Source organism: Faunimonas sp. B44, assembly GCF_052655945.1.
Genome location: NZ_JBQYEX010000013.1, coordinates 1 through 55,770 on the forward strand (window position 1 = coordinate 1; position 55,770 = coordinate 55,770).

The following is a 55,770-nucleotide window of genomic DNA, read 5'->3' on the forward strand; positions in this document are numbered from 1 at the left end:
CGGTCGCCCTCGAGCGGGCGCTTGAGGAACGCGCCGACGCGCTCGTCGATGTCCTTGCACAGCTTCGAGACCTGGCTCTTGCTGATGCCGCTCAAGCCCATGGCCTGGACGAGGTCGTCCACCTTGCGGGTCGAGACGCCCGCGATCCACGCCTCCTGGATCACCGAGACCAGCGCCTTCTCCGTCGTCTTGCGGGCTTCGAGGAAGGGCGGGAAATAGCTGCCCGTCCGCAGCTTCGGGATGCGCAGGTTCAACTGCCCCAGCCGCGTATCCAGCGTCCGGTCGCGGTAGCCGTTGCGCCAGGTCGCCCGATCGCCGCTGCGCTCGTAGCGCCCGGCGCCGATCACGCCCTCCACGTCGGCCTCCATGAGGATCTGGAGGACGGTCTCCGCGACGCTGCGCAGGAAATTTCCGTCATCGGCCTTCTGCAGCGCCTCCATCAGCGCCATCCTGTCGTCGGTCATCGGGTCCTCGTGGCTCAGGTTGAAGTCGGCAAACTCCACCTTAGCCGCACACCCCGATGGCCACCCCGGCCTAAACCCAAAACTCCACCACCTCCGTGGACGCTAACCAGCGGGGCGTGGGCCGTTGAGTCTTACCTGAAATGTGACGCAACCCCCAGGCGAAGCCGTCGCTCCGGTAATGCCGCGGCTCAATGCGCGGCCGTCTGCCCTGATCCGATCGGGGCGACGAGCAGTTTGTCGATGCGCCGCTCGTCCATGTCTACGACCTCGATCTCCCAGCCGCAGATCCGAATGCGTTCGCCCACAGGGGGGTGCGGCCGACGCGCTGACTCCACTGTGGCCGCACGCTGCACTCCACGTCAGGCGTGGTTCGCCGCCTTGTGCTTGCGAACTCCATCAGTCGGCCTAACCGGAATGCGGTGCATGAATCCGGTACCGAGTATCATCGACAGGGCAATCGTCGCTCTCCTCGACGAGGCGCTGAAGCTGAACGACGTCAATCCGGCCAGACGCGGATCAAAGCCGTTTCGGTGAGCGCTCGTCCATCTTGCGTCAGCGTGATCGAGAGGTCGACTGGCGCAGGATCGGTCGAGAAGATGTCGAAGCTCAGTCGCCATTGGGCGGGGCCCATCGGCGATCGGGAAAGGCCCGGCTTGAACGTCGATGCGCCGGTCACCTCGATGCTGATGTCCGCCTTGGCGGGATCAAGTCCGGCGAGCGCACCGCCCGCGAAATCGGTGATCACCTTTCGCTCCAGCCGCACTCCGTCTTTCCGCTCGTTCAGGCGAGGCAGACCCAACCGCAGGTCCGTGAGCTTGGCCAGACTGGAAGGAGGTTCTACGCCGCTCCAGTGAAGGCGGTATCGGAACGCGAAGTCTGAGCCCGCCTCCGCTGGACGTTCGGGAACGTAGAAAGCAACGATGTTGTCGCCATACTCCGCCTCGGTCGGGAACTCGATGAGCTGAACCTCTCCGGCTTCGAACCCGGAGATCGGCTCCACCCACAGGTTGGGCCGCCGTTCGAACGCGACTTTGTCCTGGTAGTTGGCGTAGTTCCTGTCCCGCTGCATGAGACCGAAACCACCGCCAGAGGGAAGCGGGAAGGAAGAGACCGAGACCTCGCCCGGATTCGTCAACGGCCTCCAGATCGCCTCGTCTCCGCCCATCAGGAGGAGACCGTCGGAATCGTGGACCTCCGGCCGCCAGTCGCCCCCGGTCCAGCGCTTCTCTTGCGAGTACCAGTACATGCTGGTGAGCGGTGCGACACCGAACCGGCTGACATCGCGGCGAAGGAAGATGCGGCAGGACGTGTCCATGACCACGTTGGGCAGGTGCTGGACCTCGAAGCGGAATGCGGCCGTGACGCTGGGGCCGTCGAGGAGCGCGTAGATCATCATGACCCCGCCCTTCATCTCTTCGATCCAGAATTCGGTGAAGGCCGGGAATTCCTCAGCCCTCCCGTCGGCCGCGGCGGTATCAAGGGCAAGTGCCCTCGCGGAAATGCCGTACTGCCTCAGATCTCCGGAGGACCTGAAGTAGGAGGCGCCAAGGAATGCCAACCAGTCTCCCGGTTGTCCCGTGCCGTTCCATCGCTCGTGAACCCTGAAACCAGCGAAGCCCGCATCGTCAGGCATGTCGGAAGCCGGGCTGCCGGCGGGATGGGAGAAGTAGTCGTTCCGGTAGAGAAGCGGATAGGCGAGACCGTCCTGCAGCTTGTTGAGGCGCACGGGCTCGCGGAAGAGATCGCTCAGATGGAATGCGGTGACGATTCCATCCCGGCCGGGCGCCGCGAATATGCCGCCGGAGGCAGGCTGATGGATCGCGTGATGTTGCTCGTATCCGATCTGCGCGAGGATCTCGGGCGCGGGATCCCGTCTCGGCTCGTATGGCGTATCCCTCATCTCGCGTGCTCTTGCGATCAGCCATTCCCACGAGAAGCGAGTAGCCTTGCCGAACCGGAGCGAGCCGCCGCCGGGCACGCGAGCGTTCTCTTCAGCCCAAACCTTCGAGGCCGGCAATGCTGCCAGAGCCGCGAGCATGGCTAGCAGGTGCCGTCGTGACAGGTGCGACCCTGCGCCAGCGTCAGCCGCCGAACCATTGTGCATCGCCTATCCCGTTGGTGTACAAGGGAAACGCCTCAACGTGACTTGGCTCGAGAATGTTCCCGCAGGGGTCGGTGCACAGTCGTTCGACCTCCAGTCGACAACGGGCAACAAGCCTGACGCTGGAAGGCCGGAACTTGCACAGTCGCGGCATCGTTCAGGCTGGGGGCTATCGACAGGAGTCTGACATGCACAAGCTGCTGATTGCCGCCGCCGCCACGGCACTGTTCGCCTCCCCGGCGGCGTTCGCTCAGGAGGGCACTGCCGCCGGAGCGGCTGGCGGAGCTGCTGCCGGCGCCGTAATTGGCGGACCGGTGGGCGCCGTCGTGGGTGGAGTAGCCGGTGCGGCCATGGGCACGGCAATCGATCCACCGCCGGCAGAAGTTCGTCAGTACGTGATCGAACAGCCGGCGGACACCGTCAAGATCGAGGGCACGGTTGCGGTCGGCGAGGAACTGCCGGAGACGGTCGTGCTCAAGCCGGTACCGAACTATCAGTACCAGTTCGCTGTCGTGAACGAGAAGCGCGTGCTGGTCGACCCCGGCACCCGGAAGGTCGTGCAGATCGTCGAGTGACCTCGTACCCGACGCCGAGCGGGCGAGGCACTGCTTCGCTCGCTCGGAGCCTCGGTCTATGCAGCGGGTAAGGCAAGACTGCTGTTCGGGACCGGTTCGCCTTCATTGACCGACGAAATGCGACCTCGACTCAACAGCCAACGCATTCAGTGGCCCGCGCCTTAGATCCCGGATCCTCATTCGTTCGCCCGCCGCGCCACGACTGCAGTGCGGCAGGCGCTCCGATCAGTTCAGGACTTCGACCACTTCGCGGGTGTTCGGGTCGACCAGGATGACCTCCTCGCCGGCGACGAAGTAGCTGTAGGACCGAAGCTCCTGCACCTCGATCGTCTCCGGCATGGGCTGCAGCTGGACGCAAGCAGGGACCGTGGAACCGGCACGGAAACCCTCGCCGCTTTCACGCAGGGTGCTCACGATCGTCGTCCGCTGCTCCGCAGAGAGGTTGATCGAGCCCCGCGTCGTCGAAGCGGTCGCGCGCGTCGAACCCGTGACAGGCACCACGTCCACCACTTCCAGGGTCTGCGGCTCGACGATGACGACCTGATTCTCCACGATCGTGTACCGATAGCCGCGATACTGCGGCACGACGGCGATCACCTCGCTCGGCACGTCGTAGAGGCGCACCCGGTCAGGAAGCCTGACGCCGACCGAGATCCTGACGTCGAGGTCCCGAACCGGCTCGACATCGGTCCTGGTGAAGGCCGACGTGACGCGGGTGCGTTCCTCTGCGGATATCTGCGCGTTCTCGGAGATCGCGCGGACCGGCCTGTCGCCCCCGGCGGCGCGACCGGCGTCCTGCTGCGGAGCCTGGTCCCGGCCCTGCTGCTGTGCGGCACCCTGGGTGGTTCCGGTCTGGTCGCCGGCACCCGGCCTGGCCTGTTCCCGCGCCTGCCCTTCTGGCTGGCGCCGAGGCTCGCCTGCGGTTTCCTGCTGCGGTCCCTGGCCGGCACCAGGCGCCTGCTGGCGCTCCTGCGCCTGTTCTGCACCCGGGCGGTCCGCTCCTGGCTCCTCGGCCCGTTGCGCCGGAGCCGGCCGCTGGTCCTGCTGGCCTCCGCCTGCTCGCGGTTCGCTGCGCTCCGGCGCACCTTCCGCCTGCTGCGGCCGCTGACGCGGCTGGCCTTCGGCCGAACCTGTCGCCGGGGCGGCTTGGCCCGGCTCACCCTGGTTCGCTTGCCCGGATCCTTGCTGGCCGGCAGGTGTCTGGTCCTCGCCGGCGGCAGGCCGCTGACGCGGCTGCCCGGCGTCCGCCGCGGCGGGGGCCTGCTGGCGCTGCTGCCCGGCCGCTTCTCCGGCGGGCCGCTGACCTTGCTCCTGCCCGGCTTCTCCCGCGGGCTGCTGGCGCTGTTGCTGACCCGGGCCAGGCGCCTGCTGGTCCGCGCCGCCTCCGCCCGGGGCAGGAGTGCCTTGCTGCTGCGGTGGAAGCTGAGGTTGCGTCTGGGCCGCAACACCCGTGGCAGCGAGAATGCCGATTGTGGCGATGCCACTCAGAAGCACTCGTCTCATGGTGACCTCCTGGTCTTGGTGGAGGAATCCAACCTGCGACAGACGCGGGAGTTCCAGCACCCGGCCTTGTGGATGAAGAGGGCTCGGCCCATTCCCTCGAGGCGGACAGACAGCCGGGGGCAAATCGCCGGCAACCAAGATTTCACCAGTGTGTTCTCAGGTCGGTTGTGGGCGGCCGCAGGTGTATATGAGCCTCCTGGTCCGGAGGCCGTTCGCCAGCCGCTCTTCCAGGGTTGCTCGCGTCGCTTCGGCTGAATCGCCCTGTGAATTGGTGATTCGGAGCCGAGCACCATGGTCGTCGTGACGAAGCTGTGCGCGCTCCATTGACACCACGGCCGCACGCTTGATCCACTCTCTCATCCGGCGGAGGAGGCGAGCATGCCCGCGAGCGTGAAAGAGATGATTGAGGCGGCGAACGCGGCGGTGCCGCGGATCACGCCGGCCGAAGCCCGAGAGATGATCGCGCGGGGCGACACGCTGGTCGTCGACGTCCGCGATGCGCCAGAGGTTGAGAAGACAGGCAAGGTTGCCGGCGCCGTTCACGTGTCGCGCGGCATGCTCGAGTTCAGGGCCGATCCGGAGACGCCGTATCACGACAAGGCGTTCGACAAGGACAAGACAGTGATCGTCTATTGCGCGTCCGGCGGCCGCTCGGCTCTGAGCGGAAAGGCACTGAAGGAGCTGGGATACGGGAAGGTCTACAATCTCGGCGCCTTCAAGGACTGGGCGGAGAGCGGCGGCGAGGTCGAGAAGCCGATCGACACCGGCATGTAGCGCATAGGCCCATGGCACGGGGCCGTTAGTGGAGGAGGCAGAGCGATGCGTCAGGAGGTCGGGCGCAGGACCTGGGCCATTCCGGAGGGTTTCATTCCTTCACAGGGCACCAGCCAGGACCCCGCGCTGGCTTCTCACGAGACTGCATGCATCCTCAACGCGTCCGACCGGGACGCGGATGTCTCGATTACCCTGTTCTTTGAGGACCGCGACCCCGTCGGACCTTATCATGTTGCCGTTCCCGCGATGCGGACCCGGCACGTCCGCTTCAACGATCTTCAGGACCCTGAGCCTGTTCCACGCGACACGCCGTATTCGTCGGCGATCGAGTCCGACGTACCGATCGTCGTCCAGCACACTCGCCTTGATTCCCGAAAGGCTGAGCTCGCGCTCCTGTCGACCCTCGCCTACCCAGCCGAATAATGGTTGCCTTGGACAGGCAGGACTCCGCACGCGCTTCGCACCCACACCCGAAAATGGGGACGGGAAGCGGGGTTCGCTCTCAATGGCAGGCTTTCGAGAACCCTGTAGAGGAGGCGTGGCAGAACTGGTCGGGCAGTCTGCGGTTTCGCCCGTCCCGCTTCGAGGCACCCGGTACCGAGGCAGAGGTCGCCGAAGTCGTTCGCTCTGCGGCCAGGCACGGCCGCACCGTCTGCGCCATCGGCTCGGGCCATTCGTCGACCCCCATTATTGCCACGGACGACATTCTCCTCTCCCTGAACAGAATTTCCGGGCTGGAGGGCCCATGATCCGCACCCTTGCCAGGGTGTGCTGGGCGCGGGGACCGTTCTCACCGATGTGGGTGACGCCCTTTGCCAGGTCGGGCTCGCCCTCTCCAATTTCGGTGACGTCGCCACCCAGACCTTGGTGGGCGTCATCGGAACGGGTACCCACGGCTCCGGGCGGGACCTCTACAATTTGTCGATGATGCTCGTCGGCGGGCGTATGGTCACTGCTGCCGGCGAAATCGAGGAGTTCTCTTTCGAGCGCGATCCGGACTGTGTCAGGGCGCTGCGGGTCTCCTTCGGCACGCTCGGCACTCTCACCTCCGTCCGGATCCAGGCCATTCCCTTCGGCGAGCTGCGGCGCCAGGAGTGTGGTGCACCGATTTCGAGACCTGCATGAGCCGCCTCGACGTGCTGGCGGACGGGAACCGCAATTTCGACTTCTACTGGTATCCGCGCAGCGACGAGGTGAAGCTCAGGTGCCTGAACGAGCCGGCTTCGATGCGAGATTACCGCAGCTTTGCCCGCCTGATAGAGGACCGGACAGGTTCGCCGCACGTAGTCATTCCGAAGCACAGTTCCATGAAGCATCTCTTCGACGAGATGGAGTATGCGCTGCCGTCCGAAGCGGGGCCGGATTGCCTGCGCGCGTTGCGGCGCCGCATCCTGGAGAAGTGGCGGCGTTCCGTCGGCTGGCGGCTGCTCTATCGCTTCGTGAAGGCCGACGACAGCTGGCTGAGCGAGGCGCATGGCAGGCCGACGACGACCATCTCGCTTCATCAGAATGCATCGCTCCCATCGGCCGACTATTTCGCGGACCTGGAGCCGATCTTTCGCGATCACGGCGGTCGTCCGCATTGGGCCAAGAAGCACAGTCTGACAGCTCCTGACCTGCGAACGCTCTACCCGCGTTGGGGCGATTTCCTTGACCTGTGCAGGCGCATGGATCCCCATGGCGTATTCCTGACACCCTACCTGCGAAAGATCCTCGGGGTGGAGAGCGGCCGGTGAGGGAACTGGGATGCCGCATCTGGGCGCAGTCCGGCGGCCGTGTTCCGCTCCGCAGCAGCGGACCGAAGCCTGAATTCACCAGCCGCGACGAGATCGTGGTCCTGAATACCTGCGAGGTGGAGGCCCGGATCGAGATCGATATCCTTTACGCAGACCGCAATCCGGTCGGGCCGTATGCGCTCACAGTGAAGGCGCGGCGGATCAGGCGCATCCGCTTCAACGATCTGATCTTTCCGGAAGCAATGCCGCTCGACACGGAATATGGAGCCGTGATCCGGTCCGACAGGCGCATTGTGGTTCAATTTTCCAGGACTGACACAGGGGCGCGGGCAGGATGACCATCCTCGCCACGGCTTTGGCAGCGGATTGAGCGATCCGCGGCAGGGATGTGGAACCGTGCCGATTACCCACCGTAGCCGGCATTAGGACCGGACGTCAGCTTCGGCCGTTTCGCCGCGCCTTACGCACGAGGTTTGATCAGCGCCAGTCCGGTTTCCGGATCCATGACCTTCCGAAGATGCGCCGGGCTTTCCGTTATGACGACTTCGAGCGTCGGCCGAACAAGGGCCCAATCGAGGTGACCGGCGACAGCCGCGCCGCTCCGCTTCCCTAGAACGACATGGACATGCACCGCGGGTTCACCCTTGGGATCGAGGGCGATGTCGCCGATCAGCGACGCGACCTCCACCTGCTCTGTCACCGGAATCTCCAGATACTCCTTCTTGTCCCAGTCGAAGAAGAAGAGGTGGCGTCACTGAATGCGCCAATGGCGGTTATCTGAGCGGCCGAGAGCTGCTCCCGGGCAGCGAAGCACCTCAGGTAGCCCATCACCTCCTCGCCCGTCTCAAGAACGACGATGAATGTCCGCTGGTCGTTGTCGCTGTGCAGGAGCTTCGTTTGCATACCGCGTTGCATCCGTTCCTTCGCCATGAACGAATTGGAGTCCGAGTTGTTTCCATTCTTGGGACCCGGCACCAGATACGACAGTTCCGAGTGCATCCAAGGCAATCCCGGCAAGCGGCCGCTCGACATGGCCGAGCCGAGGCCGGCGCATTCCGTGCCGACCTGTCCTGCCCATCTCTCCTCCACGGCGAAGGCCGAGTGGAAGCGGCTCGGCCGCGAGATGCACCGGCTCGGCATCATCAGCCAGCTCGACCGGGCCGCGCTCGCCGTCTATTGCCAGGCCTATGGCCGCTGGACCGAGGCGGAACGGAAGCTCAAGGAGACGCCCACCCTCATCAAGCTCCCCTCCGGCGACATCCAGCCCTCGCCCTGGCTCGCCATCTCCAACAAGCAGCTGGAGCTGATGCACAGGTACCTCTCCGACCTCGGCCTCTCCCCCGCTTCCCGCAGCCGTGTCAGCACGATTCCGGTGATCGGGCCGAGGCCGTGGGAGGGGTGAACACGCGACCTTTGGAGGAGCAGCGCGATTCCCACGCCACTGCGGGGCCCACGAACGCACGAGCCCAGGGCTGGTCTCAGGCACCCACTGCGTCAACCGCCTTCATCAGCATCGCCCTGACCTTGTTGGCCGTCTCCGACAAGCCGGGATTCTGCACCGCCTGCATGGAAGCAACGGGATCCACCGCCGCAATTTCCGATTGTCCGGAATCGACCTCCTGGATGATCACATTGCAAGGGAGCATCGTGCCAATCTTGTCCTCGGCCTGAAGGGCGCGGTGCGCCATCTGCGGATTGCAGGCGCCCAGGATGCGGTACGGCCGGAAATCGACGCCGATCTTCTTCTTGAGGGTAGCTGCCACGTCGATGTCACTCAGGACGCCGAAGCCCTCGGCCTGAAGGGAGGCGATCGTCCGCTCGACCGCCTGCTCAAACGGGAGATCCACCGTACGCGCGTGGTAATAGGTCATCATTGTCCTCCGTCTCACTCTGCGGCGTGCTCGTTCCGGCAATCCACGGGTGCTCTTCAGGTTCCTCAGCCGTCGGACGCGCCATGCGCTCGCGTCGAATACGTTCCGAGCCTTGGCCTCTCCAGGCTCCGGCAGGTGGATCACCGCATGCCCGGCACGAAGCTGGAGGCCGTCTTGGCGATGAACTCCGACATCACCAGCACGCCGACGGTGATCAGGGCGGTTCCGACCAAACCTGCGGCGATCGCCATCCCGTCCCTCTGGATCATGCCCCAGGCGATGATGGCAAGCAGCGTGGCCGGGATGGCGTTGAAGAACGGGATCGGGAGCAGAAGGATGACCGCAAGATACACGCAGACCAGTCCGATCACCCGCTCACGGCCGGCGACCTGGCCGAGGCGCGGACGCGAGACGCGCTCCATTATCCGGAGGATGGGCGAGAGGTAGCGCGCGATCAGCCGCAACGTACGAGCCGGGACCGGCAGGGTCTGCATCCGGCGCGGCAGTCCGGCCCGCTCTCCGAAGATCACCAGATGGCCTGCAATCATGATGATGGGCATCCCAAGGATCATGGAGGCGCTGGGGATCGGGAGCGGCACCGCCTCGGGTACGGACAGGATGAACAGGGCGGTCCCGTGGACGCGCGTCCCCACGGCCGCCAACACGGATTGCAGGGGAACATGCTCTCGTTCGGTTTTACCGAGCTTCTGTAGAATCCCGGAAAGGAGCTGTTCTTGCATGGCACCCCTCGGCGAGCCAGATGTGCGGCACGGCTTGCGCGTACAGGGCGGCAACGCGCGCGGGGCCCGAAAGCGGCCCTGTCCACGAAAACCCCTTCCTTCCGGCACGGCCATCCCGTCCCGCACCACAACGAATGCCTGCGCCTGTGTGACCGAAGGGCTACTCGAGCGCCTTCCTGGCTTCACTCACCACTTCGGGTGTCACATCTGCCGGCTTTGCCGGCAGTTCCGTCGTCCCGCGCAAGCCGCTCTCTTCGATGTCGGCGATGAGCATCTTCATCTCGGTTATCTCGAGCACCTGTGACTCGATGATCTTGTCAGCGAGCTCGCGCACGCGCGGGTCACTGATGCTCGCCTTTCGCGCATTGTTGATAGCGATCGAGTGATGCGGAATCATTGAGCGCATGAACCTCACGTCGTCCACCAGAAGCTGATTTCTGTTCACGTAGAGCAAGCCGACGCCGGCCAAGGCGGCGAATGCCAGCACGGCAACCTTGGCGATCGTGCCTTTGTACATGGACCACATGAACCCGAGCATGACGAGCGTCATGACGCTGCCCATGACCAGGGAGGCCACGAACCGGTTGATGCTGAAGAATGCGTGGTCGAACGAGTAGACGAGTTGGTACATCAGGAAGAACATGATGAACGTCGAGGTCGCGATCATTGCCGCTAACCGGACCCAGCTCATGCCCATCATCCCTTTGTGCTGCTCCATACTGGCATCCTTGTGCTGAGGAATACTATTCACGCGGCTCCCAACCGTACCGCCGCCGACACATCAGTCGAGTTCGTCGTTGAACCGGCAGAAAACGCCCGATGTCGGTTGGTCTCCATCTTCATCGGCGGCCGCCGGTCAGGTATTTGAGAAGTGCAGCAATCCCGAGGACAAGCAGGACGGCGACGAGGATCCAGACGATCCCCATTCCGCCCATGCCCCAGCCCGTTCCGTCCATCATGTCCATTACTCCTTGCTCTCATGAAATTCGGCGTCCGCCAGCCTTCCCCAGGTGCGACCCTGATCGATGCTGTGAAGGATCTCGCCGTCGGATGATGCTGCGAAAAGGCGGTTCGGATCGCCGGGATCGACCGCCAGGTGCAGCAGGTACGATTCCCCGAAGCCATCGGAGATGGTTGCGAACGATGCTGCGGGCTCGCTTGCCCTCAACAGACCCTGTCCGAACAGGAAGGCGTAGATCGTGCCATCGGATGTAACTTCGACGAGACTCACCGGCATGCCCTGAAGGATCGGGGTCCACGTCCTGGCGCCATCCCGGCTGACGAGCAGGCCGAGTTCGGTCGCGGCATAGAGGACATCCGGATCGTCAGCCGACGCGGCAAGATCGATCAGGCGGGCCGGATCCGGGCCGGCGATCCTCCAGGTCTTGCCACCGTCCCGGCTCACCTGAATGCCGCCATGGCTGCCGTAGATGACGTCAGGATCCAGCGCGCTCACCGCCATCTGGTGGAAGTCGACCGGCCCGTTCACACCGGGTGACACCTGCCGCCAGCTCCGCCCGGCGTCGTTCGAAACCACGAAACCGAGATTGCCACCGACCGCGGGATGGCCGCTCGCGAAGAGTATGCCTGGTTCGTTCGGATGGGCGTTGAAGCCCATGAAATCCTGCATGTCCGAGATCGGCTCGACCTGACCTTCGGGAGCCGTGCGGAAGAGACCATGGTGTGTGGCGATCAGCAGACGGGAGCTGTCGGCGCGGTCGACCGCCAAACCATGGACGTGGCTCCCGCGCAGGAGCTCGGCGATCGAGATGGTCGCTGCGGCGTCCGAATGCACCGAATAGCCAATCATCCCAGCCGCGAGAACGGCTGCGACGCCGACCCCTAGGTATGTGGGCGAGAGGAATGTCATCGGATTGTCCTCAAGGAGTGCGATCCGCGTGGGGCGCAGAAACTCGGCCCGGCCTGTGGCGGGAAGCCACGGGCGCCGTCACTGGTCCCACTTAGTGGTGGAGCATGGGCGATAAAAAGAGGATGGGGATCGTTAACGCCGCGGAACACCAGTACCGGCACGCGAAAAGCGTCGATCAGTGCATGGTCATCCGCCTCGTGGGCCTGGTCCCTTGGCATGGCTTGGCCGTGCGTGGCGACGGCTGCGAGATCCGGTGGCGCAAGACTCTGGCGGATCCCGGTATCGACCGGCCAGCGGGCGCGTGTTGCGTGCTCGTGCTTGTGATAGGCAGTCATTTGCCTATCTCCCACTGGGCTGCAGACGTGCGGTCACGGCTCCGATGCCGAGTGCATCGTCCGTTCGAGCGATCGAGGCAGCCGCAACCGCCTCTGTTCCGCAGAGTGCGCGGATGGCGTCGATCGTCTCAGGGATCACGATCGCCTGGTTGTCGACCATGTAGGCGTAGAAGAGCTCGGAACCCTCGACCTTCAGCATGTCCGTCCAGAGTGCGACTTCGTAGAGATTGTCGTGCGGCCGGCCGATGTCGGCCATCATCTCCTTGATCGCATTCAGAGCCGACAGCCCGGCGTCGGTGCGCACCGGCAGGATTCGGGAGGAGGCAGCAAATGCCTCGATGACCTCGTCCTTGCTCGCGGTCCGGGTCATCTCCACTACCCAGTAATGCAGATGGGCCAGCGTCTCCGGCACCTTTACCGCCATCGTGACTACGTCGAGCTCGGGATCCACCGACTGCGCATCCGGCCCCTGGTGGCTCGGGATCTCCGGCTCGGGGACGAGCGTGTTCATGATGCCACCGAGATGGCTCTCCCAGGGATCGGTGGCGCGACGGAGCAGGGTGCCGCGCGCGCGGCGGAGCAGGCCGGAGCGCTTGAGAGCGGTAAGGGTACGCACGATCGAGGTCGTGTTGCACGAGACGACGCGCGTGGCATCCCGTCCCACAGCGCTCGCATAGTTCGCCTCGGCGACGAACGAGTGGCCGGCAACTGCATGGCTCTCGCCGCCCTGAAGGATGAACTTCAGGCCGCGTCGGCGGTACTCGTCGACATTCCTCGCTGCGACCCGTTTGGGCGTGCAGTCCACGACGATATCGACCTCATCCAGGAGGGCGTCCAGCGTGCCCGAGATCTTGAGCCCTGCCGATGCCATCGCATCCGCGTGCCCGGCGGTGGCGCCGAAAACCCGGAAACCTCTGGTCGTCGCTACGCGCAGCCGCCAGTCCGTCCCGACGTCGGCGACCCCGGCGAGCACCATGTCCAATTGCCGGAAAACCGCGTCGGCGACGCGCTTGCCGATCACCCCGTAGCCGTTCACCGCCACGCGGACCATTCCGCTTCCTGTCATCTCGCGTTCCCCAGTTCTCGGGTGGGGCGAACCCACCACAAGGCGATCCCCGGAATGACGAGCCATTGGGCGAGCGGGGACAATCCAGTGCCGATGCCGGGCAGGATCGGCATCAGGTTCGAGTAAGCCCACGCGCCACCGACTTCGGTGTTCAGCCACTCGCTGTACACCGTGTAACCGAGGCCGATTCCGATCGTGGTTAGTGCCACCGCCCCGAAGCGCTCGCCCGGCCATCGATCGCCGCCTGCTGCCAGAAGGCCGCCCAAGAGTGCGGTTAGCCCGATCAATACGTCGCCTGCCGTGCAGTGGGCGACCGCGAAGGCAATCTCGGCGGTCGTGCCGTCCCGCCAGAGCGTGTAGAGAGGGAGCTGCGCGGCCTCCCAGCCAAGATTGCCGATCGCCAGCAACGCAAGATAGCGCCGCAACGATCGCAGCCAGAGCGGAGAAGCCGCGCAGGTCGGGATTTCCATCGCTTCGCCAAGCCTCGTTACGGCGCCCCGATCAAGCCGCCGGCCAGCTCGGATGCGAGCCGCTGCTGGGTTTCATCCAGCTCCTGATAGAGCGCCTCGGCCGCAGGCCTGATGTTCCTCACCATTTCGAGACGTGCGGCGAGAGCGGTCTCGTGCCTCTCGAGAAGCGTCGGCCAGCCCGGCTGCACCTGTGCAGGCGCCTCGTTCCGTCGGGCCGAGGCGGGGTCGCCCCGGCCATCCTCCTGCAGAGCCTTCGCCCCGGTGCGGACAGCGTCCGCGAAAGCGGTCCAGGCGTCCGTCTGTGCGTCGGTTATCTGCAGTTCCGTCCGCAGAAAAGCCAGGCTGCCCTCCAGGTGCCGCAGCGGAAATCCCTGCATCGTGACGCCGCCAGCCGCCGGTCGGCTCCCCATCGCCATCATGCCGCCACCAGCTCCCGGGCACATCGCCTGCATCATGGACATCATGTCCTGCATGTCGGCGCCCATCATCTGCCCCATGCCGCCAGTCATCATCGAGCCGCCCATGCCCATCCCCAACCCCATGCCCATTCCGCCGCTCGAAGCGGCAGGCGCGCCCGACCCGCTCGCCGCCGGCTCACCTTGTTCAGGAACGGTGGATGCCGAGCTCTCCGGTGCAGTTCCTGCCCCATCGGCAGGAGCTGGCCGGATGGGCGTTTCCTGCGTCGCTCCCGGATGGTGTGCCTCGTGGTCCTGGCTATCCTGAGCCATTGCTCCGGAGCCCCAGAGCATGGTGGCCGCTGTCACGGCCGCTGCGATGGTCGATCTGTTCCTGTTCATTGCTATCTCCCTCAGCTCCGTCCGGACGCAGTCTCGTAGGCAACCTCGGTCATCATGCCGGCGGCCATGTGGAGGAGGTTGTGGCAGTGGAAGGGCCAACGGCCCGGATTGTCGGTATCGAAGGCGATGGTCACGGCGCCGTTCACCGGCACCAGGACCGTGTCGCGCACGGCCCCCTTCAGCGGGCGCCCGTTTATCCCGACGACCTGGAAGTGATGCCCGTGTAGATGCATCGGGTGGGCCATCGCACTCGCGTTGCGCATCTCGATCGCCACGCGCTGACCCGGATGCACTTCGATCGGTGTGTGGTTCCCCCAGGTCCGGTCGTCGATGGACCAGACGTAGCCCATCATCCTGCCGGTCAATGCGGTGCGGAAGGTGACATCGGCATGCCGGTGCGGAAGCGGATCAACCGCGAATAGGCTCTCCTCAAGGGAAAGATCGACCGGCGGTGGTGCGCTTCCGGCCTCTCCGGAGACCCGGGCGATGAGACTTCCTTTCGTTGCGAGGATAATTCCCGTTCTTTCCCTGTCGCCCTCCCGCTGTGCGAGGATCGGCCAGGCGCCGCCTTCGCGTGGCAGGGTGAGAACGACGTCGAGCCGCTGGCCCATGGTCATGCCAAACCGCCTGCCCTTGACCGGCCGTACGGGGTTGCCGTCGGCGGCAATCACCGTGCCCTGGAGGGTGCCGAGATCGATCTGAAATGCGCTGGTCGTCGCGCCGTTGATGATCCTCAGCCGGACCCGGCCGCCGCGCTCCACGGTGACGATCTCCGGGTCGTCGAGGGTGCGGTCATTGGCGAGATACGCGTCATACTCGACGTCGTTCAGGTCGGGCTGACCGGGACCACCGGCGTGGGCGTCGGGTGCCGCCGTGAGACCGGAAAGCGGGACATCGGGCTCGCCTCCGGTCATGTGGTCCATGCCGGCCATGCCTCCGTGGCCCATCGACAGCAAGTTCTCCGTCGCATGTGCCATGGCGCTGCCCCGGAGGTCGGCGAGCAGCTCGGCGGGATCGCGGTATGTGAAATCGTGCAGGAGGACGATAACCTCCTGCGCATCGGCCCGGAGGTCCTCAGCAGTGCGGACGATCAGCGGCGCCGCCAGCAGCAGCTGCTCCTGCAGGCCGAGATGCGAATGCATCCAGTGGGTGCCTGGCCGCGGCTCATAATCATAGCGCCGGACTTCGTTCGGCCGGAGTGCCGCGTGAGGCCCGATGACAACGCCGTCCTTGCTCCACTCGGGCGTCTGACCATGCCAATGGACAATGGTGTCCTCGGCCGTGGCGTTGTGAAGGTCGACGGCAAAGGCCTCGCCCGGATCGAGCGCGATCCCGTGCGAGCCGCCAGGTCTGGTAATCCCGAAGACAGATGCCGCGCGACCGCGGACATCGAGCGTTCGACGTTCGATCCTGAGCGGGGTTGCTGCCCCGGCGAATGCGGACCGGACCGCACCCGGCAAGAAGGCATTCGTTCCGGCCAAGGCTGCCGATGTTCCGGCGAGCGCCAGAAGATGACGACGGGTAATCGATCTCATTGTGCACCATTGATCTGATGGGTCCGGACGGCCGGTGGTCGCGTACGAGCACCGGGCGAGCGTCTGACGCGGCCGCGCAATCGGCGCCGCGCTCACCTCACCGGCAGCAGCTGCCGGCTCAGATCAGATGGCGGGGAGGAGGGATGGGGGGCGTGCTCTCGCGACCGCCCAGCAGGCTCGTTTGCGTGAGCCAGGCACCGGAGCACATGCTCGTGAGCTCGGTCGCCGGAACGTCTGCGGGAAGAGCGGATCCGCAAGCAATCGGCGAGTGCGGACTGCCGCAATGGCGCAGTCCTCCGCCGCCATGGGCAGCAGTGCAATCGCTCTGGGTGAGCTCGCCCGTCACGGCAATAAGCAGGATCCGGTCAGCACCTTCAGCAGACGCGCCGTCCAGTGTCACAGCTACCCAGTGATCCGCGTGGCCGGCACCAGTGGCAAGGCCCGCGTGCGCCTGTCCGGAGAATCCTGAAAACAGGACGGCCGCGATCAGGAGCATCCTGGCCGCTAAACCTGCCGCACCGAATATCCTGCCGGTTAGCCGCACTGGGTCCTCTGGACTGCCTCGATCAGAGGCGGGTCGATGGACAATCTAGACCGATCCGAGCAGCGATCACTGACATAAGTCAAAACGCAATGCTGCACCACTGGGTGCGAGTGCCACCGGCAGGGCCGGAGGCACTCGCCAGCAAATTTCTGCCCGTTATCTCATTCCTGACGACGGAGGCCCATTCCGCCGAACATCCCCTGAAGCTCGTCGGGCGAAAGCTCGCCGTTCTTGTCCTCGTCGAGATGATCGAACATGCGCCGATGGAAGGTCTCAACCTCCTCGTAGGAGATCGAACCGTTCCCGTCCTCGTCGATGATGGCCATCATCATCGACATCCCGAAATGCGGGCCGCGGCCCCAGCCGCCGCCCCAGTTCTGGCCGCCCCACGGCATCATGCCCGGACCGCCGCCTTGTCCGCCCCATGGCATCATGCCTGGACCGCCCTGGCCACCCCAGGGCATCATGCCCGGTCCACCGGGGCCACCGCCCCACGGCATCATTCCCGGTCCGCCCTGGCCACCCCATGGCATCATGCCCGGTCCGCCGGGGCCGCTGCCCCAGCCGCCCATCATGCCGGGTCCGCCCCAGCCTCGCGGAGCATCGTCATCGCCCCAGCCGCGCATGGTTCGGTACCACTCGCGCATGCGGTCCTGCCAGCTCCGGTCGGCACTGTCGTCGCCCTTGGTCGCACTCTGGCCCTGCTGGCTGCCGGGACTCGCTGACGGAGGTGCCGGCATGCTCGGCGAGCCCTGGCCCGGAGGCGTCTGCGCCAGTGCAGGCGCGCCCGCCAGCCCAAGGAGGAGCGCGAGCGCGGTTGCTGTCATCGAGACTGATCGAGTCATCGTTTCCTCCGTCATCCGCGGCAGGGTTGGGCGCCCACGTGCATGAAGAAATCAGAATTCCGCGTCGGACGCGCACCGCAGGGTCAACGTTAGGGCAGAAAGCGGGACGCAAATATGATCCAAATCATCTTGTAGCGTCGCGAGCTCGTGCTCTCGCCCGTCTTCGAGACGTGCGGTGCTGGCGCCATCCAACACCGTGGCCGTCGATTGTGTGCAGCCATTATCGACCTTGCGTAGGTGACGGTTTGGTCGGAGCTGGTAGCCTGACTTGCCACCATCACCGCGGGCGTATGGGCGAGGGGCGCGGACTCCACAGCCGGATCAAAGCGGAGCGGCTATTGATACGCTGGACACCAGCCCGAGGCCAGGACCTTGGACAGCAGCTGCACCCGGAAAGCCGCCGGGCGGATCTGCACCCGGCGGCGTCCGGCTACCGTGCTCGTGGACCTGACTTGCCACACGGCAGATAGACCGCAGCTAAGCCGAGGAAGAACAGCGAGGCGATGAAGCAGACGGCGAAGAGGCCGGAGTGCGCTCCCGATGCGGTCCATGTCCCGGTGCCACATCGCCTAAGCGGGCCAGGCAGGGTGCAGATCGTCGATGACAAGACGGTGGGTGTGCTTACGCGTATGGTGCGCGTCTTGTCCTGCAAGGTGCGGGTGGCCGACGGGCAGATCGGTGTGCGCGTGCGTGATCTCCTCGGGGTCACCCGCGGGCCAGACGCGCGCTGCCAAGCCAGCCCCGACGATCGCAATGAGGCCAAGAAGCGCCATCGCGACCGGCAGGCCGAGCACCTCGCCGGCCCATCCGGCAACGGGATAGGTCAGGAGCCAGCAGGCGTGCGAAAGCGCGAACTGGGCGGCGAAGACCGCGGGCCTGTCCTCAGAATGCGCTGAGCGGCGGAGCAATCTGCCCGATGGTGTGAGGATCGCGGAGTACAGAAGACCACTTGCGGCCCAGAGGATCAGAAAGGCTGGCCAGGGCGGCAGGCCTTGCAGGATCAGCCAGAGCGCATGCGCGACCGTCAGCGCGGCGAGAGCGGCGGCCGAGGTAATCATGAGGCGGCGATCGGCAAACCGCTCGAGCAGACGAGGCAGGCCGAGCGCCGCAATCATTGAACCGCCCCCGAACGCGGCGAGGGCATAGGCCACATCCGTCTCGGAGCCGGCATACCCTGCCCGGACGATTACGACCGTGTTGACGATCACGAAAGCGCCCGCGGCCGCCGCGGCAAGATTGAGAGAGAGGAGCCCGCGCAGCCGAGGCGTGGCGAGATAGATGCGCGCGCCACGCGTCAGTCGCTCCATGAAGGGGCGGGGCGCCTTCTGCCGTATAGCGGGCAGGTTGGCCGCAAGGACGAGCGCGGCCGACCCGATGAATCCGACCACGGTCCCGCCAAAGAGCCAATGGTAGCTCATCACCAGCAGGAGGAGGCCCGCGAGCGTCGGGCTGATCAGGTTTTCGAGATCGTAGGCCAGGCGAGAGAGCGAGAGCGCCTTGGTGTACTCGGCCTCGTCCTCGAGAATGTCGGGAATGGTCGCCTGAAAGGCGGGCGTGAAGGTTGCGGACGCCGCCTGCAGCACGAAGATCAGCAGGTAGATCTGCCACACTGCATCGATGAACGGCAGGAACAGGGCTATGGAAGCGCGGACGAGGTCGGCCCCGACGAGGACAGCCTTGCGCGGCAGACGCTCGGCCACCGCACTCGCCACAGGCGCCAATCCGACATAGGCGATCATCTTGATCGCAAGCGCCGTCCCGAGCACCGCGCCGGCGCTTTCGCCGGCCAGATCATAGGCGAGGAGACCGAGCGCAACCGTCAGAAGCCCGGTGCCGAGAAGCGCTACCACTTGCGCCGTGAAGAGCCTGGCATAGGTCGGATGGGAGAGGACGGAGAACATTGCGAGCCTCAGAGCAGCTTCGCGAGAGCGCGCAGATCAGCGATGTCCTGATCGTCGCCGCGCCCAAGGCAGTGGTCGATATGATCATGGATCAGCGTCCGCTTGGCCGCGGTGATTGCCCGTTCGACGGCCTGCAGCTGAACCGCGGTTTCAGCGCAAGGCCTGCCGGATTCGATCATCTCGACGACATGGCGGAGGTGCCCGCTGGCTCGCTTGAGGCGCTTGACGAGGTCCGGATGGCTTGCGTGACGATGGATTTCCAGCATAGACAACTGCTATCCCCCGGAGGGGGATGAAGCAAGAGAGCGCACGAAACGGCACGGGGCTGTACGGCATCAGAATGATCAGAGGCGGACACTGGTGCCGTGTTCCAGGAGGCGTGCGGCTGACGATCATCCTGATCGCCAGCATCGTGCTTTCTCCTGCGCAGGTCATCGTCAGTATGACCCATTTGCCGGGGTCCCGGCCCAGGTGATCGATGTCGCCTCAGATGGGCACGAACATGGCGGTGAGGATCACGATCTCCTCCCGGGTCACGATGCAGCAGACCTCGATCAGGACCTCCGCGGCGTTGCCATCTCCCGGACAGTCGCCCGCGCCTCGCCGCCGTAGCGTTGTGCGTTCTCCATAAGGTTTGGCAGGGCGCGGCGGATCGCAGTGGGGCGGACTTTGGCACGGACCACCCACTACCCAGCTGCACCACGCCCCGGGAAAGTCCCGCAACCATGGCTGAGGCGGCCGCCCCGCTGAGGAGAAGGCCGCCAGGGATCGTGTACGAGCAGAGCGCAGACGATCAAGTTGATCGTGTAGATTGCAGGCCTTGGTAGTCCACTTATGGGCTTTCTTTTACCGAATGCCTGCCGCCTCGCGATCCCACTATTGCTTCAGGAACTCGGATTTTGGCGGACTGATCTGAAAAACGATTACCTCCACCGGCTCGTCGCCTTCGTTGATCACCCGCATCGGAGAGTTCAAAGGTTCGGCGATGGCTTGCCCCGCAGGGACCTTGCGCCGCTCCTGCCCTTCGACCTCCATCGTCAGTGTTCCTGTCGCGATATAGAGGTAGACCGGCGTCGGATGGGTATGCCAAGCGGCGATCGTGCGCGGTTCGATCGTGGCACGGACCACCCGCGCTTCCAGCTGTCCATCCGGGATCTCCAGCGGATGAGCCAGTATCTGGTTCAGTTCTGAGGCCGGACGATCGATCTCGGCCATCTCGGTTTCGGCGCAGGCAACTCCGGAAGTGAAGATCGCCGCACAGGTTAGAACTCGTAACATGTTGTTCTCCATTGCGTTTCGGGGTGGAGCAAGCCGATGTGAGCAACCTGCTATCGAGGGGGGTCGGGCGGCGCAAACAGGATCAGTTCGACCCGATCGTTGCCATCGACATAGCCGTCGTGCCCCGGTGGGATCTCGAAGAAGTCACCCGTGCTGATGCGCGTTTCGATGCCCGTGTCGGTCATGCGGACCACGAGCCTGCCCGAGATGCAGTAGCCGATGTGCCGCATCGGACATGCGTCCGGCGAGCCGAGTAGCGGCTTCTCGTCAATTTCCCACGTCCAGCCTGGCTCGAAGACCGCATGCATCCCCGAGCTGCCGTCAGCCATCTTGATTATCGCGATGCCTCCTCGCTCCTTCATGTCGAGGAGATGATCGGGAACTTCGAACCGCCTTGTCTCTATCGAAGGCAGACACATGGGGCTGCTCCGCTTCATGTTCAGGATCTGTGACGATCAGGTCGCCGACCCGCTCAATTTACCGCTTCGTGGGAGGCGCGCTTGACGGAAACCTGAAGAAATCCTGTAGAAGTACCCTATTGTGCTGTAGTCTTGCGCATGGCTTGGACATTCGGGGATTTCCGACTCGACCCGGAGAAGTTTCAGCTCAGCCGCTGCGACAAGCCGGTGCGGCTAGAGCCGCAGGTGCTCTCCCTTCTGATCCATCTTGTCCGAAACCGGGACTGCATGGTCACGAAGGACGACATCGTTGCGGCCGTCTGGCAGGGCCGACCCGTCTCGGATGCAAGCATTTCCAGCCGTATCCGCTCGGCCCGTCAGGCGGTTGAGGACGACGGCGCGGGACAGAACGTGATCCAAACAGTGCATGGACGGGGATTTCGGTTCATAGCCGAGGTTTCGACCGTGCCGCCCGCGCACGCGGTGCCTGACGCTGTGGCACCTGACTCCGATCATCCCGCCGGACGCCCCTCCATCGCCGTACTGCCGTTCCAACCGCTGGGCATCGTGCCGCAAGTTGCCATCCTGGGCAAAGCGCTCCCGCACGAGATCATACAGGCTCTATCGAGACTGCGCTGGCTGGCGGTGATCGCGCGCGGCTCTTCGTTCCGATTCCGGCAAGCCGTCCCCGATCTGGACCTGGTGTCCACCGCGTTGGCGGCGCGTTACGTTCTGTCGGGGATCATCGAGAGCCCGGATCACGACATCGCGGTGACGCTGGAACTGACCGATACGAGCTCCAGCGAAATCCTCTGGGCTGATCGTCTCAAGGCACCTATCCCCGAAATCGGCGACCTGAGGGCGCGGATCGTCGTGCATCTGGTTTCGGCGCTAGAGACTCACATCCCCTTCAACGAGGCGCGCGTCGCGCGCTTGACTGAGCCTGCCGGTCTGAATGCCTGGGCCAACTATCATGTCGGTCTCGCGCATCTCTACCGTTTTACGGCTAAGGACACGGCCCTTGCGCAGGTCTGTTTCGAACGGGCGGTGACGGCGGATCCGCAATTCGCGCGCGCTCATGCGGGACTATCCTTCACGAGCTTTCTGGACGCCTTCCTGCGCCTGAGTCCCGATCCCACGGTGGCGGCGCGCAACGCGCGACGGCACGCCGAGCGAGGTCTGGAACTGGACGTGCTCGACCCCTTTGCAAACTTTACGATGGGGCGTTCGTTCTGGCTGACAGGCGAGCCCGAAGTCGCCATCGAATGGCTGGCGCGGGCCACGGCGCTGAACCCCAACTATGCGCAAGGCTTCTACGCCTCGGCATTTACGTCGATGCTGACAGGAAATGCGGCTGCGACCTTCGGCGCTCTGGAGACCGCCCTGCATCTGAGTCCACTGGACCCGCTCTTATACGGTTTTCACGGCGTCCGTGCGCAGATGTTGATCCAGCAGGAGGACTATGAGGGCGCCGCCCGCTGGGCGGATCGCGCGGCCACCACACCCGGTGCCCATTACCTGATCGCCATGATTGCGCTTGCTGCCAATGGGCTGGCCGGCAGACACGACGAAGCGGTCCGATGGGGTCGAGAGGTTCGCCGGCGCAAGCCGGATGCTACGGCCTTGGACTATTTCGCTGCCTTCCCGACGCGCGATATGGCGTCCCGTGCACGCATCGCGAGAGAACTGCGTCGACAAGGCTTCTAATCCTGTCCGGGTTACCGCTCTGGCCGACGGCCTCACCATGCACAAGGCCAGTGATGCTTCCCACTGCAGCGGCGGCGGCGACTCCGACATTGGTGACACCTGAGGCCCTGCACCGCTGGCGACGGTGCAAAATCTCAGAAGCGAGGCATTAGGGAACTCTCATGACAGGAAGCCATGGCGACAAACTGGATCGTCAGTTCAACCGGATTGCCAGTGCGCTGCCCGAGAAAGCGGGTCGCTTCGTCCATCGGCTGAATGAGCCGTCATCGCTCTGGATGCTACCGCTGGGACTCTTGTTGTTGACACAAGACATCCCTGTCCTGAGAGAGCCGATGGCCCATGCGATGGAATGGGGGGAGCGCAGGTGGCGAGTTTGGCGCACGGCGACGCGCTCGAAACTGACGGTCAACTTTATTCGGTCCGCACCCGAACTTGAGCTGAGAGTGGACGAGATCCGGATTTTCGTCCAGCATCTCCCGACCTGCGGGCGTACCGTGGCTCTGACTGCCTGGGGGAGGTCAGCACGCCTTGTTGCGTAACCGCGATCATGGCGAGGATTGCCAGGTCAAGCGCCTCGACCGGACACGCCCAGGTGTCCGGCCCTGGTGCCGCGGCGTGACTGAGCCGGTCTCCAATTGGCGACGCCGCCACTTCACCACCGCCGAAGGTCCGATCCCGAACAGCTCCGCCGCGCCGGCACCTCATGCCTTTCTTGATCGCGGCGACCACCCGCTGCCTCAAGATGAATCCAGTGCGCCGTCAGCTCTCAACGCTCTGGTCACTGGAACGATGGAAGTCGCGTCGGCCAAGACGGTGCCGAGAGCGCGGGACCAGTATGCCAGCTCGATCCCTGCACACCTCCCGAGGTGGTTAGGCGGCCTATTCCGGTTGGGAAACCTCTCGTAAGTGTCTGAATTCCTTACTGTGGGATGTTAAACGGTTGGAAAAATCGTCGAGCCGATTCAATGACTTGACGCGGAATCATAATCCGCGTGTCGGGGGTTCGAGTCCCTCCTCCGCTACCAGTTCAGCCCACACATGCGACGGTACCGGCGAGTACGGCATTCCGGCGTCGGTTCGACGAGGACGCCGGGATCGAAGTCGTGCCCGGGGGCGGCCCAACAGGTGGATGACTGGATCGATGTGGCGCCTGGCCGTCGAGCCGGTACGCCGCGGTCGGTGAGGTATACGACCCCGGATAACGTTAGGAACGCGGGCCGGATCGACCGACTTCCGCCCCTCGGTTCAGGCGAATGCGGCCGGCCGCTCACCAACGCCAGAATTCCGGGTCGAGCAGGACCAGCACGGTGAAGAGCTCGAGGCGCCCGAGGATCATGGCGATCCCCAGGACGATCTTGGCCGTGTCGGGCAGGGTCGAGAAATTGCCCGCCGGGCCGACGATGTCACCGAGGCCGGGGCCGACATTCGAAATGGCGGTGGCGGCGGATGACACGGCGGTGACGAAATCGAGGCCGAGGGCGGCGAGGATGAGCGTCACGACCGCTGTCGACGCGATGTAGAGGGTCAGGAAGGCGAGTACCGAGGGCGGCACATCGTCGGGGATGCGGGTGCCGCCATATTTCAGCGTCTCCAGGCGGGATGGGTTCGCGAGCGTCCGGAACTGCCGCTTGATCACCTGGAACAGGATGATGAAGCGGTAGATCTTGATGCCCCCGGACGTCGAGCCGGTGCAGCCGCCGACGAAGGTCAGGACGAAGAAGAAGCTGACCGCGAGCGGTCCCCAAAGCGTGTAGTCGACGGTGGCGTAGCCGGTCGTCGTCACGACCGAGACGATGTTGAACGCCACCTCGCGCAATGCCTCTTCGAGGGCGATGCCGCGGCCAATCGACAGCCAAACGGCCGCGACGAAGGACGTGGCAGCCAGGAAGACCAGGAACGCCAGGACCTGCGGCTCGCGCAGGAAACGCCGCACCTCGCCGCGCGCGGCGGCGATGAAGATCACGAGCGGCAGGCCGCCGCAGATCATGAAGAAGACAGCGATCCATTCGAGCGCCGGGCTCTGGAAGTACCCGAACGACGCGTCGTGCGTGGAATAGCCGCCGGTCGACAGCGTGGTCATGGCGTGGGCGAGCGCGTCGAAGAAGGTCATCCCGGCCGCGGCATAGGCGAGCGTGCAGAGAAGCGTCAGACCGCAATAGATGAAGGCGATCCAGGCGACGATGTCGGAGGAGCGGGCGAGGACCTTCTCCGAGCGGTCCGAGCTTTCCGCGCGGAAGAGCTGCATGCCGCCCACGCCGAGGAAGGGCAGGATGACCATCGCGAGCACGATGATGCCGACGCCGCCGACCCATTGCAGCGCGGCGCGCCAGATCAGGATACCGCGCGGCAACGAATCGAGCCCCGCGATCACCGTCGAGCCCGTCGTGGTGAAGCCCGAGGCCGATTCGAAGAAGGCGTCGGCATAGCCGATCCCCAGCCCGAGGAAGGGAATCGCGCCGAAGGCTGGGATCACGGTCCAGACCGCTGCGGTCAGCAGGAACGCCTGCTTCAGGCGCAGGGTGGCGCGCTCGACGGTCCGCGTGCTCAGGAAGAGGAGGAGGCCCGTCCCCGCCGTCACCGCCGCCGAGAGGGCGAAGACGCGCCATTCCGGATTGGCGTCCTGAAAATCGACGAGCGCGGGCAGGAGCATCGTCGCCCCGAGGACGGCGAGCAGCGCTCCGATGACCTGGATGATCGTCTGGTACTGCTTCACGCCGCCCCGCTCGGGGCCGGAACCTACCCGAACGGTGCACCGGCCGGAAGAGGGCAGAGGGTGATCGGGCCCCGGCCGGATTCTGCCGGCTCGTGCGGCGTTCTTTCGTCTGGCCCACGAGGCTCGTCCCTCCTTCGGCCGCTCCCGGACCTCGCTTGACGGGGGCGAGGCGGGCAGACTATCGATCCGAAACGGCGGTGCCAGGTCATCCATGCTCGATGTAAGCCCGATTGGAATTCTCCCCGAGGTAAAGCTGATCAAGCCGTCGCGGTTCGGGGACGACCGCGGGTTCTTCTCCGAAACCTGGAGCCGGCGCGCCATGCGCGAGGCGGGCCTCGACCTCGACTTCGTCCAGGACAACCAATCGCTCTCCCGCGCCAATGGAACGCTCCGCGGCCTCCATTTCCAGAGCCCCCCCTTCGCGCAGGCGAAGCTCGTCCGCGTCGTGCGCGGCGCGATCCTCGACGTGGCGGTCGACATCCGCCATGGATCGCCGACGTTCGGGAAGCATGTCTCCGCCGTCATCAGCGCCGAGTTGTGGAACCAGATCCTCGTACCCGTCGGCTTCGCCCACGGCTTCGTGACGATCGAGCCGGACACCGAGGTCATCTACAAGGTCACGGAAGTGTATTCGCCCGAGCACGACAAGGGCCTCCGGTGGAACGATCCCCAGCTCGGCATCGACTGGGGGGTGGGCGAGGACGAAGTCATCCTGTCGGAGAAGGACAGGAAGTTGCCGGCCCTTCACGCGCTCGACCTCGATTTCGTCTATTCCGGATGACGTGCTGCGGATCGCGGGAGGTTTTTGCATGAAGGTCTTGGTGACCGGCGGCGCCGGCTTCATTGGCTCGGCGGTGTGCCGCTACCTGGTCGGCACGCTCGGCGTTTCAGTCGTCAACGTCGACAAGCTGACCTATGCGGCGAACCTTGCCTCGCTCGATCCGATCGCGGACGACCAGCGCTACCGGTTCGTGCGGCTCGACATTTGCGACGGCCCTGGCCTGGACGCGGTCCTTGCCGAGACGCGGCCGGACGCCATCATGCATCTCGCCGCGGAATCGCACGTCGACCGGTCGATCACCGGCGCGGCGGAGTTCATCCAGAGCAACATCGTCGGCACCTACACGCTGCTGGAGGCGGCGCGGCGTTATTACGACGCGCTGGTCGGCAGCAAGCGGGACGCCTTCCGCTTCCTGCACGTCTCCACCGACGAGGTGTACGGCAGCCTCGGAACCGAGGGGCTCTTCTGCGAGACAACGCCGTACAGCCCGAACTCGCCCTATTCGGCGAGCAAGGCGGCGTCGGATCACCTCGCCAATGCCTGGCACCACACCTACGGCCTGCCGGTGGTGATCTCCAACTGCTCCAACAATTACGGCCCGTACCACTTTCCCGAGAAGCTGATCCCCCTCGTCATCCTCAATGCACTGGAGGGCAAGGCGCTTCCGGTCTACGGCCGCGGCGACAACATCCGCGACTGGCTCTATGTCGAGGACCATGCCCGCGCGCTTTTCACGATCCTGACCGAGGGCCGGCTCGGCGAGAAATACAATGTCGGCGGCCGCAACGAGCGGACCAACCTGCAGGTCGTTGAGGCAATCTGCGACTGCCTCGACGACCTGACCCCGAACGGTGGCTCGCGCCGGGATCTCATCACCTTCGTCGCCGACCGGCCGGGGCACGACCAGCGCTACGCCATCGACGCCACCAAGCTCGAGACGGAGCTCGGCTGGCGCGCATCGGAGACGTTCGAGACCGGCCTCGTCAGGACGGTGACCTGGTACCTCGAGAACGAGGCCTGGTGGCGGCCGCTGAGGAGTGGCGTCTATGCCGGCGAGCGTCTCGGGCTCGTGCAGAAGAAGCGCGCCTCCTGATGGCCGACCGGCATGACGTGCCGCGGAGGCTGCTCGTCGTGGGCCGCTCCGGCCAGCTGGCCAGGTGCCTGGCCCGGGCGAAGGCGCCGGACGGATGGCAGATCGTCTGCCACGGCCGGGAGGACGGCCTCGATCTGGCATCCGCGGAAGCGAGTGCGGCGGCGTTTCGCGCCGAGGCGCCGGACGTGGTGGTGAACGCGGCCGCCTACACGGCGGTCGATCGGGCCGAGAGCGAGCCGGATGCGGCATACGCGATCAACCGCGACGGTCCTGCCGCGCTCGCCCGCCTGTGCGCCGCCGCCGGCATTCCGCTGATCCACATTTCCACGGACTACGTGTTCGACGGCTCAAAGAGTGGGCCGTATCTGGAGGACGATCCGATCCGGCCGCTGGGCGTCTACGGAGCGTCCAAAGCGGCGGGGGAAGCCGCCGTCCGGGACCTGCTGCCGGCGCACGTCATCCTGAGAACGAGCTGGGTCTACAGCCCGTTCGGGACCAACTTCGTGAAAACGATGCTGCGGCTCGGCGCGACCCGCACCGAGCTCTCCGTGGTCGCCGACCAGCGGGGCTGCCCGACTTCGGCGGACGACCTCGCCCGCGCGGTTCTGACGATCGCGGACCGGTTCGGTCGCGGACCTCCGGCAACCTACGGCACCTACCATGCCGCCGGCAGCGGCGAGACGACCTGGTGGGATTTCGCCCGTTTCGTCTTCGCAAGCGCCGCCCCCTGGCAGAGCCCGCCGGAGGTGCACCCGATCGCCACCGCAGACTACCCGACACCGGCCAGCCGTCCCGCCAATTCGAGGCTGGACTGCTCCCGACTCTCGTCCGTCTTCGGCCTGCGCCTCCCCGACTGGCAGCCAAGCGTGCGCGCCTGCGTGGAGGAACTCTGCCGGAATGCGGAGACGGAAAGGGAGGGAGTACAGAGTGCGCGCGCTGCACCGTCGGCGGGAGGCATCGCGTGAAGCGGTCGCTTGCCCTTGCCGAACGGCATGGACACCTGGCTGCAGAGCGTGGTAGCGCGATGCTGGCGGGCGTGACATATAATGTGTGCATCGCACAAAAGGCGCGATAACCTGCTCTGGAAGCAGGTCAGGCGTGGAGCTTCGTAGCGTGTCGGGAAACGAGTTGCAGGCGGCCGCGTTGCAAGCAGCCACGGCGATCGTGTCAAGGACCGAGGCCCGATCGGCGCAAGCCTCCGCACGGGAGATCGCGAAGATCGCCGCGCTCATTCTCCGGGAGCTCGACAAAGAGCTCAGCAGAGAGCTCCACAAAGCCCCTGCGATTCAACGCGAGGCGGAGTGAGTACCGGCATGGCGAGCTTCCTGGGAAAATTGATCGGACCCGGCGCCGCGCCCCATGCCCGAGAAGAGGCGCCCGCGAGTGGGGAGAGGCCGGTCTCGTATCGGCCGAATGTCCCTGAGCCGCACGGATCGGATGAGCCCCGCGCCGAGGCGGAAGGGTTGTTGCTCTTCGACGAGCTTTTCTACCTGGAGCGGAACGGAGACGTCCGCGAGAAGGTCAGCTCTGGCGGCGGAACCGCCCTGGAGCACTTCATGAATTACGGCCGCGCCGAGGGACGAGCGCCCAATCCGCACACGCTCCGGGATCACCGGGGAGAAATCGAGCGGGTTTTCGTCTTCGGCAGGTATGTCTTCCTCACAGGCTGGCTTGATGTTCCCTTGGCGGACACGGACATCGCTGCCGTCTCTTTCGGAGGTCGCAAGTTCGACGTCCGGCACTCCGCCTTCCAGTACCGTCGGCTCGACGTCTGCGAAGCTGTCGGCGCACCGCCTTTCATGCAGCTCGGCTATGGGATACTTACGAAGATCGAGACGGAGCATCTCGTCAGCGACGAGTTCTCGTTCCGCGCCGACGGCTATGGGCGCAAGCTCCATCCGCAGTATTTCAATCGAGCCGGCGACTTTCTCGACGAGGTGCTGAAGTATTTTTCGAATTTCCAAAGAATGGACGGCGACGGACGCGGCCTCTATCGCGTTCCCAGGACCATGCTGAAGCATCTTCAGGCGCTCTTCTCGGCCTATCTCGCCGAGAACGAGAAGCCGGCGGTGAGGCTGACGTCGGAACCGGTCCCGCAGGGTCGCAAATGCGCGTTTGTCTTCGTGCAGTGCGGCCCGCTTCCGCTCCTGCCGGCCGTGTTCCACTATCTGCGCAGCACCCGCTTTCCCGTCGAGGTCATCATCGTCAACAACAGCCGCGCCTATCGGGAGCACGCGCTCTCGACCCTGGCCGAGCTGTCGACGCTGCTCGGTGTGCCGTGGCGCTACCTGGAGTTCGCCCGGAACATCGGCTTCAGCAGCGCCTGCAACGCGGCGGCGGCCGAAACCGACGCGGAGTTCGTCTGCTTTCACAATAACGACGTGTTCACCGCCGAACCGGCCGATTACGACAAGGTGATACAGGCACTCGAAGACAACCCGCGTCAGGTTCTCGGGGTCCGCCAGCGTTTCCCGAGCGGCGGGCTCATGCATGACGGGCTTCAGGTCGGGGTGCTCGACCCGGTCATGACGAACGGCGCCGAGGGCATCCTGTCTGGGGTCTCGGTCGGGCGCGGTGCGCCGCCCGGACGCGTCTTCGGGCCGACCTTCACGTCCGGATCGTTTCTCGCGGTCGGCCGGGACCTGTTCCTGTCGATCGGCGGCTTCTCGGGCGAGTACCTTTTCGGCCATTTCGAAGATCTCGATCTGTGTCTCCGTCTCGCCGAGGAAGGCGCGCCGACCGCGATCCTCAAGGACGTCTCGTTCATTCACTCGGAAGGGGGCGGATCTGCCGTACCGGAGCACATCACCAGAACCGTTCCCATGCTGAACCGCCTGATTTTCACGGAGAAGTGGAGCGCCCGCCTGGCACCCTTGATCGAAGGAGAGACGGCGGATGCCTAGGCTCGCCATCCTCACGCTGTTTCATTCGCTGCTCTATCGCGGCGGTGCGCAGCAATGCGCCTACTCGCTTTTCTCCACGCTGCGGGAGAGGGGGGATAATTGCCTGTTCGTCGCCGCCGATCCGGACTGGCTCGCGCCCAACCGGAAGGCCGACACGTTCCTGCGCCCGTCGGGGATGGGAGCGAACGAATTCCTCTTCTCGATCCAGCATTACGACCATTTCTGGCAGCGCACGAACAGCGCCTACGCCAAGCGTTCGCTTCTCGATTTCCTCGAGGCGGAAGGTGTCACGCATGTCTTCCTGTCGCATTTCATGCATTTCGGCATCGACCTGATCCCGCTGATGGCGGAGCGGGGAATATCCGTTTATGTCGGATTCCACGAGATGCTGACGTCTTGCTATGCGAACGGGCAGATGGTGACGCGAAACACCAACGAACTCTGCTCGGTGTCGGCGCCGGACCGTTGCACACAGTGTTTCCCGGATATTCCACCGGATCTGTTCTTCCTGCGTAACACGCATTTCAAGAAGTGCCTGGGGGAGGCAAAGGGCTACATATCCCCGTCGCTCTTCCTGCGCGACAGACTTTCGGCCTATGGCCTTGAAAAGGATAAGTTTTCCGTGATCTGGCACGGAATCGACGAGGCGTCCTTCCGGGCCGGCACCGGAGTCGCCCGCGGACGCGATGTCGACGCCGCACAACAGGGCGGCCGTCCGCGCGAGGTGGTGCGCTTCGGCTATTTCGGCCAGCTCGTGGACAACAAGGGCGTGCAGACGCTTCTGGAGGCGGCGCGGCTCCTGGAGGACCGCGACGTGGGCAAGTTCCAGGTCGCGATCAACGGCGCGAACCTCGAGGCCGGCACCCCGGCCTTCCAGGAGCGCTTCCGCGCGGCGATCGCGGAGAGCGCCAAGTGGATGACCGGCAAGATCCTGCTGCGCGGCCCCTACATTCACGACACGCTGCCGTTCCGAATGGCCGAGGTCGACGTGGTCGTCGTCCCGTCGCTCTGGTGGGAAATCTACTGCATGGTGGTCGACGAGGCGAAGTTCTTCGGCAAGCCGCTCATAGCCTCGGCGATCGGGGGCATCCCGGAGCGCGTCGACCCGGCGACCGACGGCTTCCTGGTGGCGCCCGGCGACGCGCTCGGCCTCGCCGACGCCATGGAAAGCTTCATGACGGAAGGGCACCGCTTCGCGCCGCGGATCGGCCCGGAGCAGCGCTGGGACGTAATCGCCGACCGCTACCTCGAGGTGTTCCACGGGCGCGCCGGGGCGGCTGAGCGGCCGCGGCCCCTGCAGGCGCTCGGCTGAGGGACGGCCGGTGTTCTGGAAGAAGCGAAAGCACATTGCCGGCGGCAGCGGACCCGATGCCGCTCCGGCGTACGCCACGGCCGGCGAGGAGAGCGTCGTCCAGGCCAATCCCGAAGAGGACAAGAACAAGATGAGCGAGACGCAGGTGCGGGCGACAGAGGAACCCGCGGAGTATATCCGGGAGCTCTACGCGCACATCCTCAGGCGCGAGCCGGGGGAGGCGGAGCTGAAGAACTGGGTCGCGGCGGCCGAGAAGGGGATGAGCCAGCGCGACATTTTCCACGCCTTCGTCACCTGCGACGAGTACAAGGCGCTGCGCGGCGCGGTGGAGCCGGGCCATCCGGTCGGGCATTACTATTCGCCGGTCGTCGACCCGAGCGAACTCGTCGGCGCGCGGAAGCCCAAGCGCAACGTCGAGCCGGAGGCAATCGCCGGGATCGACCTGTCGCTGCCGCGCATGCGCGCCTTCTGGATGCGCCACGCCGAGGCGATCCGCGCCACGCCCTATTCCGACGACCCCGACGGCAAGCACCGGTTCTACGCCCACAACGACATCTTCCCGATCGGCGACGCGACGATCCTGCGCGCCATGATCCTCGCCAACCGGCCGAAACGGATCATCGAGATCGGCTCGGGCTTCTCGTCCGCCGTCATGCTCGACACGATCGAGGAGGCGGGGCTCGACACCAATCTCGTGCTGATCGAACCCTATACGGAGCGGCTGCGCTCGCGGCTGCGCGCGGAGGACAATGCGCGCGTGCGCATCGTCGAGAAGCCGGTGCAGGAGGTGCCCGTCGATGAGTTCAGGACGCTGGAATCGAACGACATCCTCTTCATCGATTCCACCCACGTGCTGAAGACCGGCAGCGACGTCCATTACGAGCTGTTCTCGATCCTGCCGGCGCTGAAGCCGGGCGTGCTGATCCACTTCCACGACATCCCCTATCCATTCGAATACCCGGACCTCTGGATCTACGAGCGCCGCTACTCCTGGAACGAGGCGTATGCCGTGCGGGCCTTCCTCATGTACAACTGGAACTACCAGGTCGAGTTCATGAACGGCCTCTTCCACATGAAGGCGGCCGACGCCATCAAGGAGGTCTTCCCGCGGTTCAGCCACAATCCCGGCGCCAGCCTCTGGATCAGGAAGCTGAGCTGAGGGCAGGGGCCGTAAGCGGCATTGACTGACAAGTCAATGCGCGGCGGCAATTCGCAGCGCGCCTGGGGGCGATAGCTCTAGACGGACGACCGCTGCCGTTCGTCAGGTAGCCGCCAGTACCCTTCGTCCAAGGAGTACCCGAACCGGTCCATAAGTTCGCCGCAGCGGGCAAGGAGAATTGCCCTTTGCTGCTCATCAAATGGCGCGCTGTCGATCGTCATGATGTCGTGCGGACGACCTGGCTCCTGGGTCGATTGGGGCTCATGTTTCTTAAAGTAGTCGGAAATCGCAGCTTCTTCCGACCGACTTAGCCCAATCAAGGTGGATATAGCGTTGGCTACGAAGTCAGGTTGCCGCGAAATGTCGATCTGGTCCACCTCTACAAAACTATCGCCGAGCTTTGGCCGAACTGACTCCCACATGGTCATGCTAGCTGCCCAGTGTTCACAGTGCTTGTCGAACGAAAGCTGCGGAAACTTCCTCATTCGCGAGGCAACGTTCTCAATCGCCCGACGCGTGGCAAACACGAATTTCGCGTCAGGCCAAAGTTCCAAGGCGAGCGGGGCCGAAGCGATCGAAACCGGCAACGGAGTCTTTTCGATGAAGCGCACACCACCATGGACTCGCTCCATCTCCTCCTTAATCGCGTGAAGAACGCCCGACCTTACCCTGGACTGCTCGACGTGGTGTATGAGAAGCTTAGGATTCTGCTGCCACGCTGCCGTTTTCCGGAAGTAGGCCTGAACCAAATTCGACAACTCGAGGGCTAAAGGAAAAAAAAATCCCTCCCCGTATCCAGCTGCGCCCGTCACGACTTTGAGAGCCGAGTAGAGCACGCTGGTTCCGGACCGCCCCGGGCCGAGTACGAAAACGGGTCCCTTCATTCTATCTCCTGCCTCATTCTTCACCCCTCCTCCGAGCCGGAACATATCCCGCCACGGACATATCGCACATTAGACGGCGCGGCCAGTGCGGCATGGTCGAGGTGCCTCATGTCCAACAGCGTTCGACCATGCAAAGAGCCTACCATCGCGCCGGGTCGGTGTTGCAAAAGCGTCAATCGGGAATAGGATAAAAACACTGCCCCGTGCTCTGCCACCCTCAAGACACCGTTGGCCGAAAGCGCGCCGCTTCTCTCACTGCATGATCAAGGTTAAACGATGTACTCACCGAATGGGACCGAACAGTTTCCCTCCGAACTCCCACCGGTCGGAACGATTTCCAATGATGCAGTTGTGGGTCACAACGGGCAATTGTATCTTATCGGCGGCAAGCACGAGGTGCTTGAGTTCGTCTCTGGCCGCCGTAAGGTGCGACCTGGTTCATTAAATACCTTCCGAAGGAACATCACCGATCGCAACCGGTTTTGCGAGAAGCGGGGGATTCGTTACTGCCATGTGGTGTTTCCCGATAAGCACTCGGCGAATCCCGATGACTTCCCGTTTGATGTATCTACCACACTCCTGCAGGAGTATGTGCAAGGCATGGGGGGCAGCAGCCTTCCAGTCTATAATCCACTTTCCGATCTCCGAAGTGTCGGGCGAGCCGCGTATGTACCGGTCGACACTCACCTTTCCGAAGCCGGGATCTCGGCAGTCCTGCATGGGTTGCTTGAAGACAGCCTTCAAATGGAATGCGAAGCGGGGTTTCGTCTACTTCACAAGCGCCTCACTCGAACGATAGAATACGCAGGCGACTTGGGCGTAAAATTTGAACCCCCTATCGTATGCAGTCGCGTTGTGCCTATTCCCTGCTGGCCGATTGCCCAGTTCTCGAATGGTTTATCGGGGAATGATGGACTAATTGAGATACTCGTTTCCCCGCAGCCGACTAGCAATCTTCGCCTTGTTGTATTTGGCGATTCATTTCTTAGGGGGATGCTGCAACATCTTTCAGCATTCTTCGCAGAAGTGACATACTTTCGGACACGATACTTCCATAAAGATGCTATCTCGCAAATTCAACCGGATGTTGTCATGACCGGAAATGTAGAAAGATACTTCTCGTATGTTACATCGGATGAGCTCGCTCCGAACCCGTTATTGACCCCATTCGTCAACGGCCTGAAGATCGCCCCGACCACCGGATACTGGGCCGCACTGAACGCGCAACTCTGTTATCCACGGCGGCCGTATACAGAATTCATGGAAGAAATAAGATCAAAATGTGTTCCCTGAAATTCTGCTAAGAGTCTGCTCGCGCTGGTATCTTTCTGAGAAGTGCGGCAACTGTGTTCGATCTATCCGAACTTAGAAGGTGAGCCAGAATAGCGACCAGGTTTCGCTCGCTCGGCGTTAACTCCGTTCGGGTTCGAGTGTATTCTGAACTCGTCATCGCCGAGACTGTAACTCGGTGCTCATCCGGCAGAAGCTGATTCACGAAGTCCAGATCCGTGCCGAATCTGCCGGAGACGATCCGAACGTCCTCTTCCGTAATGTCGTAGGAACATGCTCGATCGGGGTCATTGTAAACGAGGGCATCGCCAACAAGGGCCGGCATCTTTGAGTTCGGCATAAGTCTGTTCAACTCGCGCATGACAGCAAGTTCATGGCTATCTAGCGATCGATTGACGGTCTTATTAGGAGGGCTGGAGAGAGTTGCGCGAATTCCTGCAGCGTATCTGAAATCGGCCGCAAGACCTGTTTTCACCTTGTCATAATTTCGGATAACGAACTCACTTGGGTCAAGACGGGTTGCAAACTCGCGCGCAACACGCACGAAAGACGGCGAGAATGTTGCTAAGAAGTCGCCAAAGTCACCGGACAGATTTGCTCTCTTGACATGCATGTTGTATGAGGAGTAAGCTAACTCGACGAGGGATCTGACATACATCACAAAGAGGACACTGTACCCGTGAGACCTAACAGTGTCAACAAGCGTTGATAATTGAGGGCCAAGCATTGACATCATGGCTTCCGAAGAAAAAAGAATTTCGCGTCCTTCTGCATGGGCAATGGCTGTTAAAAGATCGTCACCAAGCGACTCGTCGGGCGTGCCGGTGAAAGTATTTGGGTTCAATGTGCGGGCTATCCGAAGGCCGTTTCCACCTGTAATCCGGCCCGAAACAGCCAAATCATGGCGTGGTGCGCGCGGGTAATAGAGTCCGTTGGCAAGGAAAGTTGATTCACTTAGAGAAAAACAGGATTGAAGATACGACGTCCCTGTCTTTCCCGAACCGACGTGGAAGATTACTCGTGGGGACATTTTCGATTGCCTGTTGTGTACGATATAGCGTCAGGATGGGTTAAGAGGACGAGGCATCGTACAATGGTCGCTCGTATAAGGGGTCAGTATCTCTCGCGGGCTACGACATAGTCGTAGAGCCGTCGATCGACTGCCGTTCGACGTTCAATTGCCTCTCGCGCGCACTCAGAAATTTGAGAGGAGCCTCCGCCGCTCTGAGATGCGTTCAGGTGAGGAATATGAAACGGTATGCGGAAGCGCACGTGCATAGCGCGACTGAACTCGCTCAGGCGCTCCGTAGTGCCGACGACGGCGCATTTTTCGAGATTGGTCACCGCCATCGCGAAAAGTTCGTCATCAGATGTTCCAGCCATCTTCCTGCGGTCCCGCGGAAGTTCGCTGTTTGCGATCTGCCAAGCCTGACTATTATCAATGTGCCGAATGCAGCCGGGGTGTGAAGTTTCTGCAAATTGCTCAAGAGTGAGGCGAGTAACCCACGGAATCTGGCGCGCCGTCCAGTAGCGGTAAAGAGAAAGAACTCGGTTGGTTGGGTCGCGGAGAATAGTCACAACCTCAGCGTCGGGAATTCTCGACTTTATGAAAGCTGCGTTAAAGTGACCGCCTACAACGCGGTATGTTGATAGATCGTCTGGTGCATTCTGTGGCTGGATGAAGACGACTTCGTTCCTACCGTACGCCCTAACAAGTGCAGCGCGAACAGATGTTCCAGCAGTCTTCGGAATGTGCAAAAATGCGATCTGCGCATGCAAGATGTTGGTACCCGGTGTAGAAGTCTCTTCTTGAGCGAGAGTATCAGTCACAACATCTGGCCGCGCATGGATGGTTTCGGGTCACAATAGGCGCCTGCGATCGCGGGACACCCGGAGTTTGCCACGAGGAACGTGGGCGGGTCCGCAGTCGCGGACGGCCGGAGCGGCCGGATAACCGCTCCGGCCACTCGATATCACTGTTCGGCCGTCTCGGCGGACAGCTTCTGGCGGAGCGCGTCGCGCTCGGTCTTGATCTGCTGCATCTCGTCGCGGGCGCGGGCCGTGGCCTCGCGAAGCGCCTTGTGGCGCTCGTTCAGCTCGCGGAGGCGCTTGCGATCCGGATTGGGTGCCATGGTCATGGTCCTTTGTGGTTTGCGCCGGGACGTTCCGGCACCGCCCTTGTAACGCTGAAACCGCGGAAATCCAATCGCCGGCACGCCGGCTGCGCCGTCCGCGGGCGTTTGGACGCGGATCACCCGACCAGCCGCAGGTCGCCGCCGAGGTCGAGGCCGGGGAAGATGGCGTCGGCGATGGTGGCGGCGGGGAGCGCGTAAAGGTCGCGGAGGAGCCAGCCGAGATAGCGGCGGACGTCGTCGGTCGGCATCAGGTCGCGGTCATCGAGGAGGTCGCCCTCGCCGAGGCCCGGCCAGCGGCCGAGCACGCGGCCGCCCTGGCCGCCGGCGAGCAGGCCGCCGGCGAGCACCATCGCGCCGCCCGTGCCGTGGTCGGTACCCCTGTTGCCGTTGATGCGCACCGTCCGGCCGAACTCGCTGACGGCGACGACGGCCGTGCGGCCCCAGAGCGGGCCGAGGCGCTCGCGCAGCGTCTCGATCGAGGCGGCGAGCATCTGGAGCGGGCGAGCGACCGCCTGCGCCTGGTTGGCGTGCGTGTCCCAGGCCGGCACGGTGAAGACGGCGATGCGGGAATCGCTTGCGAGCGCGCGGCCGGCTAGATCGGCGATGGCGCGGTAGCCGGCGAGCTCGGCCGCCTCGTCGGCTGCCCGCGCCATGCCTTCGGAAAGCGCGGCCTCGAAGGCGGCGTGGAACAGCGGATCGGCCTCGTAGAGGCGGCGGAGCCAGAGGGTGTTCTCCTCCAGCGCGTCGACCCGCGTGTTGGGGCGCCAGCTGCGGACGGGGGAGTCGCCCTTGAGGATGAGCGAGGGAAGGTCGGCGACGTCGAGCGCCGTGGCGTCCGCCTCCGGCAGGAGGGGCAGGAGACGGTTCAGCCAGCCGTCGCGGCGCGGCTGGTCGGCCGCGCCCGATTCCAGCATGTCCTGGCCCTCGAAATGGGAGCGGCTGCGATAGGGCGTGGAGACGGCGTGGACGAAGGAGAGCTCGCCGCGGGCGTAGAGGTCGGCGAGGGGGGCGAGCTCGCGCCTCACGCCGAAGCGGCCGTCGAGGTCGATCAGCCCCGTTGCGGGGTCGAGCGCGTTGGCGCCGCGGAGCTGCCGGAAGGCGGGGTCGCCATAGGGCTGGACCGCCTCCAGCCCGTCCATCGCACCGCGCAGCACGATGACCGCGAGGCGGTTGTCGGTGGCGGCGCGGGCGAGGGTCAGCTCCGGCATGGCCGCCGTGACGCCGCAGCCGAACAGGCCCTGCAGAACCGAGCGGCGCGAGAGCATCGGCTATCTCCTGTTGAACTCGGGGCTGGCGAGCGCCAGGAACAGGCCCTGCGCCTTCGTCGGCGCCGACGCGATGGTGGCGAGCGTCTCCTGGCGGAGTGCGGAGCCGAGAGCGAGGCTCGCGAAGTCCTGCGGCTCGAAGGTGCGGCCGAGGCGGGCGGAGGCCTGGCGGAGCCATTGCAGCCGGCTCGCCAGATTGCTGCCGCCGAGCCAGTCGGAGGCGCGGTCCGGCCAGCCTTCCGGCTGCGGCGGCGCCCAGAGCGGCTGCTGCATCGCGCGCAGGGCGTCGACCGTGAAGGGGCTGTTCCTGCCGGGGTGGTCGGGGTCGGGGTCCTCCAGCGCCGCCTCGGCCGGGCCGAGGGCGCGGAGTGCGGAGACGAGGAGGTCGAGCGGGCTCTTCACCTTCTCGCCGAAGCGCTCCCAGGCGGCCGGCATATACACCAGCGCCTCGTAGACGGCGGGGAGCCAGCCGTCGCTCTCGACATAGGCAGCGGCGAGCGCGGCGACGGCGTCCTCCGGCGGGTCGTCGGCGACGAAATGGCGGCAGAGCTTCAGTGCGACATGGCGGGCGGTTGCGGGATGGCGGGCGAGGTCGCGGAGCGCTTCCTCGGCGTCGCCGGCGGCGGCGCCGTCGACCGCGTAGTCGCGGCCGAGCAGGCGCTTCGGGCCGGGCTCCGCGCGCCCGGGCATGAAGCCGGCCTCGCCGCTGTTCGGCCGGATCGTCCAGCCGGTGAGGATCCTGGCGAGCGCGAGGACGTCCTCCTGCGTGTAGCCGCCGGCGACGCCGAGGCTGTGGAGCTCGAGGATCTCGCGCGCGAGGTTCTCGTTGAGCCCGACGCCCGCCTTCAGCCCGAGCGGCGAGTTCGGCCCGACGGAGGTGCGCTGGTTGAGATAGGCCATCATCGTCGGGTGCAGGCTGGTCGCGACCAGCATGTCGGCGAAGGAGCCCATCACGTACGGGCGGATCGCCTCGACCTCGTAGGGGCCGATCCAGCCGGCGATGAGGTTCTGCGCGCTCACCGCGGCATGGTTCGACCAGAACGCGACGAGGCGCTCGAAGAATGGGCAGGGCGTCTCGACGGCGGCGAGGATGCGGGTCTGGCGGTCGGCGGCGAGCTTGACCTGCAGCTCGCGGGCGAGTGCCTTGCGCGCTTCCGGGTCCTTCTCGGTCGCACGGAAGGCGGCGAGCTCGGTGCGGATGCGCTCGACGCTGCGTATCCCGTCGAGCCGGGCGGGCACGGGCTCGGCCGTGCGGAGGTCGTCGAGAAGCGCGTCCGGGCCGGCGGGCGGCGCGAAGCCGCGCGTCAGGCCGAAGCCGAAGCGGATGGCCGCAATGTCTGGCGTTGCTGTCACGTGTCCAAACCGGATGCCGGTGTGCCGCTCGAAGGCCCCGCACGTCCAGCCTCGGCGAGGACGATGGTGATTTTGTGGTCCCGCAGCTCTCCTCGCGCGCAGCGATCGTTGATCCGGGCGGGCGGTTCCCCCATGGTCGCCCCGCGAGGCGAGACGAGACGGAGCGAGATGCCGATCACGCATTCAGAGACCGACATGGACGCCATTTCGGCGCGCGTGAACCGGACGGTCCACGAGAACGACAGCATGCTGCACGGTCCGCTCGACCAGGCCCACATCCAATCCTATCTGCGGATCGGCAACTCCGCGCTCCGCGCGATGCGCGCCGCGATGGCCGCGGCCGGCAGCGACGCGCCGCGCGCCATCCTCGACTTCGGCTGCGGGTGGGGGCGCGTGGCGCGCTGGCTGCAGGCCGCCTTTCCGGACGCCGCCATCGAAGGCTGCGACATCGACGCGAACGGCACGGGCTTCGTCGCCGAGACGTTCGGCATCCCGACCTGGCAGGCGCCGATCGTCCCGGAGGAGATCCGGCCGGGCCGGCAGTACGACCTCGTCTGGGCCGGCTCCGTCCTCACCCACATTTCGGCCGAGCACGCCGAGAGGCTGCTCGCGCGTCTCTTCTCGCTGCTCCGGCCGCGCGGGCTCCTGGTCGTCACCACGCATGGCCGGCTGATCGAGCAATGGGTCGCCGACGGCGCCTTCGAGCAGGACCCGGAGCGGGACCTCTATCTCGGCGCGGCGCGCGACTGCCGCGCCGTCGGCTACGGCTACCGCGACTATCCCGGCTGCGACGGCCTCGGCGTCTCGGTGACGCGGCCGCAATGGCTGTTCGACTGGGCCTTCAAGGATCGCGAGCGGCGCGTCGTCTCCTACATCGAGCGCGGCTGGAACGACCATCAGGACGTCTTCGCCGTCGAGCGACGCGCCTGACGCAGGTCGCGCCGGAGCCTCATCGGCCTCACCGGCCGGCGAGGGAGCGGGCGAAGCGCTTCAGGAGTGCGGCGGGGGTGCGGCCGCGCCGGACCGGCCGCCGCGGCTTCGGGCGGCCCCGGCCGATCCGGGAATAGGGGCTCTGATTGTCGTGGATGAGCTGCGCCTCCTGCATGAAGGCCGGGTTGGCGATCCGCGCCGGAGCGCCGTCCTGGGACGCCTTCCCGAAGAGCGTCAGGCAGTCGACGAGCTCGGGCGCCGCCCAGTTGATCCGCTCCTGAACGAGGAGATGGCCGCCGGCGTCCGCGACGGTCTGCTCGACCACCGCGGCGGTGACGTTCTCCGAGCGGCAGCCCCGGTTCTCCCTCGCCCCGCTCGCCGCGAAGTTGGAGTGATGGATGAATGCGATGCCCTCCGGCGACAGGAGCGCGAGAATTTCGGTGACGTAAGTGTCGAGGACGTCGCGATCGGCGTGCACGAGCGAATCGAAGGAGAAGATGAAGTCGAACGGCCCCGAGACCGCCGCGGAGGCGAGCGAGCGGCCGTCATTCTGCAGGAAGGCCGCGTGGCGCTTGCGGGCGAAGCGCTCCCGGCAGGCACGCACGCATTCTGCCGACAGGTCGACCCCGACATAATCGGAGCAGAGCGGCAAAAGGAAACGGGTCCAACGCCCGAAGCCCGGCGCTATCTCCAGGATGCGCCGCGCCGGCACGAAGGGATGGATGCGGGGATAGAGGGCGCCGTACCACTGCGCCTCGCTGCCGCCCCAGACCTCGCTCCACTCCTCGCCGCCGCCCTTCCAGTCGTAATCGCCGTCCCAGGTCGACCTGTTCCAATCGAGATCCGGCACGCTTTCCTCCCGCAGCACGTCCGGCCGCAATCCGATCCACTCCGACGGTCCAGGCTCGGTGCCGCGACCGGTCGCGCATCAGGCCAAACCCAGAGGCCAGAGCGAGGAACGCGCGAGCGCGCCGACGCCGCAGTGGCGGCCGCCACCGCAACTTTCCCGTTGACCCGACGACCCGCGGCAGCCTTCCGGCACCTTCGCGGCGGTGCCCCTCATTTGGACAACGCCGACTTCGGCTGCGGCGGAGCGATCCACTCGAAGGACGACAGGCCCGTGGGCCGCGGTACCAGATCGTGGTCGGCGCTCGTCGCCAGCAGGGAGCGCCTCCGCCGCCGAATGAAATGCACCGTCCCCGGAACGGGGCGATGCGATATCCCCGCTTCGAGCGTGACGCAGTTCCAGTGCCAGTCCTCGTAGCCATAGCCGTCCTCGATCGAGATCGGCGCCCACGGGTAGCGCTCGAAGACGGTCCTGTGCGCAAAGGCGAGCGAAGTCCAGTAATTCGCCACGCGGAGGTAGCGTGCGTCGAAATCCGGGCCCTCGGAATCGACATGCCATCGCAGGTACTGCTCGGCCCCGAACACGACGTTCAGCTCCGGATGGGCGACAGTGGCGCGCCCGGCGCTGGAGCAGAAGCGGTACGCGTCGACAAGCCAGTTCTCGCCCCAGAGATCGTCGGCGTCGAGAAAGGCGACGAAATCGCCGGCCGACGCGGCGACGCCCGCATTCCGCGCCATCGGAAGATTCCCGAGATCGACGGTCAACACGTCCACGCCGTCGCCGGCGAGCGGCTCCAGCATCGTCCTGGTCGGCAGATCGGGGCGGTCGAGGATCGCAATCTCCTGCACCGACAGCCCCTCGGCCCGCGCGCGCGCCGCAGCGGCGCGGAAACTCCTGACGGACGGGCCGCAGATGGCGCCCTCGCGATGGGCGTTGAGGACGATGGCGACGTCAGGCACGGGTTCTCCTCGCGAGCGCCTCGGCAAGTGCCGCATCATAGGCCTCCGGCCGGTGCCGTTCGAGGACGCGGCTCCTCAGCCTCGCCGCCCTGCGTGCGGCCTCGCCCGGATCCGCGAGCAATTTGCGGAGGGCGGCGACGTAGGCATCGGCATCGTCCGGATCCTCCACCACCCAGCCGCAATCCGGACCGACGATCTCCCGAACGCCGCCGACGCCGCTCGCCACGACCGGAATGCCGAGCGCCCCGACCTCCACCAGCATGTTCGGCCGACCGTCCCAGGCAGACGTGTAGAGCCAGCCGGCCGCCGCCTGGAGCGGCAGTTCGGTCGGGCTTCCGAACGGGCCCTGTATGGCGAGGTTCGGCGGCAGAACGCCGGCGTCCGCCGGGTCGTCGAGAACCGGCTTTCCCCAGCATGCGAACCGCACGTCCGGCATCGCGGCGGCGATCCGCACGACGAGGTCGAATCGCTTCTGGCGGTCGAACCGGCCGGCCCAGAGGATGAGAGGCCCGTTGGCGTCCCGAGGCGCATTCGGATCCCAAGAGGTCTGCGGCACGAGCCGGAGCGGCGTCGCGAGCGTGACGATGCGGTCGCGGTAGGCCGGCGGCAGGGCATAGACCCCGGTCAGGTCCTCGCGCATGAAATCGCTGTCGGTGAACACGCCGGCGAGGTTCGGCAGCGCCTCGCTGAAGAAGGCGGACGCGAAGCCCACGCGTTGGCCGGACGGTGTCCTGTCCCAGCAGAAGAGATAGGCGTAGAGGTCCATGCGGGCGGCGAGCTGACGCCCGTAGCGGCGACACGCACCCCACAAGAGGCGGCTGTTCACGTTGAACACGGAATGCGGCCGCAGGCCCGTCAGGAGCGTGTAGAGCAACCGCTCCGAGCCGTCCGGGCCGATGGCCCGGGTCATGTCGGATAGGTCGACCGTCTCCACGCCGGCCGGGAACCAGTCGAGTCGCTCGAAATGCTCCGAATCGGTGCGCAGGACGAGGATGCGGTCGTCGGGCCGGAGCCGCCGAAGGGCCTGCGTCAGCAACCCAGCCGTGAGGTCCGCCCCGCCCATCCGGCAGAAGGGGATCACCACCAGGATGTCGTAGCGTCGCGCGGCGAGCCGGCCCTCCAGATCGACATGGGCGTGGTAGAGGAGATCGTCCGACGGCGGTCGCCTGATCGCAAAGGTGTCGAGCCGATCGCCGATCTCCGGCTCCAGATCGCTCGCCTGCCGCAGCACTTCGGCGAAGGCCGGCGAAGCGAGCAGTTCGCGCTCGCGCGCGCGCCTGGCCGCGTGATCCTCGGCCGACGCCCCGGCGTCCATCTGACTGAGAAGCGCCCGGTAGAAGGGCGGCAGGTCGGGTCGGCGGCTGCGCCACACCGGGCCGACGAAACTGGCGCCTGCAGAGGGAATCCGGCCTTCGGCCGCGCCGTACTTCAGGAAATGCTCGAAGCCCCACCGACCGGCGGCGGAGACGTCCTTGTGGATCTCCAGATAGAAGGCTTCGTCGAAGACCGGCGTCGGGACGATCCGCCGCTCCACGCCATGGCTCAGCCAGTGCCGGAACGCATTCTCGCCGGGGCCGCACGCCGGCAGGCCGGCCGCGCTCGCAGCTTCCAGATAGAAGGGCGCATCGAAGAGCGGAGAGGGCTCGAGGCCGCGCGCCGATCCCTCCACCATGAAATGGCGGAAGGCATCGTCGTCCGGAAGGTCGTCGGGAAGGCCCGCCACGCGCCGATAATGATCCGCCAGGAACATCGCCCGGGCGAGCGTGTCCGGGTCGGATCGACCGCCGCCGGCCGATCCCGCAGGCTTCCGCCCGATCAGCCGCATCACCCGGTGGACGGCGCGCTTCACCGCGGGCACCGATCGAGGATCGGACACTGTGCCACCGGACGTAGCGCGATCAGCAACGGAATGGAATCTCGCGGCAAAAACGGACCGGTCGCGTTGTGCAGGCCTATGGCCATGGCATAACGGCATGGCCGACCTTCCCGCAAGTCGCGCGATTCCCGGTTCGCCGCCCGGGCGGGTGGAAACCGGCCCGCCGCGCGGGATGGGGGGAGGAGGCGCCGGACCGCAGGAACGCAATGGCGATTAGCTTCAAGAAAATCGTTCGCAGGCTCGGCTCCCGGCTGGCCGCCGAGCCGCGTCGGCGAAGCGAGGCTCGAAAGGAGGGGCAAGAGGAGGGGCAATACGAGGGGAACAGGGCGGAGGCGGCGCGCCTGATCGCGGAATCGGGCCTTTTCGACGAAGCGTTCTACAGGGAGAGCTACGCGATCGGCCACGAGGCGGACGCGATCTCCGACTACCTGGCGGAGGGCTGGAGCGCCGGCCGGAAACCGAACCCGCTGTTCGACCCGGCCTATTACCTGTCGCTCAACCGGGACGTCCTGGAAAGCGGGATGGAACCGCTGACGCACTTCATCCTCTACGGCGCGCGGGAGCGCCGCAGCGCGTCGCCGGCGTTCCTGACGCGCTACTACGTGGAGCGGAACCCGGAGGTGCTGGCGACGGGGATGAACCCGCTCCGCCACTATCTGGAACGCGGGCGCGCCGAGGGCCTGCCGGCGCGGGTCACGGCCGGGGAGCGTGCCGGCTATCTCGCGTCGAAGGCGCCACGGCTTCCGACGCGCCCCGATCGGCTGTTCTCGCGCTATCCGACGCTCAACGGCATCTTCCTGCTCCTCGACGGCGCGAACGACGACCGTCTCGCCGAGGGGCTGCTCCGCGCGATCGCGCCGTTCAGGATCCCGGTGGTGCCGGTGACTGCGGGCGGACGCGACGCCGGCCGGCCGCTGCCCGGTGGACCCGAGATGCTGGATTTCGATGCCTTCCTGGCGGATGCGGGCGGCGATGCCGGCAGAGCCTGGAACGAGCTGGCCGGTGCGCTCCAGGCGCGGGCGATCTCGGTCGGGCTCGCGCTGTCGCTGCCGGCCGCGCGCTACCTGCCGCCGCTCCGCCGCCGGGGCCTGCGGGTCGCGGCCCTCGGCCCCGGCGCCTCCGGGGCCGAGGCCGAGGCCGAGCTCGACGGCGCGCTTTCCGCGAGTTTCTTCGCCGACCTGGTGGTGAGCACCGGTGCGCCGCCGGACTGGGCGGGCGGGCTCCCGGAGGAGCGGGTCGTCACGCTGGCGGGCGATCCCCGGACGCCCGATGCGGCCTTCGTGCGCGAGCTCCTCGCCGCGCTCGAGGCGGGAGCAGCGGGGCTGCGGCGGATCCGTGGCGAGGGCCGGGCGCGGCGCGGCGACGTCTCGGTCGGGCTGCCGGCCTACAATGCCGAGCGCGACATCGAGGAGCGCGTCTGGTCGATCTTCGAGCAGTCGGTGCTGCCGGCCGAGATCATAGCCTTCGACGACGCCTCGAAGGACCGGACGCTTGATTGTCTCTACCGGCTTTCGGCGCTTTCCCCCGTGCCGATGCGGATCGAAGGCTCGGAGAGGAATTCCGGCTCGCCCTACGTGCAGTGGCGGAAGTGCCTTGAAGCTGCGCGCGGCGAATGGTGCTGGATCGCGGAGAGCGACGACGTCGCCCATCCCGCCTTCCTGGAGGAGATTGGCCGCCTCGCCGGCACGGACGAAAGCTGCGCGATCGCCTATGCGCGCTCGACCGCGGCGGACGCGCATTCGCGCATCCATTCGCGCGACCAGGACGAGTACCTGAAGCGCATCGCGCCCGGCCGCGACTGGGACCAGCCGTTCCGTGCCGAGGGCCGAGCGGAGATCCGCGCCTGCCTGTACCTCGGCAACATCATCCCGAACGTGAGCGCGGCTCTCCTCAGGCGCAGGGCCGCGCTCGCATGCATCGAGGCGGCCGCGGACTTCCCGCGGCTCGGCGACTGGGCGCTCTACGCCGCCATGCTGGAGCGGGGATCGCTCGCCTACTCGCCGCGGCGGCTGAACCTGCACCGCCGGCACGGCGAGGGGGTGATCGCGGGGGCGCAGCGGCAGGCGGTTTTCCATGTCGAGCGGGCGGCCCTCCAGGTCCGGATCGCGGAGGCAGGCCTGCTGGAGCCCGCCCAGGTGGAGGCGATCGCCGCTTTGCAGCTGGAGGAGTTCCATGTCCTCTTGGGGCTCGAGGATGCCGCCGACGACAGCTTCCTGCGCGTCTTCCATGCCTGGCTGCGCGACATCGCCGGCGGCCGCGTGGGCACGCGGACGAACGCGCTCGCCCTCGTCTCGGTGGACGGTGCCTGCGGCGCGCTGCGGGACCTGCAGCGGGCGCACCGACTGTGGGTGGCACCGGCCGGTGCATTCGCGGGAGAGCTGGGCTGCCCCGAAGGCGTCGGGGTCCTGCCGGAGCTGTCGCCGGAGGAGCTTGCACGCTTCTGCAGGCTCGCCCGGATCGAGCGGATCGCACCCTTCGGCGCAGCGGCGGAACGCTTGGCCGAGACGCTCGGGCCTAGCGCTCCACCATCTTGACGACGGCGGTCTTCTCGAAGACGAGCGCCGTCACCAGGAGGATGACGGAGAGCGAGAGGACGTAGTTCACGCTCATTACCGGAATGTAGTCGAAATAGATCCCGTACCTGAACCACTCAAGGCAACTCATGATCGGGTTCCAGGTCAGGTACTGCAGCACCTCCGGCGGCAGCTGCGAGGGCACGAAGAAGATGCCGGAACTGATGAACAAGGGCAGGCCCATCAGCGACCAGATCCGCTCCCAGACCGGAAACAGCAGCCCGATCACGGCGTTGAAATAGCCGACACTCGCCCCGAGCAGGATGATGGCCGCGATGGCCGAGATCACCGTACCGGGATGATGGACGATGGTGATGTCCTCGGTCACGCGCAGGATCAGCCAGGCGATCAGGAGGACGACGGTCTTCGTCGCCGATTCGAGCAGCGTGCGGGCCACCACCGTGTCTATAGGCTTGACGATCGGATAGGCGAGGAGCTGCTGGTTCGAGCGGATCGCGGTGGTCACCTGCCCGGCGATGCCGGCGAACATGCGATACGGAATGATCCCGCTGGCGTAGAACAGCGGGATGCTCTGCCCGTATTGCGGGTGGCTCGAGATCAGCGCATGGACGTAGATGAACGCCCCGGCGAGCGCGAGCGGCTCGATGATGGCCCAGGCGAAGCCGAGCTTGTTGCGGCCGTACCGCGTGCGGACCTCGCGCATGATGAGTGCGCCCACGACGCGCATGAAGATCGTGACCGAAGACGGCCGAACGTATGGACCGCCAATGTCGGTCATCCGGTTGAACGTGCCATGGCTGCGACCTGCATCGAGATTATCGCCATCCTAGCGGATGGAGCGCGTGAAGCCCATCCGCGCTCGGGCTACGGGCCCCGGCGATCCGTGGCGATCTGGGCTGCGAATTTCGCAAGGTACTGCCCGTAGGCGGACTTGCCGAGCCGCTCGGCCTGCCGGCCGACCTGCTCCGCGTCGATGAAGCCCATTTCGTAGGCGACCTCCTCGAGGCAGGCGATCTTCAGGCCCTGCCGGTGCTCGATGGCGCGGATGAACTCGCCGGCCTCCAGCAGCGATTCGTGCGTGCCGGTGTCGAGCCAGGCGTAGCCGCGGCCGAGGCGCTCGACCTTCAGGCTCTTGCGGTCGAGGTAAAGCTGGTTGAGGTCGGTGATCTCGAGCTCGCCCCGCGCCGAGGGGCGGATGGTCTTGGCGAGGTCGACCACCTCGCCGTCGTAGAAATACAGCCCGGTGACCGCCCAGTTCGATTTCGGCCTTGCCGGCTTCTCCTCAAGCGACAGGGCGCGAAACTCGGAATCGAAATCGACCACGCCATACCGCTCGGGGTCCTGGACCCAATAGGCGAAGACGGTCGCGCCGTCGGGCCGCTCCGCCGCTTGCCGCAGCAAGGTGGAGAGGGCGTGGCCGTAGAAGAGGTTGTCGCCGAGCACGAGCGCACACGGTTCGCCCGCGATGAAGTCCTCGCCGATGAGGAAGGCCTGCGCCAGTCCCTCGGGCCGGGGCTGCTCGGCATAGCTCAGGCTGATGCCCCATTCCGAGCCGTCGCCGAGAAGGTCCCGAAAGGTCGGGACGTCGCGCGGCGTCGAGATGATCAGGATGTCGCGGATCCCGGCCAGCATGAGCGTCGACAGCGGATAGTAGATCATCGGCTTGTCGTAGACCGGCAAGATCTGCTTGCTGACCGACTTCGTGATCGGGTGGAGCCTGGTCCCGCTGCCCCCGGCAAGCACTATACCCTTCATCCTGGCCTCTTGATCCTTGGCTGCATGTTATCGAGACGATCCGGCGCGGCGCACCCGCATCGGACCCGGGAAGCCCGGTCCGCGGGTGCTCCGGAGGACGCAAGAGTCATGCCCGAAAGGCGGCCGCAGGGGTCACGATCTCCGCCGCTCTTCGTAGCGGCAGCGGCACCGGCCCACAAGTCGATAAACATTTAGGCATTTTGAACAGAGATGGGTGCCGGAATGCGAGGCGAGGGCGGATTCCGGGTCGCCGGCAGGGTGCGAGATCCCCGGGAAGAACGTCCGCCTCGGGCGGCGTGCCAAGCGGGCAGTGCTGCAAGGAAACCAAACGGCGTTGCTCCCTTGGCGAGTCGGCGGAAACTATCGAAGGTCCGGATCGGGTGCGTTGGTGGAGCCGAGGGGAATCGAACCCCTGACCTCTGCAGTGCGATTGCAGCGCTCTCCCATCTGAGCTACGGCCCCAGGCGCACGATGGGGTGCCCGTGCGGCGAGGCGCATTTAGGGTTCGGCCCCAGAGGGTGTCAAGCGCGATCGGCGCTTCTCCGGGCCGGTTCCGACGCCGCGTTCGGGATCTCTCATCGAAAGTGCGCGTGTCGCCCGTGCTGGACCGGGTAGCGACCAATTGCTATAGATGCCGCCCTTTCCCAAAGCATCCGGAGCCATTGATGAAGTTGGACCTATTCGCCAGCCGCATTCACCGTGCGTATTTCGTTGGCGGTGTCGTGCGCATCGAGTTCGCTTCGCTGCAGGCCGACGCGAAGGGCGAGGCCTCCGCGGATGCGGAGACGACCGCCGAGGATGTCAGCTTCACCGTGTCGATCCCGATGAGCGGCTTCACGCGGTCGGTCGGCGTGCTCCGGAACGTCTACCAGGACCTGATCCAGCGCGGGATCCTGCGCAAGCAGGAGGGCGGACAGCAGGGCGCCGGGCCCCAGGGTGCCGGGCCTGGCGGCCCCGGACCGGGAGGCATGCGCGGCGGCCAGCCGAGGCTGCGGGATCTGACTGCGGACGACGAAGGCACCGGCGGCGGCCAGCCGCTCGTCTGATCGCAGGGAGGGACGTCGAATGACCAATTCAGTGGCGCGGCACTTCGTCGAGAAGGTCACCGCGATCGAGCCCGATCCGGAAACCGGGATCGTCAAGCTCACCTTTGCCGTCGAGGACAAGTCCGGATCGGAAGACGTCGTCCAGTTGATCATCTCCGCCGGCCGCCTTCAGGCCGCGTTCCAGAAGATCGGCGAGACGATGCAGAAGACGATGGGCGGCGGCGGCGGCAGGCCGGGCGGCGGTGGCCGCCCGGGCGGACCGCCTCGGCCCGGCGGGAAGGGCGCGCCGCCGCCGAACCTGAATTTCACGGACATCACGAAGGAATAGTGCGGGCGCCGGCGGCACCGCCGCTCATCCGGAACAGAGTGCCGGCCCGACGGCCCGGCACGAAAGCCGAACCCGCCGCCCCCCTGCAGGCCAGCCGCCAGGAGCCCACGGCCCATGCCAAAGCGCCGGTATATCCATATCGGATACCCGAAATGTGCCTCGACCTCGATCCAGATCACGTTCTTTCCGGATCATCCCGAGCTCTATCACCTCGGCAACGGCTGGAACAAGAACAACAACCGCTACATAGACGACGCGGTGACCAACGTCGCTGAAGTCGATCTCCGCTACAAGCGCGAGTTCATCTACGACTCCCAGCAGGCGAAGGCGGCGTTCGAGCCGCATTTCGAAGCGGCCGAGGCGGACGAGAAGACCAAGGCGGTCGGACTTTCTTCCGAATTCCTGTCGTTCACGCTCGGCAATGAGGTCGACGTCGTGACCAAGGCGAAACGCCTCCACGAAATCTTTGGCGACGACACCTGCGTCGTCTTCGTATTCCGGGAGCAGCTCAGCCTGCTGAAGTCGCTCTATACCGAGATGGTGAAGGGCGGGTATCCGGGCACGTTCCGGAAGTTCCTCGAGTACACCTATCTCTTCCAGGACCGGAACTGGTGCCGCGAGTTCTGTTTCGACAAGGTCTTCGATCTCTATGCGGGCCTGTTCGGACGCGAGAACGTGTGCGCCGTGCCGTTCGAGCTGCTCAAGGCCGACGAGAAGGCCTTCGTCGCGCGCCTGTGCGACGGCATCGGCGTGAGCCGGGTCGAGCTGCAGATGCGCGAGCTCAACAAGCAGGGGCCGTCGCTCGGCGTCTACGAACTGATGCGCCGGTTCAACGAGAAGTTCCCGCACGAGTTCGGCGGCGCATTCTACGAGCCGTTCAGCTGCATGCGGATGCGGACCTATTTCCAGAACGAACTCGGCGTCGCGGTTCCGCACGAAAGGGCCGCGGACGACTTCATCCGCATGCCGCTCTCCAAGGGCGCGCAGCAGCTCCAGCAGCACAATCCTGCGCCCGATATCGACCTCAATTTCCCGCCAGCCTTGGTCGAGCGGCTGACGGCGATCTATGCGCCGTCCAACGCCCGCCTGGCGGAGCAGACAGGGGTCGATCTTGCGGGATACGGATACAGGCTGCCCTAGCACCGGAACATCGACGGCGGCGGCGCGTGTCGCGCTCGCGTGCCTTGCCATCCTTCTCCTCGCGCAGCCGGCGGCGGCTGCCGCAGCCGAGGACTTCGTCCTCGAGGCGGCCGGACGCGTCTGCCGCGGCGGCGTGGCAACGCCGCCCGCGGAGGGCGCCGCCCTGGAGAGCGAAGACCGTTTCCGGCTCCGGGACGAGATGGGCTGGATGCGCCTCTGGCGTTTTCCGGGCGGGTCTCTCAAGGTGACCGGCATCCGGCGCGGGCCAGGCGCTGGCGCCATGTTCTTCATCGACTATCACGAAGGTCCCGCCGGCAACGAGCGGCCGCTGATGCGCGCCGTCGTCGATCAGTCGTGCCGGGTGCTGGGCGGCCGCAAGATCGTCTACCGGGAAAGCGACGGCGCGGCGACGGCGGAAGCCGTGCAGCCCCTCGACGCCGCGATGCGGCCTCAGGGCCAGCCGGCACCCCTCAACCCGCCGGTGCCGGACGGAACCGGCGGCCGCGACTGCACCCGGGTGGCGCTACTCGACAACGGCGTCAACTATCTCGAGCCCGAGATCGAGGCGCGGCTGGCCCGGGACCCGGACGGTCGCCTGGTCGGCTACGATTTCTGGGACGAGGACGACCGGCCGTTCGATTTCGGCGTCCCGCCCGGATCGAAGGATCCACGGGTTTCCGCCTTCTCGCCCCGGCGCCACGGCTCGATGGTGGCGAGCGTCTTCATCCGCGACGCGCCCCGGCAGGTCTGCATCGTGCCTTACCGGTACTTCCCGCAGGACCCGGAGCGGAAGATCGGGGCGATCGTCGAGCGCGCTGCCGCGGACGGCGTGCGGGTCGTGAGCATCTCTTCGGGACGGTCGCGGCCCTGGCCGGACTTCGAGGAGGCGATGCGGCGCCATCCGGACATGCTGTTCGTGATCGCGGCCGGCAACGAGGGCGCCGACCTCCGCAACACGCCGAACTATCCCGCCAGCTACGACGTGCCGAACGCCGTGGTGGTGGCCGCCGCCGATGAGACCCACGGCCTCTGGGCCAGGAGCAATCACGGCGCGGGCGTGGTCCATGTCGCCGTCCGCGCGACCGACCTGCCGGGCCGGCGGTTCGACGGCTCGCCGGCGGAACTCACCGGCACGAGCTTCGCTTCGCCGCGCATCGCCGCGGTGGCGGGGGCGATCGCGGCACGGGATTCCGCGCTCTCGGGGGCGGAACTGCGGGCCGAGATCCTTGCGCTGGCGCACGCCACGGGCGTCGTCGCCGCCGACATCCCGGTCCTAACCGACGAGGCGATCGCGGCGGCGGTTCGCTGACGAGGCGGATGCAACCGGTTCTCAGCTCTCGCGGAAGCTCTTCTGCGCGGACTTGAGGATCGGGTCGATCAGGTAGTCGACGAACGTCCGCTCCCTGGTGACGATCAGGGCCTGAACGCTCATGCCCGGAACCATGCGGATCCGCGGCCCGAGATCGTCGAGCTCCGACGGTGGCACCTTGATCTTCACGAGATAGTACGATTCCCCCGTGGCGCTGTCGACGAGGCTCGACGCCGAAACCGTTTCCACCGTGCCCTCGATGAGCGGCATTTCCCGGGTGGGGTATGCGAGGAGCTGGAGGCGGGCGGTCTGCCCGGCATGGACCGCGTCGATGTCGTTCGGCTGCACGCGCGCGTCGATGATGAGCTCGTCTTCCGCCGGCACGATATCCATGACCGTGGCGCCGGGCTCTATCACGCCGCCGATCGTGTGGAGGCGGAGATTGAGGATCGTCCCCTCGACGGGCGAGCGGACGACGGTGCGCTCGAGCGTGTCGCGGCTCGCCGCAATCTTCTCCGCCACCGACTGAATCTGGCCGCGAACGCTCACCAGTTCGGAGATCACCTCGTCGAGCCGCGTCGCCTTCGCCTGGGCGATCTGCAGCGTGGTCGTCTTGACCAGTTCCGTTCGGGTCGTGATCTGGCTTTCCAGCGAAGCCTTCTTCTCCTCGCGTTCGGCGAGCGACTGCTGGACGTCGAGCACCCTGGAGATCTTCTCCAGGCCGCGGCTGCGCAGGTCGTCGACGAGATCGATCTCCTGCTTGATGAGCGTGAGCGCGCGGCCGATCGCCTCGACCTGGATGTTCAGGCCGCGGACCTCGGCTTCGTATTGGCGAACGGTCTGGTCCATGATCGCGAGGTTGCTTTCGAGCGTCGCCTTGCGCGTGGCGAACTGGCGCTCCTCCGCCTCGACGATCTCGGCCACGGCGGCGACCGTCTCCGCCTCGCGGCGCAGTTCGGCCGGGAACTCGGGGCGGGCGTCGTCCTCGCCGTGGAGGTAGCGCCATTCCGCGTCGAGGCGCGCCCGGCGCGCGACCAGGCTGCGGTGCTCGACGAGCTGCTGCTCGAGTGCGGAGCGGGCCTTGGTGTCGTCGAGCACGACGAGCACGTCGCCGACGGCGACGACCGAGCCGTCGCGCACCTCGATGCTGCGGACGATGCCGCCTTCGAGGTGCTGGATGGACTTGCTGTTCGTGTCGGGACTGACGACGCCGACCGCCACCGCCGCGCCCGAGAGCGGCGCCGTCAGGGCCCAGGTCCCGAAGCCGCCGAAGAAGCCGGCTATGGCGAATGCGCCGATCGCGACGGGCGTGCGGAGCATGCCGCCGAGGCGGGGCCGCCCGGCGCCGGCGGACTGGCCGATGGATCTGGTCATGTTCATTTCCTCAGCCATTGCCGCTCGGCCCGCTCACCGCCTGGAGCGCGATGCGGCGCTGGGGTCCGCCGCCGCGCTCGATCCGGCCCTGGCCGTTGTCGCGCAGCCGCTCCATCACCGCCTTCGGCTCGCCATAGGCCTCGATCATGCCGTCGCGCAGCAGCAGGAGGCGGTCGCAGATTTCCAGCAGCGTCGGCCGCTGCGAGACCAGCACGATGGTGCTGCCCTGCTCGCGCAGCTGGGCGAGGTTTTCGATGAGGGCGGCCTCCGAGCTGCGGTCCAGGAACGTGGCGGGCTCGTCGAGCACGATGAGCCGGGGGCGGCCGTAGAGCGCGCGCGCGAGCGCGATGCGCTGGCGCTCGCTCCGCGACAGGATGAGCGTGTCGTTGTCGACGATCGTCTCGTAGCGGTCGGGCAGCTCGATGATGGCCGAATCGATGTTCGCCATACGCGCGGCCTCGACCACCGCGCTGTTGCGCCCCTCGCGGGTGGCGGGCTCGAGGCGGGCGATGTTGTCGGCGATGCTGGCATGGAAAAGCATCGGGTCCTGCGGCAGGTAGCCGATGTGGCGGCCGATGTCCCCGGACAGCTGGCGGTGCAAGTCGGCATTGTCGAGGCGGACGCTGCCGCCGGTCGGCGCGACCACCCCGACCAGCATCCGCAGCAGCGTGCTCTTGCCGGAGGAGGACGGGCCGAGCACGCCGAGCATCTCGCCGGGCCGGACCTCGAAGCTGAGCGGCCGGAGCACCGGCCGGCCGCGCCCCTGCGGCATGAAGAGTGCCTGCTGCAGGACGAGGTGCCCCTCCGGCCGCGGCGCCTCGTAGGGGACGTCGGCGCGCGCGTCGACGGCGGCGAGCTGCTGCTGGATGCGGCCGCGGGCCTGCCAGGTGTTGACCATGCCCCGCCAGGCCGAGATCGCCTGGTCGACGGGGGAAAGCGCGAGCGAAAGCAGGATCGCGCCGGCGATCATCACCCCGGACGTGACCTCGCCCTCGAGCACGAGATAGGCGCCGGTCGCATAGGTCAGGACCTGGGCGAGCTGGCGGATGAAGCGGGTCAGGCCGGTGATCGACGCATTGCGCTCGTTGACGCGCTCGTCATCGTCGCGGGCCGACCGGCGGATGGTGTCGAGCCGCGCCAGGAAGGCGTCGAGGAGGCCCATCGCGTGGATGATCGCCGCATTGTGGCTGCCGCGCTCGACCTCCTGGAACAGGCGGTTGGATTGCGCCTGCGCCGCCATCTGGCGGTTGCGGATCAGGATGTCGTTGATGCCCGCGAGCAGCAGGAGAAGGATCGCTGCCGCCACCGTCAGGAGCCCGAGCCAGGTGTGGAGCAGGAAGATGACCAGGATGAAGATGGGCGTCCACGGCGCGTCGAGCAGGGTGGCGAAGCCCTGCGAGGAGATGAACTGCCTCACCATGCTGAGGTCGCGGACCGCCTGGCTGCCCATCGACCGGCCGACGAGCTGGCCGTCGAGGCTGGCGGTCAGCACCGGTCGGAACAGGCGCTCCTCGAGCCACTGGCCGATGCGGTTCTGGATCACCTTCTGCACCGCGAGGAGCGTCGAGGCCACGACGAGCGCGAGCGCGGCGATCAGCGTCAGGTAGAGGAGGGTGTCCTCGCTGCCGCTCGAGAGCACCCGGTCGATGATCTGGAGCATGTAGAGCGGGATCGTGAGCTTCAGCAGGTTGGAGAACAGGCTGAACGCAAGCATGACGGCGAAGGCGGGCTTGACCGCGCGCATGGCCTCGTTGAGGGGCGTCTGGGGCGCGGCGCCGGGACGGAGCCGGGGCGGTCTGCGGTCACTCATCACTCGCTCCGCTCTCCCCTGCCGCCCGTCCCGTGGGGACGGGCCGCTTCTTGCCGTTTGCGCCGACGCGCCGTGCCGGCCTGCCGCCCTGCGCCGGGGCGACCTCGATCGGCCCGCCGGGCTTCACCCCGAGGGCTTCCGCGAGTGCGACGACGAGCGGAGGCGTGGAATGGTTCAGGATGAGAGTGGTCTCTCCCTGAGTCACCCGCAAGGCCCGGCTCGCCTGGAGCGCGCGGGCGAGCGCCGGCCAGGTCACGGCCTGCCCCGTCGCGCGCCTGCATTCCGCCGTCAGCACGTGTCGCAGCGCAAAGCCGAGGAGGGCCATCCTGGTCCAGCCCGCGAGGGCGGCTTCCAGCTCGAGCCCGCCGTGCTGCCACTCGAGCAGCGCGCTGCCGAAGTCCGCCATCTCGGTTTCCCAATCGGCTGCCGTCGACGCCGCCGCGTACATCTGCGCCACCGCAGCG

The 55,770-nt window shown here is 65.8% G+C and carries 52 protein-coding genes, 1 tRNA gene and 2 pseudogenes (1 of these 55 only partly in view); 22 read left to right on the forward strand and 33 right to left on the reverse strand.

Annotated features, from left to right (window positions below):
* Positions 1–464, reverse strand: a 464-nt coding sequence (locus tag ACUN0C_RS16675; protein ID WP_445467531.1) for a transposase, incomplete at its 3' end; no start/stop codon positions are given.
* Positions 465–960: 496 nt separating this feature from the next.
* Positions 961–2,502 (reverse strand): glucan biosynthesis protein, encoded by a 1,542-nt coding sequence (locus ACUN0C_RS16680; RefSeq protein WP_445467532.1) that lies wholly within the window; start codon positions 2,500–2,502, stop codon positions 961–963.
* A gap of 251 nt (positions 2,503–2,753) precedes the next feature.
* On the opposite strand from ACUN0C_RS16680, the gene ACUN0C_RS16685 reads away from it, so the two are divergent.
* The gene (locus ACUN0C_RS16685; RefSeq protein ID WP_445467533.1) at positions 2,754–3,140 is read left to right on the forward strand and encodes a DUF1236 domain-containing protein; all 387 of its coding nucleotides are present in this window, start codon (positions 2,754–2,756) and stop codon (positions 3,138–3,140) included.
* Positions 3,141–3,365: 225 nt separating this feature from the next.
* Here the strand turns inward: ACUN0C_RS16685 and ACUN0C_RS16690 are convergent, their stop codons facing one another.
* Positions 3,366–4,643 carry a DUF1236 domain-containing protein gene (locus ACUN0C_RS16690; protein ID WP_445467534.1) on the reverse strand — a complete coding sequence of 426 codons (1,278 nt, stop codon included), beginning with the start codon at positions 4,641–4,643 and terminating at the stop codon, positions 3,366–3,368.
* Between the two features lie 378 nt (positions 4,644–5,021).
* On the opposite strand from ACUN0C_RS16690, the gene ACUN0C_RS16695 reads away from it, so the two are divergent.
* From ACUN0C_RS16695 to ACUN0C_RS16710, 4 genes and pseudogenes are all read left to right on the forward strand, one after another.
* On the forward strand, positions 5,022–5,417 hold the full coding sequence (locus ACUN0C_RS16695; RefSeq protein ID WP_445467535.1) for a rhodanese-like domain-containing protein: 396 nt from the start codon (positions 5,022–5,024) through the stop codon (positions 5,415–5,417).
* A 45-nt stretch (positions 5,418–5,462) separates the two neighbouring features.
* Positions 5,463–5,840 carry a sensory rhodopsin transducer gene (locus ACUN0C_RS16700; protein ID WP_445467536.1) on the forward strand — a complete coding sequence of 126 codons (378 nt, stop codon included), beginning with the start codon at positions 5,463–5,465 and terminating at the stop codon, positions 5,838–5,840.
* A 53-nt stretch (positions 5,841–5,893) separates the two neighbouring features.
* Positions 5,894–7,153: pseudogene (locus ACUN0C_RS16705) on the forward strand (D-arabinono-1,4-lactone oxidase).
* Positions 7,150–7,491 (forward strand): sensory rhodopsin transducer, encoded by a 342-nt coding sequence (locus ACUN0C_RS16710; RefSeq protein WP_445467537.1) that lies wholly within the window; start codon positions 7,150–7,152, stop codon positions 7,489–7,491. The pseudogene ACUN0C_RS16705 and the gene ACUN0C_RS16710 overlap by 4 nt, the downstream one beginning before the upstream one ends.
* Positions 7,492–7,613: 122 nt before the next feature.
* Here ACUN0C_RS16710 and ACUN0C_RS16715 read toward each other — a convergent pair.
* A pseudogene (locus ACUN0C_RS16715) lies at positions 7,614–8,056 on the reverse strand (PPC domain-containing DNA-binding protein).
* A 127-nt stretch (positions 8,057–8,183) separates the two neighbouring features.
* On the opposite strand from ACUN0C_RS16715, the gene ACUN0C_RS16720 reads away from it, so the two are divergent.
* Entirely contained in the window at positions 8,184–8,555 is a 372-nt protein-coding gene (locus tag ACUN0C_RS16720) for a phage terminase small subunit P27 family (protein ID WP_445467538.1), read from the forward strand.
* 76 nt (positions 8,556–8,631) lie between these two features.
* Here the strand turns inward: ACUN0C_RS16720 and ACUN0C_RS16725 are convergent, their stop codons facing one another.
* From ACUN0C_RS16725 to ACUN0C_RS16760, 8 genes are all read right to left on the reverse strand, one after another.
* On the reverse strand, positions 8,632–9,024 hold the full coding sequence (locus ACUN0C_RS16725; RefSeq protein WP_445467539.1) for a DUF302 domain-containing protein: 393 nt from the start codon (positions 9,022–9,024) through the stop codon (positions 8,632–8,634).
* A 140-nt stretch (positions 9,025–9,164) separates the two neighbouring features.
* Positions 9,165–9,878, reverse strand: a complete 714-nt coding sequence (locus tag ACUN0C_RS16730; protein WP_445467540.1) for an exopolysaccharide biosynthesis protein — start codon at positions 9,876–9,878, stop codon at positions 9,165–9,167.
* Positions 9,879–9,924: 46 nt separating this feature from the next.
* Positions 9,925–10,482: a DUF305 domain-containing protein gene (locus tag ACUN0C_RS16735; RefSeq protein ID WP_445467541.1), complete on the reverse strand. Its 558-nt coding sequence runs from the start codon at positions 10,480–10,482 to the stop codon at positions 9,925–9,927.
* A gap of 246 nt (positions 10,483–10,728) precedes the next feature.
* A complete protein-coding gene (locus ACUN0C_RS16740; protein WP_445467542.1) occupies positions 10,729–11,634 on the reverse strand; it encodes a WD40/YVTN/BNR-like repeat-containing protein in 906 nt (301 codons plus the stop codon).
* Positions 11,635–11,973: 339 nt separating this feature from the next.
* Positions 11,974–13,035, reverse strand: coding sequence for a type II glyceraldehyde-3-phosphate dehydrogenase (locus tag ACUN0C_RS16745; RefSeq protein WP_445467543.1), 1,062 nt, complete (start codon positions 13,033–13,035; stop codon positions 11,974–11,976).
* Positions 13,032–13,505, reverse strand: coding sequence for a hypothetical protein (locus ACUN0C_RS16750; RefSeq protein WP_445467544.1), 474 nt, complete (start codon positions 13,503–13,505; stop codon positions 13,032–13,034). The genes ACUN0C_RS16745 and ACUN0C_RS16750 overlap by 4 nt, the downstream gene beginning before the upstream one ends.
* A 17-nt stretch (positions 13,506–13,522) precedes the next feature.
* The gene (locus ACUN0C_RS16755) at positions 13,523–14,035 is read right to left on the reverse strand and encodes a Spy/CpxP family protein refolding chaperone (protein ID WP_445467545.1); all 513 of its coding nucleotides are present in this window, start codon (positions 14,033–14,035) and stop codon (positions 13,523–13,525) included.
* Between the two features lie 278 nt (positions 14,036–14,313).
* Positions 14,314–15,783 carry a multicopper oxidase family protein gene (locus ACUN0C_RS16760; RefSeq protein ID WP_445467546.1) on the reverse strand — a complete coding sequence of 490 codons (1,470 nt, stop codon included), beginning with the start codon at positions 15,781–15,783 and terminating at the stop codon, positions 14,314–14,316.
* 337 nt (positions 15,784–16,120) lie between these two features.
* Here ACUN0C_RS16760 and ACUN0C_RS16765 point away from each other — a divergent pair, with 337 nt between their 5' ends.
* Positions 16,121–16,306: a hypothetical protein gene (locus ACUN0C_RS16765; RefSeq protein WP_445467547.1), complete on the forward strand. Its 186-nt coding sequence runs from the start codon at positions 16,121–16,123 to the stop codon at positions 16,304–16,306.
* A 236-nt stretch (positions 16,307–16,542) separates the two neighbouring features.
* On the opposite strand, the gene ACUN0C_RS16770 is transcribed toward ACUN0C_RS16765, so the two are convergent.
* The 5 genes from ACUN0C_RS16770 to ACUN0C_RS16790 form a co-directional block, all read right to left on the reverse strand.
* Positions 16,543–17,226 carry a hypothetical protein gene (locus tag ACUN0C_RS16770; protein ID WP_445467548.1) on the reverse strand — a complete coding sequence of 228 codons (684 nt, stop codon included), beginning with the start codon at positions 17,224–17,226 and terminating at the stop codon, positions 16,543–16,545.
* Positions 17,227–17,795: 569 nt separating this feature from the next.
* A complete protein-coding gene (locus ACUN0C_RS16775) occupies positions 17,796–19,127 on the reverse strand; it encodes an MFS transporter (RefSeq protein ID WP_445467549.1) in 1,332 nt (443 codons plus the stop codon).
* A gap of 8 nt (positions 19,128–19,135) precedes the next feature.
* Positions 19,136–19,393, reverse strand: coding sequence for a metal-sensing transcriptional repressor (locus tag ACUN0C_RS16780; protein WP_445467550.1), 258 nt, complete (start codon positions 19,391–19,393; stop codon positions 19,136–19,138).
* A 610-nt stretch (positions 19,394–20,003) separates the two neighbouring features.
* The gene (locus ACUN0C_RS16785; RefSeq protein ID WP_445467551.1) at positions 20,004–20,417 is read right to left on the reverse strand and encodes a cupin domain-containing protein; all 414 of its coding nucleotides are present in this window, start codon (positions 20,415–20,417) and stop codon (positions 20,004–20,006) included.
* Between the two features lie 38 nt (positions 20,418–20,455).
* Positions 20,456–20,842, reverse strand: a complete 387-nt coding sequence (locus tag ACUN0C_RS16790) for a hypothetical protein (RefSeq protein WP_445467552.1) — start codon at positions 20,840–20,842, stop codon at positions 20,456–20,458.
* Positions 20,843–20,962: 120 nt separating this feature from the next.
* On the opposite strand from ACUN0C_RS16790, the gene ACUN0C_RS16795 reads away from it, so the two are divergent.
* Positions 20,963–22,510 (forward strand): winged helix-turn-helix domain-containing protein, encoded by a 1,548-nt coding sequence (locus ACUN0C_RS16795; RefSeq protein WP_445467553.1) that lies wholly within the window; start codon positions 20,963–20,965, stop codon positions 22,508–22,510.
* 1,267 nt (positions 22,511–23,777) lie between these two features.
* On the opposite strand, the gene ACUN0C_RS16800 is transcribed toward ACUN0C_RS16795, so the two are convergent.
* Positions 23,778–25,223 carry a TrkH family potassium uptake protein gene (locus ACUN0C_RS16800; RefSeq protein ID WP_445467554.1) on the reverse strand — a complete coding sequence of 482 codons (1,446 nt, stop codon included), beginning with the start codon at positions 25,221–25,223 and terminating at the stop codon, positions 23,778–23,780.
* A 211-nt stretch (positions 25,224–25,434) separates the two neighbouring features.
* On the opposite strand from ACUN0C_RS16800, the gene rfbC reads away from it, so the two are divergent.
* From rfbC to ACUN0C_RS16835, 7 genes are all read left to right on the forward strand, one after another.
* Positions 25,435–26,004: a dTDP-4-dehydrorhamnose 3,5-epimerase gene (gene rfbC, locus ACUN0C_RS16805; protein WP_445467555.1), complete on the forward strand. Its 570-nt coding sequence runs from the start codon at positions 25,435–25,437 to the stop codon at positions 26,002–26,004.
* Between the two features lie 28 nt (positions 26,005–26,032).
* Complete coding sequence (rfbB, locus tag ACUN0C_RS16810) at positions 26,033–27,097, forward strand: dTDP-glucose 4,6-dehydratase (RefSeq protein WP_445467556.1); 1,065 nt, start codon at positions 26,033–26,035, stop codon at positions 27,095–27,097.
* Positions 27,097–28,062: a dTDP-4-dehydrorhamnose reductase gene (gene rfbD / locus ACUN0C_RS16815; RefSeq protein WP_445467557.1), complete on the forward strand. Its 966-nt coding sequence runs from the start codon at positions 27,097–27,099 to the stop codon at positions 28,060–28,062. The genes rfbB and rfbD overlap by 1 nt, the downstream gene beginning before the upstream one ends.
* A 148-nt stretch (positions 28,063–28,210) precedes the next feature.
* Entirely contained in the window at positions 28,211–28,402 is a 192-nt protein-coding gene (locus ACUN0C_RS16820; protein ID WP_445467558.1) for a hypothetical protein, read from the forward strand.
* A gap of 158 nt (positions 28,403–28,560) precedes the next feature.
* Positions 28,561–30,000 carry a glycosyltransferase gene (locus tag ACUN0C_RS16825; protein WP_445467559.1) on the forward strand — a complete coding sequence of 480 codons (1,440 nt, stop codon included), beginning with the start codon at positions 28,561–28,563 and terminating at the stop codon, positions 29,998–30,000.
* A complete protein-coding gene (locus ACUN0C_RS16830; RefSeq protein WP_445467560.1) occupies positions 29,993–31,312 on the forward strand; it encodes a glycosyltransferase in 1,320 nt (439 codons plus the stop codon). Before ACUN0C_RS16825 ends, ACUN0C_RS16830 begins: the two co-directional genes overlap by 8 nt.
* Positions 31,313–31,322: 10 nt before the next feature.
* Positions 31,323–32,471 (forward strand): class I SAM-dependent methyltransferase, encoded by a 1,149-nt coding sequence (locus tag ACUN0C_RS16835; RefSeq protein ID WP_445467561.1) that lies wholly within the window; start codon positions 31,323–31,325, stop codon positions 32,469–32,471.
* Positions 32,472–32,548: 77 nt separating this feature from the next.
* On the opposite strand, the gene ACUN0C_RS16840 is transcribed toward ACUN0C_RS16835, so the two are convergent.
* Positions 32,549–33,355: a sulfotransferase gene (locus ACUN0C_RS16840; RefSeq protein ID WP_445467562.1), complete on the reverse strand. Its 807-nt coding sequence runs from the start codon at positions 33,353–33,355 to the stop codon at positions 32,549–32,551.
* Between the two features lie 276 nt (positions 33,356–33,631).
* On the opposite strand from ACUN0C_RS16840, the gene ACUN0C_RS16845 reads away from it, so the two are divergent.
* On the forward strand, positions 33,632–34,648 hold the full coding sequence (locus ACUN0C_RS16845) for a hypothetical protein (protein WP_445467563.1): 1,017 nt from the start codon (positions 33,632–33,634) through the stop codon (positions 34,646–34,648).
* A gap of 7 nt (positions 34,649–34,655) precedes the next feature.
* Here the strand turns inward: ACUN0C_RS16845 and ACUN0C_RS16850 are convergent, their stop codons facing one another.
* From ACUN0C_RS16850 to ACUN0C_RS16870, 5 genes are all read right to left on the reverse strand, one after another.
* The gene (locus ACUN0C_RS16850; RefSeq protein ID WP_445467564.1) at positions 34,656–35,675 is read right to left on the reverse strand and encodes a hypothetical protein; all 1,020 of its coding nucleotides are present in this window, start codon (positions 35,673–35,675) and stop codon (positions 34,656–34,658) included.
* 83 nt (positions 35,676–35,758) lie between these two features.
* Positions 35,759–36,475, reverse strand: coding sequence for a sulfotransferase family 2 domain-containing protein (locus ACUN0C_RS16855; RefSeq protein ID WP_445467565.1), 717 nt, complete (start codon positions 36,473–36,475; stop codon positions 35,759–35,761).
* Between the two features lie 143 nt (positions 36,476–36,618).
* Positions 36,619–36,777: a hypothetical protein gene (locus ACUN0C_RS16860; protein ID WP_445467566.1), complete on the reverse strand. Its 159-nt coding sequence runs from the start codon at positions 36,775–36,777 to the stop codon at positions 36,619–36,621.
* Positions 36,778–36,896: 119 nt separating this feature from the next.
* A complete protein-coding gene (locus ACUN0C_RS16865) occupies positions 36,897–38,045 on the reverse strand; it encodes a DUF1501 domain-containing protein (RefSeq protein WP_445467567.1) in 1,149 nt (382 codons plus the stop codon).
* 3 nt (positions 38,046–38,048) lie between these two features.
* On the reverse strand, positions 38,049–39,398 hold the full coding sequence (locus ACUN0C_RS16870; protein WP_445467568.1) for a DUF1800 domain-containing protein: 1,350 nt from the start codon (positions 39,396–39,398) through the stop codon (positions 38,049–38,051).
* A gap of 195 nt (positions 39,399–39,593) precedes the next feature.
* Between ACUN0C_RS16870 and ACUN0C_RS16875 the strand changes: the two genes are divergently transcribed.
* Positions 39,594–40,328: a class I SAM-dependent methyltransferase gene (locus tag ACUN0C_RS16875; RefSeq protein ID WP_445467569.1), complete on the forward strand. Its 735-nt coding sequence runs from the start codon at positions 39,594–39,596 to the stop codon at positions 40,326–40,328.
* A gap of 28 nt (positions 40,329–40,356) precedes the next feature.
* Here the strand turns inward: ACUN0C_RS16875 and ACUN0C_RS16880 are convergent, their stop codons facing one another.
* From ACUN0C_RS16880 to ACUN0C_RS16890, 3 genes are all read right to left on the reverse strand, one after another.
* A complete protein-coding gene (locus tag ACUN0C_RS16880) occupies positions 40,357–41,178 on the reverse strand; it encodes a class I SAM-dependent methyltransferase (RefSeq protein ID WP_445467570.1) in 822 nt (273 codons plus the stop codon).
* Between the two features lie 209 nt (positions 41,179–41,387).
* Positions 41,388–42,134, reverse strand: coding sequence for a glycosyltransferase (locus tag ACUN0C_RS16885; RefSeq protein WP_445467571.1), 747 nt, complete (start codon positions 42,132–42,134; stop codon positions 41,388–41,390).
* Positions 42,127–43,992 carry a glycosyltransferase family 4 protein gene (locus ACUN0C_RS16890; RefSeq protein WP_445467572.1) on the reverse strand — a complete coding sequence of 622 codons (1,866 nt, stop codon included), beginning with the start codon at positions 43,990–43,992 and terminating at the stop codon, positions 42,127–42,129. The genes ACUN0C_RS16885 and ACUN0C_RS16890 overlap by 8 nt, the downstream gene beginning before the upstream one ends.
* A 224-nt stretch (positions 43,993–44,216) precedes the next feature.
* Here ACUN0C_RS16890 and ACUN0C_RS16895 point away from each other — a divergent pair, with 224 nt between their 5' ends.
* Positions 44,217–46,544, forward strand: coding sequence for a glycosyltransferase family 2 protein (locus ACUN0C_RS16895; protein WP_445467573.1), 2,328 nt, complete (start codon positions 44,217–44,219; stop codon positions 46,542–46,544).
* Here ACUN0C_RS16895 and ACUN0C_RS16900 read toward each other — a convergent pair.
* From ACUN0C_RS16900 to ACUN0C_RS16910, 3 genes are all read right to left on the reverse strand, one after another.
* On the reverse strand, positions 46,525–47,322 hold the full coding sequence (locus tag ACUN0C_RS16900) for an ABC transporter permease (RefSeq protein WP_445467574.1): 798 nt from the start codon (positions 47,320–47,322) through the stop codon (positions 46,525–46,527). The two genes, ACUN0C_RS16895 and ACUN0C_RS16900, sit on opposite strands and share 20 nt — an antisense overlap.
* An 86-nt stretch (positions 47,323–47,408) precedes the next feature.
* A complete protein-coding gene (gene rfbA / locus ACUN0C_RS16905) occupies positions 47,409–48,299 on the reverse strand; it encodes a glucose-1-phosphate thymidylyltransferase RfbA (RefSeq protein WP_445467575.1) in 891 nt (296 codons plus the stop codon).
* 386 nt (positions 48,300–48,685) lie between these two features.
* A tRNA-Ala gene (locus ACUN0C_RS16910) sits at positions 48,686–48,761 on the reverse strand.
* A 203-nt stretch (positions 48,762–48,964) separates the two neighbouring features.
* On the opposite strand from ACUN0C_RS16910, the gene ACUN0C_RS16915 reads away from it, so the two are divergent.
* The 4 genes from ACUN0C_RS16915 (at position 48,965) to ACUN0C_RS16930 (ending at position 52,122) form a co-directional block, all read left to right on the forward strand.
* On the forward strand, positions 48,965–49,345 hold the full coding sequence (locus tag ACUN0C_RS16915; protein WP_445467576.1) for a hypothetical protein: 381 nt from the start codon (positions 48,965–48,967) through the stop codon (positions 49,343–49,345).
* Between the two features lie 19 nt (positions 49,346–49,364).
* Positions 49,365–49,673, forward strand: a complete 309-nt coding sequence (locus tag ACUN0C_RS16920) for a hypothetical protein (protein ID WP_445467577.1) — start codon at positions 49,365–49,367, stop codon at positions 49,671–49,673.
* Positions 49,674–49,787: 114 nt separating this feature from the next.
* The gene (locus tag ACUN0C_RS16925; protein ID WP_445467578.1) at positions 49,788–50,813 is read left to right on the forward strand and encodes a hypothetical protein; all 1,026 of its coding nucleotides are present in this window, start codon (positions 49,788–49,790) and stop codon (positions 50,811–50,813) included.
* Entirely contained in the window at positions 50,785–52,122 is a 1,338-nt protein-coding gene (locus ACUN0C_RS16930) for a S8 family serine peptidase (protein ID WP_445467579.1), read from the forward strand. Before ACUN0C_RS16925 ends, ACUN0C_RS16930 begins: the two co-directional genes overlap by 29 nt.
* A gap of 21 nt (positions 52,123–52,143) precedes the next feature.
* Here ACUN0C_RS16930 and ACUN0C_RS16935 read toward each other — a convergent pair whose 3' ends face one another.
* The 3 genes in view from ACUN0C_RS16935 to ACUN0C_RS16945 are tightly spaced (at most 10 nt apart) and all read right to left on the reverse strand, a layout consistent with a single transcriptional unit that may run on beyond the window.
* Complete coding sequence (locus ACUN0C_RS16935; protein ID WP_445467580.1) at positions 52,144–53,496, reverse strand: HlyD family type I secretion periplasmic adaptor subunit; 1,353 nt, start codon at positions 53,494–53,496, stop codon at positions 52,144–52,146.
* Positions 53,497–53,506: 10 nt separating this feature from the next.
* Positions 53,507–55,306 (reverse strand): type I secretion system permease/ATPase, encoded by a 1,800-nt coding sequence (locus tag ACUN0C_RS16940; protein WP_445467581.1) that lies wholly within the window; start codon positions 55,304–55,306, stop codon positions 53,507–53,509.
* A protein-coding gene (locus ACUN0C_RS16945; RefSeq protein WP_445467582.1) for a hypothetical protein crosses the window boundary here: on the reverse strand, positions 55,299–55,770 show its 3' end. 1,082 nt of this gene lie beyond the right edge of the window; the window shows 472 of its 1,554 coding nt (coding positions 1,083–1,554); its start codon lies off the right edge, out of view — the gene reads right to left on this strand; its stop codon occupies positions 55,299–55,301. Before ACUN0C_RS16945 ends, ACUN0C_RS16940 begins: the two co-directional genes overlap by 8 nt.

Excerpts from the sequence above, each read along its gene's own strand:
- ACUN0C_RS16680 (WP_445467532.1), bottom strand. The coding sequence starts at position 2,502 with ATGCTCGCGGCTCTGGCAGCATTGCCGGCCTCGAAGGTTTGGGCTGAA.
- ACUN0C_RS16685 (WP_445467533.1), top strand. The coding sequence starts at position 2,754 with ATGCACAAGCTGCTGATTGCCGCCGCCGCCACGGCACTGTTCGCCTCC.
- ACUN0C_RS16690 (WP_445467534.1), bottom strand. The coding sequence starts at position 4,643 with ATGAGACGAGTGCTTCTGAGTGGCATCGCCACAATCGGCATTCTCGCT.
- ACUN0C_RS16695 (WP_445467535.1), top strand. The coding sequence starts at position 5,022 with ATGCCCGCGAGCGTGAAAGAGATGATTGAGGCGGCGAACGCGGCGGTG.
- ACUN0C_RS16700 (WP_445467536.1), top strand. The coding sequence starts at position 5,463 with ATGCGTCAGGAGGTCGGGCGCAGGACCTGGGCCATTCCGGAGGGTTTC.
- ACUN0C_RS16720 (WP_445467538.1), top strand. The coding sequence starts at position 8,184 with ATGGCCGAGCCGAGGCCGGCGCATTCCGTGCCGACCTGTCCTGCCCAT.
- ACUN0C_RS16725 (WP_445467539.1), bottom strand. The coding sequence starts at position 9,024 with ATGACCTATTACCACGCGCGTACGGTGGATCTCCCGTTTGAGCAGGCG.
- ACUN0C_RS16730 (WP_445467540.1), bottom strand. The coding sequence starts at position 9,878 with ATGGCCGTGCCGGAAGGAAGGGGTTTTCGTGGACAGGGCCGCTTTCGG.
- ACUN0C_RS16735 (WP_445467541.1), bottom strand. The coding sequence starts at position 10,482 with ATGGAGCAGCACAAAGGGATGATGGGCATGAGCTGGGTCCGGTTAGCG.
- ACUN0C_RS16740 (WP_445467542.1), bottom strand. The coding sequence starts at position 11,634 with ATGACATTCCTCTCGCCCACATACCTAGGGGTCGGCGTCGCAGCCGTT.
- ACUN0C_RS16745 (WP_445467543.1), bottom strand. The coding sequence starts at position 13,035 with ATGACAGGAAGCGGAATGGTCCGCGTGGCGGTGAACGGCTACGGGGTG.
- ACUN0C_RS16750 (WP_445467544.1), bottom strand. The coding sequence starts at position 13,505 with ATGGAAATCCCGACCTGCGCGGCTTCTCCGCTCTGGCTGCGATCGTTG.
- ACUN0C_RS16755 (WP_445467545.1), bottom strand. The coding sequence starts at position 14,035 with ATGGGCATGGGCGGCTCGATGATGACTGGCGGCATGGGGCAGATGATG.
- ACUN0C_RS16765 (WP_445467547.1), top strand. The coding sequence starts at position 16,121 with ATGGCGCAGTCCTCCGCCGCCATGGGCAGCAGTGCAATCGCTCTGGGT.
- ACUN0C_RS16770 (WP_445467548.1), bottom strand. The coding sequence starts at position 17,226 with ATGACTCGATCAGTCTCGATGACAGCAACCGCGCTCGCGCTCCTCCTT.
- ACUN0C_RS16775 (WP_445467549.1), bottom strand. The coding sequence starts at position 19,127 with ATGTTCTCCGTCCTCTCCCATCCGACCTATGCCAGGCTCTTCACGGCG.
- ACUN0C_RS16780 (WP_445467550.1), bottom strand. The coding sequence starts at position 19,393 with ATGCTGGAAATCCATCGTCACGCAAGCCATCCGGACCTCGTCAAGCGC.
- ACUN0C_RS16785 (WP_445467551.1), bottom strand. The coding sequence starts at position 20,417 with ATGGAGAACAACATGTTACGAGTTCTAACCTGTGCGGCGATCTTCACT.
- ACUN0C_RS16790 (WP_445467552.1), bottom strand. The coding sequence starts at position 20,842 with ATGAAGCGGAGCAGCCCCATGTGTCTGCCTTCGATAGAGACAAGGCGG.
- ACUN0C_RS16795 (WP_445467553.1), top strand. The coding sequence starts at position 20,963 with ATGGCTTGGACATTCGGGGATTTCCGACTCGACCCGGAGAAGTTTCAG.
- rfbC (WP_445467555.1), top strand. The coding sequence starts at position 25,435 with ATGCTCGATGTAAGCCCGATTGGAATTCTCCCCGAGGTAAAGCTGATC.
- rfbB (WP_445467556.1), top strand. The coding sequence starts at position 26,033 with ATGAAGGTCTTGGTGACCGGCGGCGCCGGCTTCATTGGCTCGGCGGTG.
- rfbD (WP_445467557.1), top strand. The coding sequence starts at position 27,097 with ATGGCCGACCGGCATGACGTGCCGCGGAGGCTGCTCGTCGTGGGCCGC.
- ACUN0C_RS16830 (WP_445467560.1), top strand. The coding sequence starts at position 29,993 with ATGCCTAGGCTCGCCATCCTCACGCTGTTTCATTCGCTGCTCTATCGC.
- ACUN0C_RS16840 (WP_445467562.1), bottom strand. The coding sequence starts at position 33,355 with ATGAAGGGACCCGTTTTCGTACTCGGCCCGGGGCGGTCCGGAACCAGC.
- ACUN0C_RS16845 (WP_445467563.1), top strand. The coding sequence starts at position 33,632 with ATGTACTCACCGAATGGGACCGAACAGTTTCCCTCCGAACTCCCACCG.
- ACUN0C_RS16850 (WP_445467564.1), bottom strand. The coding sequence starts at position 35,675 with ATGTCCCCACGAGTAATCTTCCACGTCGGTTCGGGAAAGACAGGGACG.
- ACUN0C_RS16860 (WP_445467566.1), bottom strand. The coding sequence starts at position 36,777 with ATGGCACCCAATCCGGATCGCAAGCGCCTCCGCGAGCTGAACGAGCGC.
- ACUN0C_RS16865 (WP_445467567.1), bottom strand. The coding sequence starts at position 38,045 with ATGCTCTCGCGCCGCTCGGTTCTGCAGGGCCTGTTCGGCTGCGGCGTC.
- ACUN0C_RS16875 (WP_445467569.1), top strand. The coding sequence starts at position 39,594 with ATGGACGCCATTTCGGCGCGCGTGAACCGGACGGTCCACGAGAACGAC.
- ACUN0C_RS16895 (WP_445467573.1), top strand. The coding sequence starts at position 44,217 with ATGGCGATTAGCTTCAAGAAAATCGTTCGCAGGCTCGGCTCCCGGCTG.
- ACUN0C_RS16900 (WP_445467574.1), bottom strand. The coding sequence starts at position 47,322 with ATGACCGACATTGGCGGTCCATACGTTCGGCCGTCTTCGGTCACGATC.
- rfbA (WP_445467575.1), bottom strand. The coding sequence starts at position 48,299 with ATGAAGGGTATAGTGCTTGCCGGGGGCAGCGGGACCAGGCTCCACCCG.
- ACUN0C_RS16915 (WP_445467576.1), top strand. The coding sequence starts at position 48,965 with ATGAAGTTGGACCTATTCGCCAGCCGCATTCACCGTGCGTATTTCGTT.
- ACUN0C_RS16920 (WP_445467577.1), top strand. The coding sequence starts at position 49,365 with ATGACCAATTCAGTGGCGCGGCACTTCGTCGAGAAGGTCACCGCGATC.
- ACUN0C_RS16925 (WP_445467578.1), top strand. The coding sequence starts at position 49,788 with ATGCCAAAGCGCCGGTATATCCATATCGGATACCCGAAATGTGCCTCG.
- ACUN0C_RS16935 (WP_445467580.1), bottom strand. The coding sequence starts at position 53,496 with ATGACCAGATCCATCGGCCAGTCCGCCGGCGCCGGGCGGCCCCGCCTC.
- ACUN0C_RS16940 (WP_445467581.1), bottom strand. The coding sequence starts at position 55,306 with ATGAGTGACCGCAGACCGCCCCGGCTCCGTCCCGGCGCCGCGCCCCAG.